Below are 57,671 nucleotides of genomic sequence, written 5' to 3' on the forward strand. Positions count from 1 at the left end.
TCAACAAAAAAATCAATGACTTAATATTAAAAGCATGCAACTTTGATATCCCATGGATATCACCGCCGAGTCGCCACGCTGCAGGAATGCTGGATGATCGAAACACGCTTGCTCAGGCAGTTCATCGCCGTGGCCGAAGAGCTGCACTTTCACAAGGCCGCCCAGCGCCTGCACATGGCGCAACCACCGCTGAGCCAGGCGATCAACCGGCTCGAGGAAAAGCTCGGTTTCGGCCTGCTTCTGCGCAACAAGCGCGGGGTGCGCCTGACCGCAGCGGGTGCAGCGTTTCTCGACACCGCCTACCGCACGCTTGCTGAACTTGAACAAGGGATCGAGTACGCGCGCAACGTTTCTGCGGGCGTCAGCGGCAAACTGACCATCACGGCCATTTCCATCGCTTATTACGATTCGCTGCTCAACCGCTTGCGCCGCTTTCGGGAGACTTATCCAAACGTACAGCTGACCATCCGCGAGATGCCATCTGCCTCTCAGGCCAAGGCCTTGCTGGCCGGTGAGGCGGACATCGGCTTCATGCGCAGGCTACCGCTGCCGGCCGGCACCCTGGAGGCACGCTTGCTGCTTGACGAGCAGATCGTCATGGCGCTGCCCGCCAGCCATCCCAAGGCGCGGCACGAGGCTGTCGACTTGCGCGAGTTTGCCGATGAGGACTTCGTGTTCACCCCGCAAGCGCTGGGCGGGGGCTACCACGCACAGTTGGTTGCGCTGTGCGAGTCGGCCGGGTTCTACCCCAAGGTCGTGCAGGAAGCGGCGCAGATCCACACCCTGCTGGGTCTGGTGGCTTGCGGCTTTGGCGTGGCCCTGGTGCCGGAGTCGTTCGTCCGCTCGACCCCGCGCGAACGCGTGCGGTTTTGCCCGATCCGCCCTATCGGTGACCAGCCCGCCCCAGGGCTTGGGCTGTACATGAAATGGAGCGCCCAGAATGCTTCGCCAGCGCTGGCCAACTTCATTGCCATGTTCGAGACGCAGCAATAAGGCCATTTCTACAGGGTGTTCAGCCTCGCTTCGCGCAGCGCCACAGCCGACCGATATCACAGGCCCTGGCCTGCAACAGCTCGGCAGCATTTGCACACGCCTGCTCCAGGCTCATCGGTCCGCTGGCCAGGGCAAATGCAGCATCGACCCCATGGGCATACAACTGCTGATACCCCTCCCCCAAGGTCCCGGCCAGTACCACCACCGGCACGCCATGGCGCTTGGCAACCCGCGCCACCCCCATCGGCGTCTTGCCGCGCAGTGTCTGGGCATCGAAACGCCCCTCGCCCGTCACCACCAGATCTGCCCCTTGTGCCAGGGCGTCAAGGCCAGCCAGCTCAGCCACGACTTCCACCCCAGGGCGGAACTGCGCGTCCATGAATGCCCGGGCAGCGAAGCCCATGCCACCGGCCGCACCACAACCAGGGTAATCGCGCACATCCGCGCCCAACAGCAGCGCACAATGGTCGGCAAAATGATTCAGCGCGTGGTCCAGCGCCTCTACTTGCTGCGGGTTGGCACCTTTCTGCGGGCCGAAGATCGCCGATGCGCCGTTGGCGCCACACAAGGGGTTGTCGACATCCGCTGCGACTTCAAACTGCACCCCGGCCAGGCGCGGGTCGAGGCCGCTGGCGTCGATATGGGCCAGCTTGGCCAAGGCCAGGCCGCCCTCTTCCAGCGCTTGCCCGTCAGCATCCAGCAGGCGCAGGCCAAGCGCTCGCAACATGCCACTGCCGGCATCGTTGGTGGCGCTGCCGCCGATGGCCAGCACCACACGCCGAGCGCCGGCGTCGAGGGCTGCGGCAATCAGCTCGCCGGTACCCCAGGTGCTGCTGCGGCAAGCATCGCGCCGGCCTGTTGGCACCTGTTGCAGGCCACTGGCCTGGGCCATTTCGATGATTGCGGTGCGACTTTGCGGCAACCAGCCCCAGCCAGCCTCGACGTGCTGCCCCAATGGCCCGCGCACGGCCTGGCGGCGCAATTCACCGCGGCTGGCGGCCAGGATCACCTCCATGGTGCCTTCGCCACCGTCGGCCATTGGGCACTCGACCAGTTCAGCCTCCGGCCACGCTTCGCTCAGGCCCGCAGCGATGGCGCGGGCGACACCGGCAGCATCGAGGCTGTCCTTGAACGAGTCGGGGGCAATGACGATTTTCATGGGGTTTCTCCTGTCCTGATGAGCGGCATGCTGACAGGTGGCTGGCCAGGTGGCCTCAGTCAAATGCACAAAACGCCGGCCGGGTTGTTTGGGCAGATGCCTTTTTGCCTGTTCTGGCCCAACCGCCGGCAAGTGAATACTTCAGTCAGCTGGCAACAGCTGCAACCCCAGATACAAGCTAAGCATCCCTTCCAGGCGCAGCGGGTCGACCTCACCCAGCTCGGCTATGCGCTCCAGTCGATAGCGCAGGCTGTTGCGGTGGATGCCCAGGGCATCGGCACAGGACTGGCTCTGGCCGTCATGGGCACACCAGGCGCGCAGGGTGGTGAGTAACTGGCCACTGCTGTCCTTGGCGCGGATGCGCTGCAACGGCTCCAACAGCTCGTCCAGCGCATCGTCGTTACGGTGGCGCCACAGCAGCGCCGGCAGCCGGTAGCGCTGCAGGCTGAGCAATCGTTCGCTGGGCAACACTTCGCGGCCATAGGCCAGCAAGTCACGCACCCGGCGGTAACCACGGCGTAACTGCTCCAGGCTCTGCGCTGCACTACCCAGGGCCAGTCGCTCAATGTCCCAGCCGTGGCGTTGCAGGCGTTCCAGCAAGCGCAGTTCATCCAGTGCCACGCCTGCCGGGCGGCACCACAGCAACGACTGGCGAGCCGGGCTGACGCACCAGCTATCCGGATAACGGTTCATCAACCATGCGGCCAGCGCCTCGGCAGGTGGCCCGGAAGTAATCTCGAACAGGCACGGTATCCGCGGTAGCTGAGGTTTCAGGCCCAACTGACGGGCTTCGTCCAGCAAGCGCGGGGAGTTACCGCTGCCGCCGAGCAGTAGCGCCAGCAGGTCGTCACAGCGCTGCCTTCGCCATTGCTGGTCAGCCTGTAAATTGCGTTGGGCCAGCAGCATTTCGGCGGTCATGCGCACCAGCTCGCCATAGGTGCGCACCTGCTGCGGGTCGCCGGTCAGGCCCAACACGCCCATCAGCCGCCCATCGAGCATCAATGGCAGGTTCACGCCGGGCTGCACACCCTTCAGGCACTTGGCCGCGTCGCTATCCAGTTCGACGATCCGGCCATTGGCCAAGACCAGCTGCGCGCCCTCGTGACGGGTGTTGATACGCTCCGGCTCACCGCTGCCCAGGATCAACCCCTGGCTGTCCATGACATTGACGTTGCAAGGCAAGATGGCCATTGCCCGGTCAACGATATCCTGCGCCAGGTCATGGTCGAGTTCGAACATTGCGGGGTCCTTTAGGTGTTTGGCTTTTGGGCTCGGGCACAGCAGCCTGGGCCAAGCGCTGTGCAAAAGCACAAAGACAGGCTGGCCGCAGTCCCCGAGACTCGTCAGGGCGAGCGCCGGAACAGGCGACGCGGCGAAAACCATAACAACAGAGAACCCGATCATGGCACACAGCCCCGCCCCTGACCAAGGCACGGACACCACCCGCAACGCGCTGTACCGGCGTATCACCTTGCGGCTGATTCCGTTCATTTTCATCTGCTACCTGTTCAACTACCTGGACCGCGTCAACGTCGGCTTTGCCAAGCTGCAGATGCTCGACGCCCTTAAATTCAGCGAAACGGTGTACGGCCTTGGCGCCGGCATCTTCTTCATCGGCTACGTACTGTGTGGCCTGCCAAGCAACCTGGCCCTCAACCGCTTCGGCCCACGGCGCTGGATCGCGCTGATGATGATCGCCTGGGGCAGCCTGTCCACCTGCCTGCTGTTCGTCACCACCCCTGCCGAGTTCTACACCCTGCGCCTGCTCACCGGCGCTGCCGAAGCCGGCTTCTTCCCGGGTGTGGTGCTGTACCTCTCGCGCTGGTTCCCGGCGGCCCGGCGCGGCCGAATCATGGCCCTTTTCATGTCGGCGATCCCGGTATCGGGCCTGCTTGGCGGGCCGTTCTCCGGCTGGATCCTCGAACATTTCGCCGCCGGCCAGCACGGCCTGGCCGGCTGGCAGTGGATGTTCCTGATCCAGGGCCTGCCGACCGTGGCCTTGGGCGTACTGGCGGTGTTCCTGCTCAGTGACGGCTACCAGAAAGCTGCCTGGCTGAGCCCGGTTGAACGTCAGCTGATCGCTGCCGACCTGCAGGCCGATGCCGCAAGCAAACCGAGCACCACCAGCGACAGCGTGCTGGCCGTGTTGACCAACCCGCTGATCTGGACCTTCGGCTTCGTCTACTTCTGCATTCAGAGCGGCGTGTACGCGATCAACTTCTGGCTACCCTCGATCATCAAGAGCATGGGCTTCGACAACCCGCTGCTGATCGGCTGGCTCAGCGCCATCCCGTACCTGCTGGCGGGTGTGTTCATGATCCTTTGCGGGCGCTCGGCCGACCTGCGCAACGAGCGCCGCTGGCACCTGGTGGTGCCAATGCTGATGGGCGCCGTCGGCCTGCTGATTGCGGTGAACTTCGCCGGCAACCCGACTATTGCCATTCTTGGCTTGTCGATCGCCACCATGGGCGCGCTTACCGGTTTGCCGATGTTCTGGCCAATGCCGACTGCGCTGCTCAGTGCCGGAGCCGCCGTGGCAGGTCTGGCGATCATCAACTCGGTAGGCCAGATGGCGGGTTTTCTCAGCCCGTACCTGGTCGGGTTCATCAAGGACCAGACCGGCTCAACCGATGCCGCACTGTATTCGCTCGCGGCGTTGATCGTATTGGGTAGCCTGGTGGCCTTGCGTGTAACGCGAGCGGGTTCGCTGAGTACTGCACGGGCGAGTTGAGGCATTGGCGGGCTTGCCCACACCCACAGGTTTTCACGCCTGTGGGCGCGGGCAGCCTGCAAAGAGGCCCACCCAATCCACACCCTCCACCGATCGTCAGCTCAACGCATCCCCTTCCCGCCCCAGGCGTCAAATGGTTCCAAAGGCCCCTTTGGAGAAGCCCAATGACCCAGTACGCCGTGGCCCGCTTGGCCCAGCTCGACGAACACCGCCCCCTGCGCGTGCAGGCCGGTAGCGAAGAACTCATCCTCGTCCGCCAAGGGGAGCAGGTACACGCTTATCAAGGCAACTGCCCCCATGCCGGGGCCCCACTCGACGAAGGTGTAGTCTGCGGTGGCCTGCTGGTCTGCCCTTGGCACAAAGCTGCGTTCGCCGTTGACGACGGCGTGGTTTGTGAGCCGCCTGCACTCGCCGACCTGCGCCGCTACAAGGCGTGGATCAAGGGCGATGAAGTCTGGGTCGATGACCAGCCCCTGCCGGCAACCGAACCGCCCAGACACAGCGATGCCCGCTGTTTTGTGGTGGTCGGCGCCGGTGCCGCCGGCAGCGCCGCCGTCGCCACCCTGCTGGCTCATGGCTTCGCTGGGCGGCTGGTATGGATCGATCAGGAGCGCCAGCCGGCCTACGATCGCACAGCTCTGAGCAAATTCGTGATTGCCGGGCAGATGCCGCCCGATGAGGTTCCCGCGCTGCTCGAAGCCGACGCCCTGCGCAAGGGCCAGCTGGAGCGCAAGTACGGCAAGGTACGCACCCTGAACAGCCAGAAGCGCCAGGTCACCCTCGCCGATGGTCAGCAGATCGATTACGACGCCTGCCTGCTGGCAACCGGCGGTAAAGCACTGCGCCCAGACATTCCCGGTGCCGACCTGCCCGGGGTGTTCACCCTCCGCTCACTGGAAGATGCTGCACAGTTGCTCGATGCCGCCGAGCCTGGCCAACCAGTGGTCATCGTCGGCGACGGCTTCATCGGCCTGGAGGCAGCCTCGGCATTGCGCAAGTATGGCTTGCAGGTGCACGTGGTCTCGCGCCACGAAGTCCCTCTGGCCCGACAGTTGGGCGAGCGGATCGGGCGCTGCATTCGCGCGCTGCATGAACGAAAAGGCATCACCTTCCACGGCCCCACCGAGGTCGAGCGGATCGAAGGCCTGGACAAGGTCGAAGCGGTGCAACTGGCCAATGGTGAACGGCTGCAGACCCCCTTGGTGCTGCTCGGCACCGGGGTAAGGCCCGCCACCGCGTTCCTTCAAGGCGTGCCGCTTGGCGAAGACAAATCGGTGAGGGTCGACGCAGAAATGCGCGCAGCCGACGGTTTGTGGGCCGCAGGTGACATCGCCACGTTCCCGCTCACGGGGCGCCCGGTGCGCATCGAGCACTGGCGCCTGGCCCAGCAACACGGGGTGATCGCCGCCGCCAACATGCTTGGCGAACAACGCCGTTATGCCGATGTACCGTTCTTTTGGACCTACCAGCATGGCCGTACCTATGAAGTGCTAGGCCATGCCAGGGACTGGAACCGCATCGAATTCGTCGGTGAGCCGGAAAAAGGCGATTTCGTTGCCTTGCAGTGTGTGGATGAACGCGTCGAAGCCGTTATCGCCAAGGGTTACTCCGATGCCATGGCGACGCTGTCGCAACGCCTGAAGCGCCCATTGAGCCTGCAGGAGGCTTTGGCGCTCATTGGCTGAGGGGGTGCCTTTCAATGCTTCCCGGTTGTGTGTAAAACAGGTAGGTCAGCCGACTGCATAAGGACCCACGCGCATGATCTACCGCCCCCTCGGCCACAGTGGCCTGCAGGTTTCCGCCCTTACCCTGGGCAGCATGATGTTCGGCGAGCAGACCAGTACCGAGGATGCCCTGCGCATCATCGACAAGGCCTGGGACCAAGGCATCAACTTCATCGACACCGCCGACGTGTACAACGCCGGGCGCTCGGAAGAAATCGTCGGTGAAGCCGTGGCGCGCCATCGCCATGACTGGGTCGTCGCCAGCAAGGTCGGCTTCGGCCCGGCCGACGGCCTGCCTAACCGCAGCGGGTTGTCGCGCAAGCACATCTTCAATGCCGTGGATGCCACGCTGACCCGCATGGGTATGGACTACCTGGACATCTACTACCTGCACCGCGAAGACCACAAGGTTCCGCTGGAAGAGACCGTGCAGGCCATTGGCGACTTGTTGCGCCAAGGCAAGATCCGCTACTGGGGGGTGTCCAATTTCCGTGGCTGGCGCATTGCCGAGGTCTGCCATGTTGCCGAGCGCCTCGGTGTGCCCAGGCCGGTAGTCAGCCAGCCGCTGTACAACATCGTCAACCGCCAGGCCGAGCCCGAACAGCTCACGGCCGCCGCCGCCCATGGTCTGGGCGTCGTACCCTTCAGCCCGCTGGCCCGGGGCGTGCTCAGTGGCAAGTATGCGCCGGGCGCGGTGCCGGATGCCGGTAGCCGCGCAGGGCGGCAGGACAAACGCATCATGGAAGTGGAGTGGCGCCAGGAGTCGCTGGCGATTGCCCGGCAGATCCAGACCTATGTCCAGGCCAAAGGTGTGGGGATCGTCGAGTTTGCCATTGCCTGGGTATTGAACAACCAGCTGGTGAGTTCCGCAATCGTAGGGCCTCGCACCGAGGAACAGTGGGAGACCTATGGGGGGGCGCTGGCGGTGAAGATCACCGCAGAGGACGAGGCGTTCATTGACTCACTGGTGACGCCGGGGCATGCATCGACCCCAGGGTTCAATGATGTCGCGCATTATGTGAGTGGGCGGTTGGCACGCAGCTGAGCGTCTTCCTGTACTGGCCTCTTCGCGGGCAATGGGGGCCCAACGCCGGGCTCCCGATCCCCTTTTCACCGCGGCCCGATGCCTGGCTCATGACAGGACCTTGATGACCAGCAAATGCACCGGATAGAACAGGTAACCCCAGCGTCCCACCACGGGTACCCGCCATTCATCTTGCCGTAACAACAGCACCCCGAGCGGAATCGCCAGAGTTGCAGCAGTCAATGTCAGCACCGTGAACGGCGCCAACAGGTGCTCGCGCAACCAGCTATTGGTCAGATTGCCGCCCACAGCCAACAGGCAAGGCAACAACCCGGCAACCCCACCTTGCTTGCGCGCCATCAACCAGGCGCCCGGCAGCAACACCCCCGGCACCCCATACATCAGTTGCTCACGCAACAACCAACCCGCCAGCAGGCCGGCGGTGCCAAGCACGCGTGCCGATATCAAGGGGTGATGCACACCCCAGGCTACCACCAACCCCAATAACAAGGTCGGCATCACGCTGAATGTCTGCGAGCCACTGTCCAGCCAACGATACGCAGGCTCGGACAGCACCGCGAACATCAGCATCAGCCCCAGGTAGCGCAGGTTGCCACGGGTATACAGCGCCCCCGCACGGGCTCGCCCCACATTCACTGCAATCGCCAGGCAGAACAGCGGAAACGCCAGCCGCCCCAACACGAACAAGCTATCGGCCTCTGGCAACAGAAAACGCAAGTGATCGACGACCATGGTCATCATCGCCGTCCATTTGACCAGATCCAGCCCGGCCGAGCGCAAGCGCTAGCGCTCGCGCTCTACGGGGCTGACGCCCAGATAGCGTTCGGTCCACACTGCCAGAGGCAAGGGTGGTTGCTGTTCGATAATGCGTCGCCAGATCAACGCCAGGTCTGCACCACTGAACATCGAACCTGGGCCAGCGCCCTGGAACATCGAAGGCACATCGACAATCCAGCGCCCCTGGTTGTCACGGTGGGCCATGTTGAAACGGAAGGTGTAGTTGCCTGGAATACCCATACGCAGGTCGGTGACCACCAGCGCATCACCGATCTGGTCATATCGCAGCCAGTCATCGGTGAACCAGCGCAACCGCTGGTGCAGTGGGTCATCGCTCAGTGCTTGGGCAAGCTGCAGGTTACGTGACAAGCGCTGCATCTCTGGCGGTTGCCGGTCGAATGCACTGCTGATGCCTTCGTAGTAATCCCCTTCCGCAGTCTTGGCCAGCACCCGCCAGACCAGGCTGTTGAACGCGATCGGCACGGCGCGGACCTCGTTGGTAGCGATACCGCGCTGGTGCAGTGCCGCCTCGAAGCGCTGCTCGGCCGCCATGCGCCCGGCAAGGCCAAACCCTAGGTATGCGGTACTGAATACCAGCGCCAGGGTCAATAGGCGTTTAGCCCTGGCAGTCACGCCCTTGGCGATGGCATAGATGACCGCCAGCAGCAGTGGCACGGTATAGACCGGGTCGATGATAAACACCGCCGCCCAGCTTTGCGGGGTGCCTTGCAGTGGCCAGAAAAGCTGCGTGCCGTAGACCGTAAAGGCGTCCAGCAACGGGTGGGTAACCAGTACCAGCCAGAATGCGAGGAACAGCCTTGGCAAGGTATAGCCTTTGCCAGGCCAGCATTTGTTGACCAGACAGGCCAGCAGCAAGGCCAGCCCAGTTAACACGAACAGCGAGTGGGAAAAACCACGGTGGTAGGTCATCTGCGACACCGGGTCGGCATAGCGAATGATCACATCCAGGTCCGGCAGCGTGCCCAGTGCTGCACCATACAGCAGCGAGCGTCGGCCCTGGATGCGCCCGAGCACGGTCCCTTGCAGCGCCGCGCCAAGTACGGCTTGGGTGATGGAGTCCAAGGTGGGGATTCCTGAAAGAGTCGTTTCCGCACGCTACCCCCATACACCCCTGATGCGCAATTCTCCTGGATGGCTCAGAACAGCTGCCAGGTGTACACCAGCGTCAGGCGGTTCTCGTCGATATCACTGCGGTAGTTGGAGCGCGCCATGGCGTTCCTCACCCGAATCCCCAACCCTTTCAGTGCCCCGCTCTGCACCGCATAGCCGATATCCAGGTCACGCTCGCGGTCACGCCCCTCGTAACCCAGCCCGGTGTCGACATTGTTGCCGGTTATGTAGCGCACAGTCGCTGTCAGGCCCGGCACGCCCATGGCGGCGAAGTTGTAGTCGTAACGTACCTGGTACGAGCGTTCGTCGGTGTAGGCAAACTCATAGGTCGGCACCTCGTTGCCCAACGGCGAGATGTTGGCAAATACCCGTGGGAACGGGCTATCGCCATAAATGCCCTGGTAGCCGGCATGGAAGCTGTGCCCGCCATGCCGGGCAGTGAACAGCGAGAAGAACGCCTGGTTGTCGATGTTGCCCAGCAGCGCATCGCCTTGCTCACGCGCGGTGAAATAACCCAGGTTGGCACTGAGTACCCAGTCGCCGACGGGTTTGCTGTGCTTCAGGCCAACAAAGCCTTGTTGGTAGATGTCCTCCAGCTGACCGTACCAAAGGCTGACGCTGCTCTGGTTGGCATTGAACGCATAATCCCCACCCACATAGTTGAACGCGTCGCTTTCGGCCTGTCGCATCGGCACATGGCCGAGCATCGCGTTCATCTTGCCGTCGCCACCTTCGTTGCGCAGGTGGGTGCTTTTCAAGTGCCCGGCCTGCATAGTCAGCCCGTCGATTTCCGACGAGCTCAAACTCACGCCCTGATAGGTGGGTGGCAACAGGCGAATATCACTGAAGGTCAGCACCGGCAGGTTCGGTTGCAGTTCACCTGCACGCAGTTCGGTTTTTGATATCCGGGCCTTGAAGGTCGGCGCCAGGCGGCTGTACTCATCGGCAGCACGGCCGTCACCGTGCACCGGCAACAGGCCGGTGTTGGTGCGGTCTGGACTGCTGTCCAGCTTGATGCCCAGCAAGCCCAGGGCGTCCACGCCAAAGCCGACCTGGCCCGGGGTGTAGCCACTTTTGAAGTCGAGGATGAAACCCTGGGCCCACTCCTCGGCCTTGGACTGTTTGTTGGCCCCGACAATGTCGGAAAAATCGCGGCTGAAGTAGTAGTTACGGGCACTCAGGGTGGCCTTCGAGTCCTCGAAGAAGCCGCCTTCGGCAGCCAGCAGTGGCTGGCTGAGCAATGTCAGGCCCAGGGCAACGCAAGGGGTGTGGTTCATTCCGAAGCTCTCTTGATCTTGTTTTTATGGGTAAAGCGTTGGAAACACGGCAGTTCATGGAGTACGGCGCAGCACCTCCCGGGCACGTGGCTGGCGCAGCCTCAGCAGCGCGTGCGCCAGCAGGCCGAACAGCAGCCCCCAGAACGCTGCCGACAGGCCCAGAAAAGCCACCTCCGAAGCGGTGACCAGGAAGGTGAACAGCCCGGCGTCGCGCTCGGCCGGTTCTGCCAGGCTGCGGACCAGGGCTTCGCTGATGGCGCCATACAGGGCCAAACCGGCCAGGGCCGCGATCAGTACGGCGGGAAAGGCGGCGAACAGCGACATCAAGGTGGCCCCGGCAATGCCCAGTAGCAGGTACAACGCACTGCCAGCCACCGCAGCTACGTAGCGCCGTTGCGGGTTTTCATGGGCCTCATGGCCGGTGCACAGGCTGGCGGTAACCGCCGCCAGGTTCAGCCCGTGGCAACCGAACGGCGCCAGTAGCGCTCCGATCAGGGCACTGGCGCTGATCAGCGGGCTGGCCGGCGTGGGGTAGCCAGCGTTGCGCAGTACCGCCATACCCGGCATGAATTGCCCGGTCAGCGCCACCAGCACCATCGGCAGCGCCAGGCTGAATACCGCCGCCAGGCTGAACTGGGGGGTGATCCACTGAGGTGAGGCCAGTTCCAGCACCAGTGCCTCGCTGCGCAACGTACCGCTGGCCACGGTCACCAGCATGCCCACGCCCAGCACCGCAGCCACGGCATAGCGCGGCTGCACCCGACGCATCAGCACGTAGGTGACGAACATCGCCAGTACCAGCAGCGGTTGCACCGGCAAGGCGCGGAACACCTCGATGCCAAAGCTGAACAGGATCCCGGCCTGCATACCGGCAGCGATAGAACCCGGCAGGCGCGCGATGATGCGGTCGAAGGCCCCGCTGATGCCGATCAGCAGCAGGACCAGGTTGGCCACCAGGTAGGCGCCCACGGCCTGCGCCAGGCCCAGTTGCGGCAAGGCGGTGACCAACAGCGCCGACCCCGGGATCGACCAGGCGATCACTACCGGCACGCGGTAGCGCAGGCTGAGCAGCGCACCGAGCACCGCACTGCCCATGGACACGGCCCAGACCCAGGATGACAACTGCTGGTGCGACAGGCCGGCCGCTTCGGCGGCGTGGAAAATGATCACCAACGGGCCGGCGTAGGAGATCGTCGTGGCAATGCTGCCGGCGACGATGGCCGACACAGAGCAGTCCTTGATCAGCGTATTCATGTAGCTTCTCGCAAGCCAGCGGCCGGCCTTTGTGGCGGGCTCTTGTTTGGGTGTTGGCTGCTTCGCGGGCTTGCCCGCTCCCACAACGACTGCACAGGCTTCACCTGTGGGAGCGGGCATGCCCGCGAAACAGCCCACTCGGTGGATCAGGCCTCCTGCAAAGCCCGCGGCCGCCCGCTTCGCTGCTCATCAGCACCGCCCTGGGCCTGCTGCAACTGGAAGTCGAACTTCAGCTCGGCATGCCGACCCTCCGGCCCTTCGACGAACACCACCTCCCCGACCAGCCCATCCCGTGTGGCATAGGCAAAGTCATCCCACAGGTACTTGTCCCCCGACAGGTTTATCTGCGTGGTCAGATGCCGGTACCCTGGCGCCGAGATAAAGAAGTGCACATGCGCCGGGCGCTGGCCATGACGGCCCAGCAGGTCCAGGCATTCCTGGGTTGGCCCCTGCGGGTCGCAGCCATAGCCCGATGGCACGATGGAGCGCGCGCGGTAGCGCCCCTGGGCATCGGTAACGATGCGCCGACGCAGGTTGTACGCCGACTGGCTTCGGTCGAAGAACGAGTAGGTACCACGGGTATTGGCATGCCACAGGTCGACCGTGGCACCCGGCAGCGGGTGTCCGTGCGGGTCCAGCACCTGGCCTTCCAGGAACATCACCGTGGCCACGCCCTCCTCGCTGCCGTCGTCCATGCGCACTTCACCTTGGGCAATCGGTGCGCCAGCCACGTACAACGGGCCTTCGATGGTGCGTGGGGTGCCGCCAACGCGCCCTGCCTCCTGGTCCTTGGCATCCTGCAGCAGGTCGAGGAAGTGTTCGATGCCCAGCCCCGCCACCAGCAACCCGGCTTCGCCGCGACCGCCCAGGCGGTTGAGGTAGTCGACGGCGTGCCAGAACTCGTCTTCGCTGATGTCCAGGTCTTCGATCAGCCGCGCGGTATCCTGCAGCAGGCGCTGCACGATGCGTTTGAGGCGGGGGTTGCCGGCCGCATTACCAAAACCTGCGGCCTCCTCGAAGAACTGCTGTACCTCGGCAGTATGGGAAATGTTCACGGTCATGGGGGTTACCTCGTCTTGTTCTGTTCGGTTCAGGCCTGCGCCGCCAGGGCCTGGGCGTGGCGCCGACCACTGGCCAGGTGCACGGCCATGGCCAGCGCAGCGATGGCGCCAGGGATGGCAAAGGCGATGAAATTGAGTTGCAGTGGCAGGTTGATGCCCATCAGCGCACCGCCCAGCAGCGGGCCGACGATGGCGCCATTACGGCCAATGCCCGAGGCCCAGCCCAGGCCGGTAGAGCGCACCGACAGGCCGTACATCTGAGCGGCGCCGGCATACAGCAGAATCTGCGTACCAATGGTGGTGGCGCCGGCAATGAAGATCAGCAGGTACAGCACCGGCATCGGGCTGTTTACCCCCAGCAGGCTGATCGACAGTGCGGCGGCAATGAAGAACGCCACCTTCACCTTGACCAGGTTGTAGCGGTCGCCCAGCCAGCCGCCGAGGATCGCCCCGGCCATGCCGCCAAAGTTCAGTGCCAGCAGGAATGACAGGCTTGAGCCCAGGCTGTAGCCGGCGTTGGCCATCAGTTTTGGCAGCCAGGAACTCAGTGCGTAGACCATCAGCAGGCAGCAGAAGAACGCAACCCACAGCGCCAGGGTGCGAATCGCCAGGCCATTGCGGAACAGTTCCAGCACCGAAGCGCCGCTGCCTTTGCGGTCGGCCGCCTGAAGCACATCATCGGCCTGGACATCGCAGTCCGGGTCCAGCCGTTTGAGCAGTGTGCGTGCTTCCTCGATACGGCCTTGGCGCACCAGGAAGCCGATGGATTCAGGCAGGTAGTAAAGAATCACCGGTAACAGCAGCAGAGGCACCGCTGCGGCGAAGAACATCGACTCCCAGCCAAAACGCGGCAGCATGAAGATGCCGACACCTGCCGACAGCATGCCGCCCAGCGAATAGCCACTGAACATGATCGCCACCAGCGTGCTGCGCAGGCGCTTGGGCGCGTATTCGTTCATCAGCGCCACGGCGTTGGGCATCAGGCCGCCACAGCCCAGGCCGGCGATGAAGCGGTAGATGCCAAACTCGCTCGGGCTGCTGGCAAAGCCGTTGAGGATGGTCGCCCCCGAGAACAAGGCGAAACAGATGGCAATGCCCTTCTTGCGCCCGATGCGGTCGGCCAGGCTGCCGAAGGCCAGGGCGCCGAACATCATGCCGAACAGCGCATAGCTGCCCAATGCACCAGCCTGCAACGGGGTCAGGCCCCACTCTTTCATGATGACCGGCAGTACCACACCGTAGATGAACAGGTCATAGCCGTCGAAAATCAGCAGCAGGCCGCACCAGGCCATGACCATCCAGTGAAACGGGGTAAAGCGCGCATTGTCGATGATCGGGTGTACGTCAAGGGTTCGCATGGCATCTGTCGCTCTTGTTTTTGTTGTGGAAGAAAGCTTTTGCCTTGAGGTTGCGGTTCAGCCCAGGTCGCCGCCTCCTACCGGCAGGGTCACGCCGGTGATGTACGAGGCTTCGTCGGACGCAAGGAACAGAATGGCCCCCACCTGCTCGTCGATGCTGCCGTAGCGGTGCATCAGGCTGCTGTCGAGGGTCTGGTCGACGATCTGCTGGTACCAGTGCTTTTCCTGCTCGGTTTGCTCTGCACTGTTGCGCGGTACGCGCCGGGGCGGCGCTTCGGTGCCGCCGGGCGCAGTGGCGTTGACGCGGATGCCCCGGCCGGCGGTTTCGAAGGCCAGGCAGGCAGTGAGCGCGTTGACGCCCCCCTTGGCTGCGCCGTAAGGCACACGGTTGACGCCGCGGGTAGCGATGGAAGAGACATTGACGATGGCGCCACTGCCACGTTCGAGCATGTACGGCAGCGCGGCGTGGCAGCACCACAGGGTGGGGAACAGCGAGCGGCGCACCTCGGCCTCGATCTGCTCGACTTCATAGTGTTCGAAGGGCTTGGCCCAGATGGTGCCGCCTACGTTGTTGACCAGGATGTCCAGGCGGCCATGGGTTTCCACCGCACTGGCCATGACCCGGGCGCAATCGGCGTGTTGTTCCAGGTCGGCGGTGAGGGTGAGCATGCCCTCGCCAGCCAGTTCGTGGACCAGCTCGGAACGGTCTACCGCCACCACTTGCGCGCCTTCAGCCTTCAGCCGCCAGCACACGCCCCGGCCGATGCCTTGGGCGGCACCGGTGACCAGGGCGACCTTGCCTTGGAATCTGTTGTTCATATGCAAATCTCCAGTTCGCGAGAGACCCTGTGGCAGCAATTGTCTTGCTCAAAGCCGGAAAGGCTGCGCGATCACTGTGGGAGCGGGCATGCCCGCGAACACGGGCGAAGCCCGCGCCATCCACCGCGCTGCCTGCTTCGCGGGCTCGCCCGCTCCCACAGGGTCGGCGTATTGCTTTGAATCAGGGGGCGTCAGGCCGCAGCCGCAAACTTCTCGTAGTAGAAGTTGGCCGGGGTAATGCCCTGCTCACGCACGTACTGGCTGACCGCTTCCACCATGGGTGGCGGGCCGCACAGGTACACATCCACATCGCCGTCATTGAGGTGGCGTGGCTCGATGTGCTGGGTGACATAGCCCTTCTGCGGGTACTGGCTGTCCGGGTTGGCGACGCAGGCGCTGTAGGTGAAGTTGGGGATACGTGCCGCCAGCGCTTGCAGGCGGTCGAGTTCGACCAGATCAAAGTCGTTGGTCACGCCGTAGATCAGGTGCAACGGGTGCTCGCTGCCCTGCTCGGCGATCTTCTCCAGCATCGCGGTGAACGGTGCCAGCCCGGTACCACCGGCCAACAGCAACAGCGGGCGCTGGATCGGCCGCAGGTAGAAGCTGCCCAACGGCCCGGCCAGGCTCAGGCTGTCGCCGGCTTTGGCAAGGTTGGTCAGGAAGCTGCTCATCAGCCCACCCGGTACGTTGCGGATCAGGAAGCTGACTTCGCCGTCCTTCTGCAGCGAGCTGAACGAGTAGGCCCGGCTCTGCTCGCTGCCCGGCACCTTCAGGTTGACGTACTGCCCCGGGAGGAAGGCCAGACGGCTCAGGGCCTCACCCTTGATCGACAGGGCAATGGTGCTGACTGACAGCTGGCGCACATCGCTGATGGCGGCCTCGAAAGTGGCCTGCTCGGTCTTGCACAGCTGCGACGAAGCCGGGATGCGGATGACGCAGTCGCTTTCGGCACGCATCTGGCACGTCAGCACGTAGCCTTCGGCGATTTCGTCTTCGCTCAAGGCGTCTTCGATGAAGTTGTCGCCAAGGTCATAACGACCGGACTCAGCCTTGCACTTGCAGGTCCCGCAAGCGCCATCACGGCAATCCAGCGGAATGTTTATGCCTTGGCGGTATGCGGCGTCGGCCACGGTTTCCTGACCGGTGGCTTCAATGAAACGGGTAACCCCGTCTTCGAAATTCAGTGCGATCTGGTAGCTCATGTTGCACCTCGCGGGCGAGCCGGGCCACGGCGCGTCACAAGACGCACCGGGCAATGCTCGAAAAACCCTGTATCAGATGTGGTAGATGTCGATGACCTGGCGGACGTAGTCGTTCTTCAGCACCACCTTCTTGGCCTTGATCAGCGGCTGCTCGCCGCGCAGGTCGAGGGTGTAGAAGCTGGTGCCGAAGTAACTGTCGGTGGTCTTGTAGCGGAAGCTCAGGGTGTGCCAGTTGAAGCGCACCTGGCAGCTGCCCTCGCCCTGCTCGACGATCTCGATGTTGCTGATGTTGTGCGAGGTGCGGGTGTCGGGCACGGTCGCACTGGAGCGCTCGGTCTTGATGCGGAACACACGGTCTTCCAGGCCGCCACGGTTGCCGTACCAGATCAGCGAGATTTCGCTTTGTGGGTCTTCGGTGAGGGTGTCGTCATCGTCCCAGCTCGGCATCCAGAAGCTGGCATCGCTGGCATACAGTTCCAGCCACTGGTCCCACTGGGCATCGTCCAGGTAGCGCGCTTCGCGGTACAGGAAGTCGCGCACGGTGTCATACAGGCTCATTGCACGGCCTCCACGGGGATCAGCTGCTGTTCGTCCTTGAGGGCCTGGATCATGGTGTCCTGCCAGTACTTGTGCTGCAGCACGAACAGGCCTTCGTCCTCGGTGCGCACGCCCGACAGCAGGGGTTCGAGTTCAATCTCCTTGGCCGCCTCATCGGCGCCTTCTACCCAGTGTTTGGCGCCACGGGACATGTCGTTCCAGCCAGTGCCGCCGCCATAGCCAGTCTGGCACGAGCGGAATTCTTCCAGGTCGTCCGGGGTGGCCATGCCGCTGACGTTGAAGAAGTCTTCGTACTGGCGAATACGCTTGGCGCGGGCATCGGCGCTCTCGCCTTTCGGCGCGATGCAGTAGATGGTGATTTCGGTCTTGTTCACCGAAATCGGCCGGGCAACGCGGATCTGCGAGCTGAACTGGTCCATCAGGTACACGTTGGGGTACAGGCACAGGTTGCGCGAGTTTTCGATCATCCAGTCGGCGCGCGCCTGGCCGAAATCAGCGGCCAGCTGGTCGCGGCGCTCATAGGCCGGGCGGTCTTCCGGGTTGGCCCAACGGGTCCACAGCAGCAGGTGGCCGTGGTCGAAGGAATAGAAACCGCCGCCCTGCTTGGCCCAGGCGCCAGCACTCATGGTCTTGATCTCGTCACCCGCCTCGCGCTGCTTGCGCTGGTTCTGGGTGGCGGCGTAGTTCCAGTGCACGGAGCTCACGTGGTAGCCGTCAGCGCCATTTTCGGCGGTGAGCTTCCAGTTGCCTTCGTAGATATACGAGCTGGCACCGCGCAGCACTTCCAGGCCTTCAGGCGACTGATCGACGATCATGTCGATGATCTTCGCCGACTCGCCCAGGTGCTCGACCAGCGGCTTCACGTCGGCGTTCAGGCTACCGAACAAAAAGCCCCGGTACGACTCGAAGCGTGCCACCTTGGTCAGGTCGTGGGAGCCGTCGCAGTTGAAGCTGTCGGGGTAGCCGGCGTTGCTGGGGTCTTTCACCTTCAGCAGTTTGCCGCTGTTGTTGAACGTCCAGCCGTGGAACGGGCAGGTATAGCTGGAACGGTTTCCGCGCTTGTGCCGGCACAGCATGGCACCGCGGTGGCTGCAGGCGTTGAGGAAGGCATTGAGCTCACCGTCCTTGTTGCGCGCGATGAAAATCGGCTGGCGCCCCATGGTCAGGGTGAGGAAGTCATTCTTCTCGGGGATCTGGCTTTCGTGGGCCAGGTAGATCCAGTTGCCCTCGAAGATGTGTTTCATCTCCAGGTCGAACAGCCGTGGGTCGGTGAACATCTCCCGCTTGCAGCGGTAGATGCCCTTTTCACGGTCGTCCTCGAGCATGGCATTGAGGTAGTCGAATCCCAGGGACATGGCCAGGGTCTCCCTTGTTATTGTTTAGACCTGGTCAGGTTAGGGAGACGGCTGGCGGGGGGCTATCCGGATTGTGCAGAGTGTTATCCAGTTTTGCCGGGCGCTCGTATTTCTGGGGCCTGCCGTTTGGGGTCATGTAGCAAACTGCTAACATTCTTCATAGTAGTGTGCTCGCTTCCTGTGCCTTGCCGTTTGGGGTCATGCAGCCAGCTGATAGCATTCTTCATAAGCGTGTTCTGGCTTGTTGCGCCCTGCATTATTGTGTCGAGTGGCGCAACGACCGCGAACGCCTCCATTAAATTAGCCCCTCCGGGCAGAAGTTTAACATCTTGACCTAAGTATGGTCCGAGGCGGCTAGATAGCGTCACTGCTGTACCTTTCACTAATAATTTTTGAGCATTTTGACCAATGCGGTGAATTCATGATTGGCTGTATTTGATCCCCGTAACCGCGCCCAAGACCGTTGATAGTGCCTACCACTTTCTTACTTACAACATGATCAGCAAACCCTGCATGTGCTCGAACACTTGAAAGTTTTGGTAAGTTTAAGAGATGTTTCATAGTGTCCCGCTTTTCCGGGATTGTCTCCAGCCTAGTAGGCCTGGAAACCTTACGGAACTGACGGTGCCCGCTCGGGTCCGTATTATTAACGGGATCCCCACCACAATAAGCATAACAATTCAACCCTCCAGCCCCTATTGGGCTCAGGCTATCAGGACTGTGAAATCTCATCAGCACCGGATTGAACGCACGGTATCCATCTCCCAACAGGTAATGCCCGGTGAAAGACTCTTTTCTCTGCCCGTTGTAGCGCAATAGCGATGCTGACTGCACGTCTATATCTTGCCCGTAAACTGTGTATTGCAGCGGACGAGAGGAAAACAGACAGACAGATCCTTGGTTGTTGACGCCGTAGAACGCTGCCTGTCCATCATCACGCTGAGCCAGCGCCTGCCCTGCAGCCCGCACAAAAGCAGAAGTCCCTAAGCCGGTATGGTTGACCAGGACGAGGCCTTCGGGAGAGTAAAAATAGAACTGCTTCTGTTGAGTCGACATGGTTACCACCTTTACCCAGGGCAAGGTAAATGGTGAGACGAGTAAGAAACGAGCACAACTGGCAGAAATATCAGGTGGGCACGCCGACTGCCCTTAGCTCCGACGTTTGAATGTCTGTGAAGGCAGCTCCCCAAACTGCTGCCGATAAATTTCGGAAAACCGCCCCAGATGAAGAAAGCCGTAATCCAGAGCCAATTCCGTCACACTGCGCACGCCACACGTCGGGTCGCTCAGGCAGGCATGCACCCGTTCCAGTTTCCGCTGGCGCACGTAATGCTTGGGCGTGATGCCCAAGTGCTGGTCGAACAACGCATACAGCGAACGCAAACTCATGCAAGCCTGCTCCGCCAGCACTTCAGCCGACAATTCCAGTTTCAGGTTGCGTTCGATGTAATCAAGAATGCGCTCTAGCCCGGCCTGCGGGGCACTCAGGCTCTCGCGGCGGATATTGGTGCTCATCAGAGTCAGCAGCTTGCTGGCGACAATCTGGCTGTAATGGCCCTGCACTCTTGGCAGCGAATCGCTCACTTCCGCCTCGTGGCAAACCATGGCCAGCAGGTTGACGAAGCCATCCAGCTCCTCCAGCCGGTAATGATTGCGCAAGAACCGCACGCCCCCATCAGGCCGCTGCCAGCGCTGTTCATCGCAGATCGAGTCCAGCAGCCGGGTCGGCACCTTGAGGATGAACTTCTCGCAGTCTTCTGAGTAAGTCAGGTCAACCGGGTCGTCCGGGTTGATCAGCAGCAACTCGCCCGGCACCAGGTGCTGCTCGCGCTTGTGCCCGCGCCACAGGCAGTTGCCATTGAGCAAGACTTGCAGGTGGTAGATGGTTTCCAGCGCAGGCGACGTCACGCGAACACTGCCGCCATAGCTGATACGGCACAGGTCGAGCTCGGCGAACTTGCGATGGCTGAGGCTGGCCTGGGGGTGGGTAGTACGGGACAGACCGATGCAATGCTGGCCTACATGCTGGTTCACATAATCGGACACAGCGTAAGGGTCGGCGTGGTGAAACACGCTACTGCGCTCGCTCAGCAGGCGGCTTTCCATAGGCAAGGCACTCGGTATCGTTATTGTTCTGGTCGCCGCGCCCTACCGCCTTTTGGGCTGTGGTTGCGGTCATCACGGTCATTCTATCGGGCTGGCAGCGCGTCGCAGGGGCAGGCGACAGCCGGCGGATAGGGGACACTACAGCAAAAAGGCGGGGGTTGGGCAATGCAACGATGGGATTGGCTGGGCGGATAGCGGACAGGTCCGGCGTCACGCGTGTTCGTTTATCGAACAGTATCTTCCGGTACTCGCGTGGCCTGCACGTGACGGCGGACCAAGCGCTCCTGCAACGACCGTCATTCACTGCACCGGCAGGAAGTTCATCAGCAACAGGCTTTGCGCGTAATTCAAGCCAATGCGCCGATAACGCTCATCCAGCAACTCGGCCAGCAAGTCCAGCCGCGCGACGATCTTGCCGAACTCAACGGCAAAACTCAGGTTGCTGCCCTCCTCCGAGATTTCGTTCGAGAACAGCAGCAACACCCCATTGGCATCTTGCCGCTGGCTGAGCATCCATGTTGCCTTCTCGATATTGCGCGCGGCATTGTTGACGAACAGGGGGTCGATGGTATCGGTCATGTAGAACTCGGTACGCCCGCCATGCGCGGTGATCAGCATGCTGCCAATGGCGTAGATGAAGGCGCCGACCCGATCCCCGCGAAACTCGGGGCTCAGGGCGTAGCTCAATGCCGCCAGGTCACGGCGGTTGCCCAGTTGCGGCAGCGGCCGGCGCTGCTCGATGGCAATGCGGATCTGTCGCTCGGCAGTGGCGGCGTCCAGGTAGCCAGACATCTTCCACTGGCTGGGGTTGCGCAGGTACAGCTTGTTCATCAGCAGGTACAGGCTTTGCAGGTTGTCGCGCATCGACAGCGTGGCCAGGCGGTCGACGCTGGTCTGGAACAGCTCGCTGGGTTTGCCGTTGCCGAGCTGGTTGACCATGTCACGGCCCTGCTGCTGCGTACAGGCGCACAGGCATGCCAGGGCACCTGTCAGTAGCAGGCGGGGGAGGAAATTCGCGTAGCTTGCAACCATCGGCACCGGGTCGATATTCGGCGGCTGCGCTGGGAGTCAGCGCGGCCCTGGCCAAGCATAGAGCCCGAAAATGGGAAAAAGTGCGGTGGCTGGAGAGAATGGAAACCTGTGGCGGCCTCTTCGCGGGTAACCCGCTCCCACAAGAAGGGACTCGCCCGCGAATAGGCCAGGTGCGACGAACCCGGATCACATGGCGTGGCGCAACATCTCCAGCACCTGCGCATGCAGCGCAGGGTCGCCACAGGCCACCACGCACCCGCCATCCTGCGCCGAACTGCCATCCCACGCCGTGATCACGCCACCCGCCCCTTCGATGATCGGCATCAGCGCCTGTACGTCATACGGCTGAAGGCTCGCTTCGACAATCACGTCGACAAAGCCCGACGCCAGCATGCAGTAGGCATAGCAATCACCGCCATAACGCATCAACCGCGCCTTGCCGGCGACCGCTTCGAATGCCGCCTTGCGCTCGGCGGTGTCGAACATGTCCGGTGTGGTGCACATCAGCGTGGCGGCAGACAGGTCGGTGCAGGCACGTGTCTTCAGGGGCGTGCCACTGCGCCAGGCGCCTGCCGGGGTACCCACGAAACGTTCGCCGGTGAACGGTTGGTTCATCACCCCCACCACCGGTTGTGTGCCGTCGTTCAGGGCGATCAAGGTGCCCCACAATGGCAAGCCGGTAATGAAGGCGCGGGTGCCATCGATCGGGTCCAGCACCCAGGTCAACGGGCTGCTGCCCACTGCAATGCCGGCTTCTTCGCCAAGAATGCCGTGTTCGGGATAACGCGCTTGGATCAACTCACGCATGGCGTCTTCAGCGGCCTTGTCGGCCACGGTCACCGGGTCGTAAAGACGCCCGCCCTTGTCCTCGACATCCAGGCTGGCGCGGAAGTACGGCGCGATCGCTGCAGCGGCAGCATCGGCCAATTGCTCGGCAAAGGCGCGATACTCAACGATCTGTTCAGCACTCAGGGACATGGGACGGGCCTCGTGACAATGATGGGGCACGCATCATACCCGACACATCGCCCCGGTGTACGCTGCGGCGGTCTAGACTGAACATGATCAGGTCACCGGGGGGCTGCCACACGTGGAGGTGTGCGATGAGCCAGTTCAAACGTCTGTTCGTCATGCTCGGCCCGCAAATGCGTCATACGCCTGCGCTGCAACGCGCGGCGGCGTTGGCAGAGTCCAGCGGTGCCCTGCTGGATATCAATGTGTTCGTCGACGACGTCGACACCTTTGGCTTGATGAGCGATGGTCGTGAGCGTGAGCGGCTGCTCAGCGACAACCGCCAATGGCTGGCGGATGAGGCCGAACAGCTGAGCGATGCCGGCGTGGACGTGTCCACCGAGCTGTTGTTGACCCGCGACCCGCTGGGCAGCGTACTGGAACGGGTCGAACGGCTGGGCTGCGATCTGCTGGTCAAGGACGTACAGCACGAGCCCGTACTCAAACGCCTGCTGGTCACGCCGCTGGACTGGCAGTTGCTCAAGGACAGCCCGGTCGCCGTGCATCTGGTCAGCGACATTCGCCTGCCCCTGCCACGGCAGATCGCCGCCGCGGTGGACCTGAACAGCCATGGCGCTGGCGAGCACCTGGACGAGCAGGTCATCCACTGCGCCCATGACCTGGCCCTGCAGTGCAACGCCGAACTGCACCTGCTGCATGTGTGCGACGCGGCCAAGACCCACATCGCCGACTTCGGCGCCGGTACGGTCACCATGCCCGGCTTCGACAGCAGTGTGCGAACCGCGCAGCGGGCGGCGTTCAACCGCCTGGGCGACCATCACCAGATCCCGCTGGAGCGTCGGCACTTCCTCGAAGGGGCCGCGATCAGGGCCATTGCCCAGTTCGTCGGCCACAATCGGGTGGACGTGATCGTCATGGGCAGCCACCGGCATGACACCATGCAGACATTCCTCGGCGGGACAACGGCGCATGTGCTGGAACACCCGCTGTGCAATGTGTTGGCGATCAAGGCTGTTCGCTGAGCTTCAGCAGGCTGCCCCAGGGGCCAGGCAGGAATAACCTTGTACTGCGAAGAGGCACTTCCAGCCACGGAGAGCAGCTTATCACCTGTCGGCCCCTTCGCAGTGCCTGCAGGCACTGGTGCCACTGACGCTTCATCTTCCTTGGTTTCTGGTACACCAGTGCCACTCAAAATTAATGCATTTGATAATGATTCGTAGTATGTTCGCGGCATTTCCCGACCCAGCCCTTAGCGCCCTATTCAAGGACCGTACCGTCGATGCGCCGCACGTTCGTTTCGCTTTGTGTGCTTCATGCTGTCTCCCCGCTGGCCTTTGCCGAGCCTGAAACGCTCAGCGAACCTAACCAGATCGAACTCCAGGCCCTGAGCATCACCAGTACTGCCGACAGCGAACGCGCCGACGGCCCGGTCGAAGGCTACAAGGCCACCCGCTCGGCCAGTGCCACCCGCACCGACACGGCGCTGCACGAAACCCCGCAATCGGTCAGCGTGGTGCCCAAGGATGTGCTGGTAGACACGGGCGCCACGCGCCTGCAGGACGGCCTGGACTACGCCGGTGGTGTCGGCCGCGCCAACAACTTCGGCGGCCAGGGCCTGACAACCTTCACTGTGCGTGGCTTCACGACCGGCGAGTTCTATCGCAACGGCTTTCCGATCAACCGCGGCTACCCCAACGCCCCGGATGCCAACACCGTCGAGCGCCTGGAGGTCATCCGTGGCCCGGCCAGCAGCCTGTACGGCCGTGGCGACCCCGGCGGTACGTTCAACGTGGTCAGCAAGCAGCCGTTGCCGGAGTCCAAGGTCACCCTTGGCAGCCAGTTCGATGACCAGGGCATGCACCGTGCCACCCTCGATGCCACCGGACCGCTGAGCCAGGACGGCTCGCTGGCCTACCGCCTGAACGTACTGGGTGAAGGCGGCGACAGCTTCCGCGACGATGTCGAAAGCGAACGCTACGATGTCGCCCCGGTCATCAGCTGGCAGGTCAATGACGCCACGAAGATCACCTTCGAAGGCGATTTCATGCGCAACAACCACCCCCTCGATCGCGGCCTGACCCGCTACCCCACCCAGACCGGCAGCGCCTCGCGCGATACCTACATCTGGGAGAAAGGCAGCGACAACCTGCTGCATAACGACAACAACATGGCGCAGCTGCGTTTCGAGCACCTGCTCAATGACAATTGGTCGCTGGCTGGCGGGTTCCAGTTCCTCGATGGCTCACTCAAGGGCAACGCTGTCGAAGCCGACGGCGCACCGGCAGATGGACGCACGCTGCAGCGCAACTTCAACTACCGCAAGCTGGAGTGGACCGACCGCGACTGGCAGCTGAACCTGACCGGGCATTTTGACACCGGCAATTTCAGCCATACCTTGTTGACCGGGGTCGAATACGAAAACTACGACTACAACTCGATCATCCAGCGTTCCTCGGCAGCCTACCCGATCGACATCTACAACCCGGTACTGGGCCAGCCGCGTCCGGCCCTGAACCGCACCACCACCTGGGACAAGGAAAACCTGCAGACGTGGGCGTTCTTCATTCAGGACCAAGTGGCCCTGACCGAGCGTTTGAAGGCATTGGCAGGCGTGCGCTTCGAGCGTTTCGAGCATGACTATGACAACAAGCTGAACAATGCCGGCGATTTCAGCAAGGGCGAAAACGGCGTCACACCCCGCCTTGGCTTGATCTACGACCTGACCGATACCCTGGCGGTCTACGCCAACACCGCACGTTCGTTCAAACCCAATACGGGCACGCCGGCCAGTGGCGGTGGTTTCGACCCGGAGAAGGGCAAATCTTACGAGCTGGGTGTGAAATGGGAGTCACTCGACCGCCAGTTGAGTGTCGACGCGGCGATCTACCATATCGTCAAGGAGAACGTCCTGACGCGCGACCCGGTGAATACCAACTACAGCTTGGCCGCCGGGGAAGTGCGCAGCCGCGGGCTGGATATCAACATCGCCGGCAATATCACGCCTGAGTGGCGGGTAATCGGTGGCTACGCCTATGTCGATGCCGAAGTTACCAAGGACAACCGCCTGCCGACGGGTACGCGACTGGCCAACATCCCGCGCAACAGCTTCAGCCTGCTCAACACTTATGAGTTCCAGGACGGTTTTGCCAAAGGTGTTGGGTTAGGACTTGGGGTGAAGTATGTGGATGACCGCAATGGTCAGACCGAGGCGGTCACCTACAACATGGACCAGTACACCGTGGTTGACCTGCTGACGTTCTACAAGGTAAACGAACACGTGCGGTTGAACCTGGACGTGAAGAACGTGTTCAACAAGGGGTATGACGAGGGCGCGTTCAACAGCTACGTATACCCCGGCGCACCGCGTACGGTGCAGGCCGGCGTTTCCTATACCTTCTGAATTGCCGGGGCCGCGCAGTGGCCCCGTAATTTCAGAACGCTGTGCTGTAGAACAGCGAGTACGACTCTATGCCGTCGTTTGGCTGCTTTATCCCGGCGTTGGAGTAGTGCATGGCACGGATGCCTACCTTCTGTTCTCCCGGCAACTTCAGGCCAAAGCCGATACGGTCTTCAAAGTTGACCGCCGACCCCAGTCGTTGGTCGCCCACGTCGGTCTTTGAAAACGCGGCCAGGCCAATACCTGCCTCGATGTAAGGCGTGTAGGTAAAGCCGCTGAACTCATACGTGAACACCGGGCTGAACGACAGCGAATGCGCACCACTGGCATCGCCACCTTCCCAATAGGTGTAGGCCGCATCCCAGTAACCGCTCACATGGCCGGTGCTGCTTTCCAGCCATTTCTTGTCCCAGTCGAACGACATGCCGATACGGTAAGTCATGTCACCTTGGCCGGTGGCGCCCACGGCGCCTGATATCTGCGCAGCCTGGACCAGATCGGCCCCGGCAAAGGCCAGCACTGCTACGGCCAGCGAAGCTGCTAGACGGGTTTTCATCAACGACTCTCCTGATGGTCTACACGGCAAGCGGGGGCTTGGGCCCCTCGATGTTTTGCGCTGACCGGTGCATCCAGACCGGTCATACGAAGTAATACTTTTCTGATTATTGTCCAGATAATCAGAAAGTTGGAAGTGTATTGCCACTATTGGCTAAATCACTTGGTAAAGATGTGCCTGCCGGGCACAGGAATTCGCGAGGCGTGACCTGACCCCAGGCAGGAGTACAGGCGTACTCCTGCCCGACTTTTCATCAACGCCAGTTAAGGTTAACGGTCGTGGGCGCCTTGCCCGTGACGGCCGCCCACTGCTGCACCGCCTGGCCTTGGGCATTGCCAATGACCTTGTATTTGCCGGGAGGCAATTGCACATACAGCAGCGGCCCGGCATCGCTGACACTGAGTACGGGCTGGCCCTGGGCATTCTGGATATCGACGGTGGCCCCGCTCTGGAACTTGCCTTCCGGGCCGGTCGAAAGCTCTACGTGCAGGTCATAACCCGTGGTCTTGCGCAGGGCATTGGCCTCGTCCTGGCCGATACCGCCCTGCATGTAGCGCACGCCATTCTGCTCCTGCGGTTGCAACTGCACGGCCTGCATGTCGATGGGGGCATTGAGGTCGGCAGCGGCGGCCAGGGTCCATGGCAGGGCCAGGGTGATCAGCAAGGCAGCGCCGAGCGCATAGTGATGGTTACGCATGGTACGACCCTCCTTTCGAGGATGGCTTACCTATTATCTGATCCTCCCAGCGAAAGGGTGTTCGTGCTGATGCCTGGTCATGGCGGTGAAATTCACTTCAGAAAATCAGGTTATCTAGTGAAAACATCAGCTTGCGCGGCCTTCTTCAAGCAACTTCACGAACATGCTCAAACTGCGCGAGACCGTACCTCGTCGCCAGACCAGCCAGGTTTTCAGATAGCGGAAGTCCTCCGACATTGGCCAGGCGCTGACGGTGCTGCACCCGGGCATATTGTCGAGCATGCTGCGCGGCAGCATGGCCAGGCCGGCACCCGCACTGACGCAGGCCAACATACCGTGGTACGACTCCATTTCGTGAATCTTGCCCGGTACCCCCTGGTCCTGCACGAACCAGTTTTCGAAGTGATGGCGGTATGAACAGTTGGCGCGGAAGGCGTAGATGCTTTCACCGTTCACGTCCTGGGCGCGGGTCACCGGTGTATGGTTGAGCGGCGCAATGACCATCATCTCTTCCTCGAACACCGGTATGCCCTCCAGCGTCGGGTGCAGCACCGGGCCGTCGACGAACGCCGCCACCAGGCGGCCAGACAACACGCCTTCGAGCATGGTCCCGGAAGGCCCGGTGGACAGGTCAAGGTCAACCTTGGGGTAGCGTTGGTTGTAGGCGGCCAGCAACGCCGGAATGCGCACCGCCGCCGTGCTTTCCAGCGATCCGAGGGCAAAGGTGCCCTGCGGGTCTTCACCCGCCACGGTCAGCCGCGCCTCATGGACCAGGTCGAGGATGCGCCGGGTGTATTCGAGGAAGTTCCAACCCGCAGGCGACAGGCGCAGGCGGCTCTTTTCCCGAATGAACAGTTCTACACCCAGGTCCTCCTCCAGTTGCTTGATGCGCGTGGTCAGGTTCGACGGCACCCGATGGATGTGCTGCGCGGCGGCGCTGATGCTGCCCTGCTCTGCCACGGCCTTGAAGATCTCCAGTTGCACCAGGTCCACAGGCATTCTCCAAACGTGAATGTTTCGCTCATTATTATTCAGTTTTCATTAAAGCCATAGCCCACTAGTCTGGCCTCATTGATTAACAACAACGAGAGTGTCCCGCCATGAGCGCGATCAGCAGCCTGACCCACGCCATCTCCCTCGACCCGTACAGCGGCGAGCAGATTGGCGCCTACCCGTTCGACACCGACGCCGCACTGGAAGCGGCGCTGCAACGTGCCAAGGTTGGCTACCGCCAGTGGCGCCAGGTGTCGCTGGGTCAGCGCAGCGAGTACCTGCTGGCCCTGGCCGGCACCCTCGAAGCCAAGGCTGAAGCTTTCGCGCACATGATCAGCCGCGAAATTGGCAAGCCGATCGCCCAGGCTCGCGGTGAAGTCAGCAAGTGTGTAGGCCTTTGCCGCTGGTACGCCGAGCACGGCCCGGCCATGCTCGCCGCCGAGCCGACCCAGGTCGAAAAAGCCCGTATCGAATACCGCCCGCTAGGCCCGATCCTGGCCGTGATGCCGTGGAACTTCCCGGTCTGGCAGGTGCTGCGCGGTGCCGTGCCGGCGATTCTGGCGGGTAACACCTACGTGCTCAAGCATGCACCGAACGTGATGGGCAGCGCCTACCTGATGGCTGAGCTGTTCAAGGATGCCGGCCTGCCGGAAGGCGTGTTCGAAGTGCTGAACGTGACCCCGGATGGCGTCACCCGCGCCATCAACGATCCGCGCATCGCCGCCGTGACCCTGACCGGCAGCGTGCGTGCCGGCATGGCGATTGGTGCACAGGCCGGTGCCGCGCTGAAGAAGTGCGTGTTGGAGCTGGGTGGCTCCGATCCCTTCATCGTGCTGGCCGATGCCGACCTGGATGCTGCCGTCCAGGCCGCGGTGATAGGCCGCTACCAGAACACCGGCCAAGTGTGCGCCGCCGCCAAGCGCCTGATCGTGGAAGCCAGCATCGTCGACGCGTTCACCCACAAGTTCGTTGAAGCCACTCGCCAGCTGAAAGTCGGAAACCCGCTGGAGGACGACACCTATATCGGCCCGATGGCCCGCTATGACCTGCGCGACGAGTTGGATGGCCAGGTTCAGGCGACGTTGGCCGAAGGCGCCACGTTGCTGCTGGGCGGCAACAAGGTCGAAGGCGTGGCCAACTTCTACGCACCGACCGTGTTCGCCAATGTCACCCCGGACATGACCGCGTTCAAGCAGGAGCTGTTCGGCCCGGTAGCGGCGATCATCACTGCACGCGATGCCGACCATGCCGTGGAACTGGCCAACGACAGCGAGTTTGGCCTGGCCTCGACCATCTACACAGCCGACTACGCGCTGGCCGAACGCATGACCGCTGCACTGGATACCGGTGGCGTGTTCATCAATGGCTACTGCGCTTCGGACCCCCGCGTGGCGTTTGGTGGCGTGAAGAAGAGCGGTTTCGGCCGTGAGCTGTCGCACTTTGGCGTGCGCGAGTTCACCAATGCCCAGACCGTGTGGCTGGACCGTAACTGATTCATGACCCTGGGGCTGCTTTGCGGCCCCAGATGCTTCAATCCCGAACCTGGTCCTTGACCCAGTCCAGCATCCCCCCCGGCACGATCAGTTCATGCCGCGCCCGCGAACAGGCGGTATACAACCCCGCCAGCATACGCGCCCGTTCATTGCGGTTACCCGCCACTTGTGGCGCCACCATCAGCTCCGGCGACACCATCACCCGGGCAAACTCCATGTTCTTCACATCCCGTACTCGCCCCAGGAACAGCTTCGGCGCCTTGTCCCAGCGGTAACGGCTCTTGGCCTTGGCAAAGTGCTCCGGCGTGTAGCCTTTGCGCAGCATGTTGGCCACGGCGACGAACGCTTTGTCATCGCCCTTGTCCTGTTCCAGCGCCTGCCAGCTGGCATAGCGGAACAGCATCGGGTGGCGCGGCCGGGTGCCGTAGCGGTACAGTTCGATGCAGTCCTCGACGAACAGCTCAAAGTCCTTGCGGGCGCTTTTCAGCAACAAGAACGGCACCCCCTGATGCGTCAGGCGCTGGAACCAGCCAAACAGGCCCCATTCATCATCGACGATAAGCGCCGTGGGCTGTTCCGGCACCATCACCGTATCGAAGAAGCTGACCCGGGTGTAGTGCTCGGCGCTGCCACTGAAGGCCGCCTGGATCGTGGCCGGGTGCGCCTGGATCAACGGGTTGAGCACATTGTCCATTGCCGGCCCGGCGCGCAGTGAATGGTCGATGCAGCGTTGCCGGATGAAGCTGCCATGGTGCGGGCTGAGGCCGTTGAGGTTTTGCAGTTCGTCACCCAGGGTAATGATCGACTGCGGACTGCGATCGAGTACCGCCAGCATCGGTGCCGACAGCTCGTGGGCTTCGTCGACGATGACATGGGTATAACGGCTGTCGATGACATGCTCGGTCAGCGACAGCAGCTTGACCCGGTGGTAGTCACGCACCGGCAGCTGAATGTCCCGCGCCGACGGGCGAATCAGCTCTTGCCAGTACAGGCGTGCCTTTTCCAGCAGCACCTCCTGATCCAGCGGCGAGGTGCCAGGCCCGGCCCAGGGCAAGTGGTGCAGCTGAAGCTGGGTATCGGCACTGTGGCAGAACGTGCGCACGGCGCGGATGCACAAGGCAACCACATCACGCGCTGCGAGCGGGCCGATATCTGGGATGGACAGCCAGCGCACCACTTGCGCTTCCTGGGGGCGCCAGGACAGCTTGGTGCGGTACGGATCGCGCAATCGCCAGCCGTTGCTGGTGAGGTCACGGTTGAGCAGCTCGTCAGCCAGTTGGCCGAAGGTCAGCGCGGTATAGGCGGCAGCGTCCTTGACCCGCGCCTGCAGCGCGCGCAACTGGCCTTCAGTCAAGGCCAGCAGCAAGGTGCGCTGTGGCTCCAGCAGCCGGGCGAACTGGTGAATCAGGAAGGTCTTGCCGGTGCCGGCGAAACCTTGCACAGCCACCGACTCGTCGACGCCACTGAGGAATTCACGCAGCAGGCGGTTCTGCTGGTCGCTGAGCATCAAGTCACTGGCCAGCGACGGCAGGTACACTGGGTGCAGCGGCGTGGCCCGTTGGCGGTAGCGGTCGGCGAACTGGAAGTTCCACTGGCCTTCGTCGTCCAGCCATTCGTCCGCCTGGTACTCCACTTCGGCCGACAGCAGTGCAATGCCATTTTCGCCCAGCATGCCCAGGCCCATGGCGAACGCTTCGCGATCAAATTGCTGCGCTACCTGGGCCTGGAAGCGCCCGGGGGCGACACCTTCGACTTCGTTGGCGATGCGCACGATTTCGGCGAAACGACGCTCCTGCGCGTCGGCCGAGGCGGTGGCAGGCTGGCGTGGCAGGTTTTGCACGAACAGCACGGTAGCAGCATCGACAACACTGGCGGTGGTGAAGAACTCGGTAACGGCCGCGCTGGCGAGGCGGTCGGCCTGGTCGCTGGGCAAAGGCAGGTAGAACATCGGCACCTCGGGTGAAATCAGGGCGGCACGATAGCAACTTTTGGCGTGGAATGCTGGGTTCAGTGTTGCCTGGGCTGGCCGCTTCGCGGACTTACCCGCGCCCCAGGCAACCTGCGATTCACGAAACCATGCTGGTGCTGTGGGAGCGGGCGAGCCCGCGAAGAGGCCGGCAGCCCCGCCTCCACCTCAAACCCTGCAGCGCTTCAATGTTTCACTGGGAAACTCCTTGAACAACTGCCGGTAACTCTCTGAAAACCTTCCTAAATGCCAGAACGACCAGCGCATCGCCACCTCGGCCACGGTCACGCCGCCACCGCGCAACAGATCACGCCGCGCACCGTTGAGCCGGCGCAGGCGCAGCCAGTGCGCCGGCGGCATGCCGGTAAACGCCTTGAACGCCTGCTGCAACTGGCGCAGGGAAACCCCAGCCACGTCTGCCAGCTCAAGCAGGTTCAGCGTCTCTTCCGGGCAGTCGGCCGCCCATTCGCTGACCCGGTGCATGATCGCCCTTTCCTCGTCCCGCCGCCCCAGGGCCACGCCCTGTAAACGCTGGCTGGCGTTGTCGAGAATGAACAGGCAGTCCTCCAGCAGCTGCTCAGCCAGGGCCTGCCCTTGCAACGGGCAACCCTCCTCGCCCAACCGGGTCAAGGTGGCGCTGAGCCAGCTGCCGAACAGCGCATTCTGGCCGCTGCCCAGTGGCACCATGAACAACCCTTCCAGGCGCTGCGGGTCCAGCCCATGGCGGGCCAGGAAGGCCTGGTCGAACACGACCGCCACCTCCTGGTAGTTCTCCGGCGTGATCCAGATATTGCGGCTTTGTTCGTTCAGCAGGTACAGGCTGTTCTCGCTGCGGTCGAAGCAAAACGCCAGCGAGCCGCTTGGCGCGCGGAAAAACTGCTCCACCCGGGTGTTCAGGCGCTCTTCGTACACCTCCACACCCTCCAGCCCCAGACACCGCAGCTCACCGCTGAAGTACCCGGGCGACATCTGCCGGTACTGCTGCTGCCAGCCAGGGGTGGCGCGCACTTGCTCGGTGACGTCAGTGGTGTGGAAAGCCTGGACCTTCAACGCATTGGCGGTTGTCACACATCGTCCTGTATGCACTCTTTTGGTGCATTCGATACTGAAGAAAGTGGATAGATCGCCCCGGGGGGCTGCGCCCAAGATAGTCTCCAGCGCGTCACCTGGGAAGCGTAACGCCTTCGCAACTGTTCAACGGTTTTCGCAAGCGCCCACGCTCCCCCACTAAAACCCAACCAAGAGGTCTGTATGAACGCCCCCTTCGATCAGCTGTCCACCTGGCTGAAAGAACACCGGATCACCGAAGTCGAATGCGTGATCAGCGACTTGACCGGCATCGCCCGCGGCAAGATTGCGCCTACCGCCAAGTTCCTCCATGAGCGAGGCATGCGCCTGCCAGAAAGCGTGCTGCTGCAGACGGTCACCGGCGACTACGTCGACGATGACATCTATTACAACCTGCTCGACGCCGCCGACATCGACATGGTCTGCCGCCCTGACCCCACTGCCGTTTACCAGATCCCGTGGGCGATCGAGCCAACCGCGATCGTGATCCACGACACCTTCGACAAGCAAGGCAACCCTATCGAGCTTTCGCCACGCAACGTGCTGAAGAAGGTGCTCAAGCTGTACGCCGACAAGGGCTGGCAGCCAATCGTCGCACCCGAGATGGAGTTCTACCTGACCAAGCGCTGCGAAGACCCGGACTTGCCACTGCAGGTGCCACTGGGGCGTTCAGGCCGTGCTGAAAGTGGCCGTCAGTCGTTCTCGATCGACGCCGCCAACGAATTCGACCCGCTGTTCGAAGACGTCTACGACTGGTGCGAGATCCAGGGCCTGGACCTGGATACGCTGATCCACGAAGACGGCCCGGCGCAGATGGAGATCAACTTCCGCCACGGCGACGCGCTGGACCTGGCCGACCAGATCACCGTGTTCAAGCGCACCATGCGCGAGGCCGCGCTCAAGCACAACGTGGCCGCCACGTTCATGGCCAAGCCGATCACCGATGAACCCGGCAGTGCCATGCACCTGCACCAGAGCGTGGTCGACATCGCCACTGGCAAACCGATCTTCGCCAACGAAGACGGCAGCATGAGCCAGCTGTTTTTGCATCACATCGGCGGCTTGCAGAAGTACATCCCCAAGCTGCTGCCGATGTTCGCGCCCAACGTCAACTCGTTCCGCCGCTTCCTGCCGGATACCTCGGCACCGGTCAACGTCGAGTGGGGCGAAGAAAACCGCACGGCCGGCCTGCGCGTGCCCACCTCCAGCCCTGAGGCGATGCGGGTGGAAAACCGCCTGCCGGGCGCCGATGCCAACCCGTACCTGGCCATCGCTGCCAGCCTGCTGTGCGGCTACCTGGGCATGGTCGAGCAGATCGACCCTAGCGCACCGGTGCAGGGCCGCGCCTATGAACGCCGCAACCTGCGCCTGCCGATCACCATCGAGGATGCGCTGCAGCACATGGAAGACTGCGAAACCGTGCAGCAGTACCTGGGCAAGCAGTTCGTCCAGGGCTACGTGGCGGTCAAGCGCGCCGAGCACGAGAACTACAAGCGCGTCATCAGCTCGTGGGAGCGTGAATTCCTGATGCTGAGTGTCTGATCCACCGCGGGGGTGCTTTGCACCCCATGCACAGGCAAGCCTGCTCCGAACTCGAAGAACAAGACCAACGAGGTGTTCCCATGCGTCATCTGCAAGCCCTGATCCCCGCTGCATTCACCCTGCTGTTCGCCACCACCACCCAGGCCGCGCCCACGGTCAGTGTGTACAACTGGACCGACTACATCGGTGACACCACCCTGGCCGACTTCCAGGCCAGCAGCGGAATCAAGGTGGTCTATGACGTGTTCGACTCCAACGAAACCCTTGAAGGCAAGCTGTTGGCCGGGCGTACGGGTTATGACGTGGTGGTACCGTCCAACCACTTCCTCGCCCGCCAGGCCCAGGCCGGCGCCTTCCTGCCGTTGGACCGCAGCAAGCTGCCGAACTGGCAGCACCTGGACCCCAAACTGCTCAAGCAACTTGAACAGAACGACCCCGGCAACCAGTACGCCGTGCCTTACCTGTGGGGCACCAATGGCATCGGCTACAACGTCGACAAGGTCAAGGCGGCACTGGGTGTGGACCACATCGACTCGTGGGCGGTGCTGTTCGAGCCCGAAAACCTGAAAAAGCTCAAGCAGTGCGGCGTGGCATTCATGGACTCGCCCGACGAGCTGTTCCCGGCCGTGCTCAACTACCTGGGCATGGACCCGCGCAGCGAAAAACCGGGCGACTACGCCAAGGCCGAGGCCCGCCTGCTCGAACTGCGCCCCTACATCACCTACTTCCACTCCTCCAAGTACGTCTCTGACCTGGCGAACGGTGATGTCTGCATCGCGTTCGGCTACTCCGGCGACGTGTTCCAGGCTGCCAACCGCGCCGTAGAGGCGAAAAACGGCGTGAAGGTCGCCTACAGCATTCCCAAGGAAGGCAGCAACCTGTGGTTCGACCTGCTGGCCATCCCCAAGGACGCCAACAACCCCGAGCAGGCCCTGGCGTTCATTAACTACCTGCTCGACCCCAAAGTGATCGCCAAGGTCAGCGCCACGGTCGGCTATGCCAACGCCAACCCGGACGCCAAGGCCTACATGGATGCATCGCTGGTGAACAACCCCGAGATCTACCCACCCCAGGAGGTGCTGGACAAGCTGTACATCTCCAGCACCCCGAGCCCGAAAATCATGCGCGTCATGACCCGCTCCTGGAGCAAGATCAAGTCCAACCGCTGAGTCGAGAACGCTCATGTCTTTCAATACCCAACACACTGCCTCGTACTACGCCGCCACAGCGCGCGACGCGGCACCCTACCCCAGCCTGGACAGCGAACTGACGGCCGACGTATGCGTCATCGGCGGCGGCCTGACCGGGGTCAATACCGCCCTGGAGCTGGCCGAGCGCGGCCTCTCGGTGGTACTGCTGGAAGCCCGACGCATCGGCTGGGGCGCCAGTGGGCGCAATGGCGGCCAGCTGATTCGCGGTATCGGCCATGATGTCAGCGGCTTTGCCCGGCATGTCGGCCAGGACGGTGTGCGCTACCTGAAGCAGGCCGGCATCGACTCAGTGGAACTGGTGGCCGAGCGCATCGCCCGCTACGGCATTGCCTGCGATCTGCGCTGGGGCTTCTGCGAACTGGCCAACACCACGGCGCAGTTCGCCGCCTTCAAGGAGGAACAGGACGACCTGGCCGCCCTGGGCTATCGCCATGAAACACGCCTGGTCGGTGCCGGGCAGTTGAACGAGATCGTCGCCAGCGATCAGTACGCTGGCGGCCTGGTCGACATGGGCTCGGGCCACCTGCACCCGCTGGATCTGGTGCAGGGCGAAGCACGCGCGGCCCACAGCCTGGGCGTGCGCATTTTCGAACAAAGCCCGGTGCTGCGTATTGAGCACGGGCCCAGGTTGACGCTGCACACGGCGCGCGGCAAGGTCCGCGCAAGCAGCCTGGTGCTGGGCTGCAACGCTCACCTGGATGAACTGGAACCGCGCCTGAGCGGCAAGGTGCTCCCGGCCGGCAGCTATGTGGTGGCCACCGAACCCTTGCCCGAAGCACTGGCCAGCAGCCTGATCCCGCAGAACATGGCGCTGTGCGACCAGAAGGTCGGCCTGGACTACTACCGCCTCACCGCAGACCGCCGCCTGCTGTTCGGCGGCGCCTGCCACTATTCCGGGCGCGACCCTAAAGACATCGGCGCGTACATGCGGCCGAAGGTATTGAAGGTGTTCCCGCAACTGGCCAACGTGCGCATCGACTACCAGTGGGGTGGCATGATCGGTATCACCGCCAACCGTTTCCCCCAGGTCGGGCGCCTGAACCAGCACCCTAACGTGTATTACGCCCAGGGCTATTCCGGCCACGGGCTGAACGTGACGCACTGGACGGCGAAATTGCTGGCCGAAAGCATCGCCCTCGGCCACAGCCACGGCCTGGATGTGTTCAGCGCCGTGCCGCACCTGACCTTCCCCGGCGGCAAGGCCCTGCGCTCCCCCCTGCTGGCACTGGGCATGTTGTGGTACCGCTTGCGTGAGGCCCTGGGTTGAGTGGGCAGCAACGTTTGCAGCGCCCCTCAGGGCGAGCCACGCACTGTGTTCTTTTCAAAGAGGATTGCCCCGTCCACTGGCCAACTGCCTCGCACCTGCTAGCGTTGTTGAGGCCGACCTCTCATGGATGCCTTTTCATCATGAAATCATTGCCTCGCATTACCCTGTTGTGCGCCGCGCTGCTTGCCGTGGCCGCCTGCTCCAGCAACCGCGTGGACCCCAAGGATTACTCCGGCTTCCTCAAAGACTACAGCCGGCTGCAAGAGGCCAAGAGCCCGTCGGGTGACCCGGTGATGCGCTGGATCGACCCCAAGGTCAATATCAATCAATACAGCCAGGTGTTCGTCGAGCCAAGCCAGTTCTACCCCAAGCCGCAGCCCACAGCTGTTATCTCGCAGCAGACGCTGCAGGAAATCACCCGCTACTTCAACGAGGCCCTGCGCCGCGAAATGGGCAGCGTGATGCCTTTGGCCAAGGGGCCTGGCCCGGGCGTGATCGTGGTGCGCCCGGCGATCACGGCAGTGTCCACCAGTAACGAGGGCCTCAGGCCTTACGAGGTGATCCCTATCGCGCTTATCGCGGCGGGAGTGAATACCGCCATGGGTGGCCGTGACCAGGACGTGGATGTCGGTGTGGAGGCAGCGTTCCTGGACGGTGCCAGCCAGAAGGTACTGGCCCAGGTGGTCCGCAAGGGCGCGGGCCAGGAGCTGGAGAACGATACCCAGAAGCTGACCTTGAATGACGTCAAGCCGGTGCTCGATGGTTGGGCCAAGGACATGCGTGCGAGCTTCCTGGCAGCGAAGCAGAAAGGCCGCTGAGTCAGCGCTGACCCAACAGGTCAGCGCAACCTGGTTAAGGAGCGGCCCATCGAGACACAAGGCCGCTCCAGTTGACCGCGTTAAACATCAGCACTCGACAAAAGCGACCGCCAAACCGCCGCGCGAGGTTTCCTTGTAATTGGCATGCATGTCCGCGCCAGTATCACGCATGGTGCGGATCACCCGATCGAGCGAGATGAAGTGCTCGCCATCCCCCCGCAGCGCCATCTGCACGGCGTTGATCGCCTTGACCGCAGCAATCGCATTGCGCTCGATGCACGGCACCTGCACCAGGCCACCCACCGGGTCGCAGGTCAGCCCAAGATTGTGCTCCAGGGCAATCTCGGCGGCGTTTTCAAGCTGGGGCGGCGTAGCACCCAGTACCTGCGCCAGGCCGGCAGCAGCCATCGAACAGGCCGAGCCCACCTCCCCCTGACAACCCACCTCGGCACCGGAGATCGAGGCGTTCTTTTTGCACAGGATGCCAACCGCCGCTGCGCCAAGCAGGAAGTCCACCACATCAGCATCGCAGGCATTGGGGTTGAACTTCATGTAGTAGTGCAACACCGCCGGGATAATGCCGGCTGCCCCGTTGGTGGGCGCGGTAACCATACGCCCACCGGCAGCATTTTCTTCATTGACCGCCAAGGCGAACAGGTTGACCCACTCCATGGCGCCAAGGGTCGAGCCGATCACGTTGGGCTTGCCCAGCTCCTGTAGGCTGCGATGCAACCGCGCGGCGCGGCGCTTGACGTGCAAACCGCCCGGCAGGATGCCCTCGTTGCGCAGGCCGTTCGCCACGCACTCACGCATGGCCTCCCAGATGCGCAACAAGCCTTCGCGCACCTCGGCCTCCGGGCGCCAGGCGCATTCGTTGGCCATCATCAGTTGCGCCACGCTCAGGTTGTGGGCCTTGCACAACGCCAGCAGTTGGGCACCACTGTCGAACTCATAAGGCAGCATCACGGCATTCGTTTCGCTTGCCGGCGCATCGATCTCGGCTTGCTCGACGATGAAGCCGCCGCCCACCGAAAAATAGGTCTGGCTCAACAGGCTGCGCTGCCCGTCCATGGCTTCCAGGCTCATGGCATTGGGGTGATAAGGCAGGCTCTCGTCGAGCAGCAGCATGTCACGGCCGTAGTCGAAGGCCAGCGGATGGCTACCGTCGAGCATCAGGCAGTGCTCTTGCAGGACCTGGCCGATGCGCGATTCGATCGTGGACGGGTCGATACGGTCCGGCCACTGGCCCATCAAGCCTAGCAGGCACGCGCGGTCGGTGGCATGGCCAACCCCGGTGGCCGACAGCGAGCCATACAGCCGCACTTGCACGCGCGTTACCTGGGCCAGCAGCCCCTGCTCACGCAAGGCCTGGGCAAAGGTAGCCGCCGCGCGCATCGGGCCGACGGTATGGGAACTGGACGGCCCGATGCCAATTTTGAAAAGGTCGAAAACACTGATAGCCATGCTAATGCCTGACCCTGCCCTGATATGCATCCAGGGTAGGGTTGTCTGAAGAAATTGAGCGTTATTGCGATTTTGCGCGATACTGCCGCGCTGGCTCACGGATGACCAACGAAACTTCCTAAGCAAGCCTTTAGTGGTACTAAACGATGCGACGACAACTCAATGGTCAGATGTTCGTCTGGCTGCATGTATTTGCCTGCGCAGCCCGGCACTTGTCCTTCACCCGCTGTGCCGAAGAGCTGCATATCACCCCGGGCGCGGTCAGCCAGCAGATGCGCCAACTGGAAGAGCGCCTGGGCTACCGGCTGTTCCTGCGCCGGGCGCGCGGCGTGGAGCTGAGCGCCGAGGGGCAACGCCTGGCCCAGACGGTGGCCGAGGCCTACGGCAGTATCGAAGCCGAGCTGCTGCGGCTGGACGCGGGGGAAATCCGCGGCACATTGCGTGTGCGTTCGATCCCCTCGTTCCTGGCCAAATGGCTCACGCCGCGCTTGCCGCGTTTTCAACAGCGCTACCCGGATATCGAACTGCGCCTGGTCGCCGAAGACAGTGCCCAGGCGCTGACCCCGGGTGATTTCGATTTGGCCATTGACCTGAACGATGGTAGCTACCCAGGCATGCTTTCGACGCCACTGCTGGACGAGCAGATCTTCCCGGTGTGCTCACCTGCCCTGCTACGCGGGCGCCCGCCGCTGCACGGCCCCGCTGACCTGGCGCACTACCCGCTGCTGCATGACATCACCGCCTGGCGTGGCAGTTCGGAATATGCCGAGTGGGAGTTCTACCTGGAAGGCATCGGCGCCGCCGGCCTGGATGTGCGGCGCGGGCACACCTTCAACCGCAACCACCTGACCATCGAGGCGGCGATTGCCGGTATCGGCGTGGCGATTGCCCGCCGCACGCTGCTCAATGATGAACTGGAACGCGGGGCACTGATCGTGCCGTTTGGTGTACCGATCGCCAACCACAAGCGTTATGTGGTGCATTACCCGCCAGGCGGCTTGAACCAGCCAGGTGCGCGGGCGGTGCATGACTGGCTGGTGGAAGAAGCGCGGGGGTTCAGGGCGTTGCATCCGTTGAACAAGGAATAGCCACTTGGGTGCGCTTGAGCAGGAGCGCTGCGCTCAATAAGCCTGCTTACCGGTGAAGGCATTAAGCGTGCGCACCAGGATCACGAAGTCCAGCCACAACGACCAGTTGTTGATGTACTCGATGTCCGAGTCGACCCGCTGGATCATTTGCTCGATATCCTTGGTCTCCCCCCTGAAGCCGCGCACCTGCGCCAAACCTGTCATGCCTGGCTTGATATTGTGGCGGGCAAAGTAGTCAACGATATCCTGCGAATACAAGGTGTCATGTTGCAGGGCATGCGGCCGCGGCCCTACCAGGGACATTTCCCCGGTCAGCACATTGAACAGTTGTGGCAGTTCATCAAGGCTTGTACGCCGGATAAAGGCGCCGACCCGGGTCAACCGTGGGTCGTTCTTCTGCGCCTGCTGGACCACACCTGCTTCCGGTTGGTGAACATGCATGCTGCGAAACTTCCAGATGCGGAACGATTCTCCTGTCCAGCCGGTACGTTCCTGGCGGAAGAACACCGGCCCGCGGCTGTCGATCTTGATGGCCAGCGCAACAGCCAGCAATACGGGGGATGCAAACAGCAAAATCAACGCGGCCAGCACCCGGTCTTCAAGGTTTTTCAAGAACAGGCTCATGCCCGTCAAGGGTGTCTCCGACAAGGTCAGCACCGGAATGCCGGCAATTTCCCGCACGCTGTGGTTGATCAGGCGCAACGAGAAGATATCCGGCACCCAGTTCACCGCAATGCACTTGTCGAGCAACTTGAAATACACGTCGTTGATGACCTCGGAGCCACCCAGTGGCGTCACCAGATACACCGTACGAATGCCGTGTTGGGCCACCAGCTCGTCGAGGTCGCCAATATGCCCCAGCACCGGCAGGCGCTGCTTGCCCTCGGCACTCTCCAGCCCCTGCCCATCGCCTTTGTCGAGCAGCACGCAACCCAGCACCCGCTCGCCAAACCACGGGTTGTTGCTGATTTTCTGATACAGGAAGTTGGCCAGGTCACCGTTGCCGATGATCAGGGCATTGTCCAGGCGCGCATGCGCGCTAAAGCGCTTTTGCAGTTCGCGCACGGCAAAATGCAAGAATAACTGGGCGACATAACCAATGACGAACAGTTGCACCACCAATAGCCGTGAATAGGTTTCGCTCTGTTTGGTCAGGAACGCCATGACGACCAGGAAGCAAAACGTTGCCGACCAGGCCTTGAACAGGCGGAACGCCTTGATCGAAAGCCCGACGTTGGTGCGGTAGATCGCGTAATGATCATAAATGACTGCCAGTGCGCCAATCAGCAGCAGCAGCATGATCACGTAATCGGATGTGATATAGCCGAACTGGTCGTAGATCAGGTACCAGGCAATACCGGTGACGGCAATACCATCGAGGCCGGCCTGGATGGCGTTACTGACACTGCTTCTTCTCTGGAGTAAGGAACGACTGCTTCTGGGTTCGAAAACCATTTCAGACCTCATCAAGATGAGCGTAGCAAGTGCCTTCCATCAAACAGCAAGCCTTGAAAACAGACTTAAGCAAAAACCGTGCAGCAGGCGCGTGGCGCCCTCAAGCGATTGATATCACTGTAGCAGCCACCCGGCGCTGGCGTACCCGGGATCACCGCTTTTGCGATTTTTGGCCGATTCATAGGGCCCGCCTGGCCGAAACCGCCGCCCGCCGGTACAACAGGGTGCGCAACAGGAATAGCGGATTGCCCACCACATAACGCATGAACAGGCGCTTGGGCTCGCGCAGCAGGCGGTACAGCCACTCGCCCCCCAAACGCCGCAGCCATTCGGGGGCACGGCTGACCTTGCCGCCGAGAAAGTCCAGGATCGCCCCACCGCACACGATCAGGCATGGCCCGCCAGTGGCTGCCAACGCCGCTGCCACCGCTTCCTGCTTGGGCATGCCCATGCCCAGCACGATCAGCTCGGGTTGCTGGACGCGGGCCAACTGCAGATAGGTTTGCAGGCTGGCGAAGCCATCGTGAACCGACACTGGCACGATGCCGAATTCGGCTTTACAGCGCTGCACAGCCTGGTCCAGGTAGGGTTGCCGGGTGCCCCAGAAGGCGACCTTGCGCCCTCGGTAAGCAGCCATGAGCCTGGGAATGAAGTCTGTGCCGTTCATGTTGAGCCCGGGTTCCAGGCCCAGGCAGCGATACAGGATCGCCATGCCGGCACCATCGCGCAGCAGCACATCTGCGGCCGACAGCGCCTGGCTGTAGCCACCATCGCGCACCACCAGGTTCATCGCATGGGCGTTGACGAAGCCCAGCACGGTGGCCGTATCCGGTGTGGCCAGGCGATCGAGCAGGTGCTGCACGGCGGCGTCATCAGCGATCACTGCCAGCTGGTCGATCACACGCTTCCAGCGATTCTGCCACTGAGCCATCAGTCGTCATCCCGTTTTGAACGCACCCATTCAACCTGGCGCTTGATCAGGAAACTCAGGTACAAGGGAATTTTCCTGGCCGCGTAAAACGGCGCGTACAGCAACACCGAGAACGGTATCACTTCACGGCAGAAGCGCGCCCAGGCCAACACCACTGCAAAGGCCAGCAAGGCCAAACCGGCAAAGGCGAGCCACGCGGGTGCCGCCAGGCCGAACAGCAGGTACGCCAGCCAGGTCACCAGGTTAAGCCCGAGCAAGGTCAGTACCAGCAACGCCAGGGGCGGCACCAGCAAGTCCAGGGTCAAGGCCGCCAGGCTAGCGTTGCGCTGGGTGATGGCAGCCATCGCCCGCTTGGGTGCGTCGGCAAGCATCAAGCCCAGATGGCCATGCTCCCAGCGAGTGCGTTGGCTGTTGAGGCCCTGCTGGCTAAGTGGGAACTGGCTAGTGACCAGTGCCTCGGGGCAGAAAGCAGGAGGTTTGCCCTGCTGGCAAAGGTCCAGGCCCAGCTTCACATCCTCGACCAGATGACCATTGGCCAGGTTGATCAGGCTCAGATCGTGCCAGCCGAACGCCATGCCCGCGCCCATCAGTTGGCATGGCAGGCCCAGACGCGCCCAGCCGCGTGGCCGCACCAGGTTCTTGACCCGCCAGGCAAACTCGGCAACCTGCACTCTCAACCCGGCACCTGCCGGTGCACGCATCAGGTACAGCGACTGTACCGGGCGGGCAAGTGCGTGACAGCGGCGCGCCAGGCAATCGATCGCCCCCTCGCCCACCTGGCAGTCGGCATCCACCACGATGACCACCTCGGGCGGCCGCTGAGCCAGGTGGCGCACGCCGAAATCCAATGCGTAACCTTTGCCGCGCAAGCGCGTATCGTGGCGCTCTACCACTTCGGCACCGGACGCGCGTGCCAACCGGGCCGTGTCATCCGAACAGTTGTCTGCCACGACCAGCAAGCGGTCGCCGTCCAGCAGTTGCGGCGTAACGCTGGCCAGCATCGCACGAATGACCAGCGCCTCATCGTGGGCGGGCACCAACACCGCCACTCGCGGGCGCTCACCAATGCCCTTGGGCCTGGACCGCGCCGGCAGGCAAGCCAGCAACACTTGCAGCGACAGCACCGACACCGGTACCAGGACGACGATCGCCAACAGGCCCAGTAACCAACCCAATACACTTATCATGCGTATGCCTTGAAATAGTCGGCCAGCCTGGCCGCCTCGGTATCGATGTCATGCCGTTGCACGACACGCTGGTAGGCCATCTCGCCCATGCGCTGCAGTACCTCGGCCGGTTGCGCCAGGCAGTCGGCCATGGCTGTTGCCAGCTCGTCCACGGCACCGGCTGGGAACAGCCAGCCGTTCTCGCCAGGCCGGACCAGCTCGGGGATACCCGCTACATAGGTGGTGAGCACGGGCCGGCGCAAGGCCATGGCCTCCATGATGACCACGGGCAAGCCCTCGGCGAAGCTGGGTAGCACCAGCGCACGGGCGGCCAGGATTTCCTCGCGTACCTGCGCACTGCTGATCCAACCGGTGATACGCACTTGCTGCTGCAAGCCGTGCCGGGCAATCAAGGCCTCGATCTGCTCGCGCATTTCACCGTCACCCGCCAGCACCAGCTCGAAGGCGATCGACTGGGCAGCGAGACAGCGCGCCGCTTCCAGCAACAGCAGCTGGCCCTTCTGTTCGCACAGGCGCCCGATACACACCAGCCGTGGCGCCGACGGCACAGCGACCGGCGCCACCTCATGAAAGCCACGCTCCAGGCCGCAGTGCACCACCTTCACCTTGCCCCAGTGCTCGTGCGCCACCCAACGGTACAGCTGGCTGCGCCCGTACGAGCTCACCGCCGCGACAAAGGCGGCGCGGCGCACCTTCTCACCCATGTGCAAGAACTGTGGCTTGTCGAATTCTTCAGGGCCGTGCACGGTAAAGCTGTATGCCGGCCCGCCCAGGGCGTTGGCCAGCATGACCACTTCAGTAGAGTTGGTGCCGAAATGCGCGTGCACATGTGTCGCCTCCCCTGCCTGCAACCACTGCAGCACCTGGCAGGCCTCGGCCAGGTAGACCAGGTGGTAGGGCCAGGCACGGTCGGCCCGCAAGCCGAGGCGCATGGCCAGCCACAGCGCCTGGAAAAACCGCCGCGGCTGCGTACGCAGTACCTGCCACGTCGGTGCCAACAACCCCTTGAGCCCACCTTGCAATACGTAGCGGGTCTTGCCCCGTTCGGTTGTGTCCTCGGCATCCTGCACTTCGGCGTCCCACCCACGCAGGGCTATACGTTGCACCTCGACCCCTTGGCGCTCCAGCGCCAGAATTTCGCGACGGATGAAACTGTGGCTGACTTTCGGGTACTGATTGATGAAGTAAGCAATGCGCATACGAATCCAGATCCAAACCCGCTTGATGACCAACCTTCCCTGGCAACCTTCACTTCAGGCTGTCGACTACGGGCGGTCCGTCTACTGCCGATGCACTCACAGCAAATGCATCCCCCTGTTTTCCTTGTAGTCCAAGGTTGTGATTGCTGCTTGGCAATGCTGCCTGCAAACGGGTGAAAACATCGTCGAGCAATGCCTGGCGGCGGCGGTACATCGCCCGTTTCTTGGCCGGGATGTCAGTTTCCGCCCGTTGCGCCGGCGCTAATGGCAGGCTGAAAAAATCCTCACGGTCAGACGCTGTGGCACCGTGTTCTTGCCAGATCACGTCGTAGTTGGCCGCCAGGTCCTGGCCCTTGTCGCTGCCAAAATAGGGATGGCGATGGTGCCGGCAGGCGTCGCTGACGGCATACAGCTGTGTCACACCCAAGGTTCTGCCCAGGCATTTCAACGCTTCGAGCAACAGGCTGCGTGGCCGCAGCCCTTCGAAGTCCTTGGTCAGGTCACGGTAGATGGCCAGCGAGGTTTCGCTGTCGATACCTTTGTGGATGCCCTGCACCGCACCAATGAACAGGCAGGTCTCACCCTGGCTGCGGCCCAGGGTGAAGGCCAGGGATGCCACACGCAGGTCGGCCTGGAACAGGTTCAACACCAGCTCGCCTTCACGCTTGAACCAGATTGGCCGGTCCAGTACCAGGCAACAGCCCGGCGAGTGGCTGGACAGGTCACACAGCCTCAGGCTTTCGTCGCGCCCCAGCAACAGCAACGCCGGGAACTGCCCAGCCATCAATTCAAAGTGCGAAGCCACCACCTCCAGACGCTGCGGGGCCTCCCAGCATTGGCTGATGTAAGGCCATTGCACGACACCGATACAATCCACCCCCAGCCGCTGCAGACCATGCGGGCCCAGCGCCGCCGTCATGCGCTGCATGAACCCGTTCAGCTCAGGCCACTGCCTGGCGATCTGCCGTGCCAACTTGTACTTGTTGTGCATCGCCCGCAACGAGTAACCCGGTTGCAAGGTAAACACGCTTTTGACGAGGGTGCCGAGCATCATGGGTTTCTCTCACTTGTACTCGATCAAAGCCGATTTGCCAGCCGCAAGGCGGTGGCGCAGGAACTTCAGTTGGCCGAGCATTTCCGGGAACTTGCCCAACACCAGGAACACAGCCTGAAGCCAGTTCTCGCGCGTCCACTTGCCGCCGCGGCGCGCCAGGCGCACGGCCTGCAGTGGGTAGATCAACAGCAAGAGCAGGCCCCAGCCGCCTAGCAGCAGGCAGGCCAGCGCGATCACCAAAGGTATGCCCAGGCCCCACAACCAGGCCCGACGTGACTCACGCAGCCAATGCCGCTCGGGTGGCTGGCCATGCAGGTAGGCGCCCTCAGCATAGGCATGCCCAGCGCGCAGGCTACGCCGCCACCATTGGCTGAAACGCGTCATGCCGGCATCGTGCAGGGTCATCTCGGCAGCCAGTCGCCAGACTTTCCAGCCGCGGGCCCGCAAACGCACGCACAGTTCCGGCTCTTCTCCAGCGATCAGGTCAGGACGGAAGCCACCCACGGCAGCAAAGGCGTCTGCCCGCATCAGCGCATCGCCGCCACAGGCCTTGGCCTCACCGACCGGGGTATCCCACTCCAGGTCGCACAGCAAGTTGTACACCGAACGCTGCGGGAAGCGCTCACGCCGTCGACCACACACCACTGCCACGGCGGGGTGCTGCTCAAGAAAAGCCTGCGCCGTGGCCAGCCAGGTGGCATTCACCTCGCAGTCGCCATCGACGAACTGTACCAGTTGCATCGATGGCAACAGGCGCTGCAAGGCGGCAAAGCCTTCATTTCGGGCGCGTGCGGCGGTGAACGGGATACTCATGTCCAGCGCCAGCACGTCCACGCCAAGGTCGGCGGCCAACTGCAGCGAACCATCGGTGGATCCCGAGTCGACGTACATGACCTTGTCCGCCCCCTGCGCCAGCGAAACAAGGCAGCGCTCGAGACGCTGGCCTTCATTGCGGCCGATCACCACCACGCCGATCACCGTTGCCATAGGCCTCACTCGACCGATGCCGTGGCGGCCGGTTGCCGGGCCTTGATGATGGCCGGCACCCCCACTGCCAGTGAATTGTCAGGCACATCTACCAGCACGACGGCATTGGCGCCGATGATCACGTTGTTGCCGATGCGAATACTGCCCAGCACCTTGGCCCCGGTGCCAATGTCGACGTTGTTGCCGAACACCGGGGCAATCGGCTCGTCGACATTCTTCAGGCCCACCACCACGCCGTTGCGGATACGGCAGTCATCGCCGAAGCGGGCATAGCCGCTGACAACGATGCCGCCAAAATGATCGATGACGAAGTTGCGCCCGATCACCACCTCGCACGGCAGTTCGATACCGGTGATGATCTGGACGAATTTGAACAGCACCTTGTAGATGAGCGAGCACAGTTTGCGCAGCAGTGCCGGGCGCAGCGTATAACGCCAGCGGCCAAAGCGGTACACCAGCAATACCCAGAAACCCTGGGCGCCCCAGTCCCCGCCATGGGCCCGCAGGTCGGCGCGAATATTATCGAACATGGCTCCACCTACCTTGTCGGTTGGCTGGCGTACCGGGTCTTGAACAGCAAAGACCAGGTTGCCCGGCAATGACGCCAGCAGGCCTGAATGGCGCCCCAGCCGCGTCGTTTCAACAGCGCCTTGAGTGCCAGCACCAGGTCGCCCAGCGTGACCAGCAGCATGTGCAGGGCAAGCCCCGCCACCCCATGATGCTTGCGGAAGTACAGCAACTCGCTTTCGATCTGATAGGACGAGATCTGCCGGCTGGCGGCCTCCAGCTCCGCCACCGACTTGGAGCTTTCGCCACCGATGTGCACCACCGTGGTATGCGGGTAGAACACCACTTTCCAGCCCGCTTCCTTCACCCGCTTGCAGTGGTCCACCTCCTCGTAATAAAGGAAGTAGCGCGGGTCGAACAAACCCACCTTGTCGAGTACTTCGCGGCGCACCAGGTAGAAGCAGCCGGGCAACCAGTCACACTCGCGCACCGAAGCGTGGTCCCAGTTCATGTCGTCGACCATCTTCACGCCTGGGAAGAACCGCCCCAACCCGGTGCGCCCGACGAACACATTGAGCGGCGTGGGGAAGTAGCGACAACTGGGCTGCAGGTCGCCATCGCGACCCTCCAGGCGCACCCCCAGTACGCCGCACTCCGGGTGGGCGTCCATGTAGTCGAGCGTTTTTTGCAGCGAGTCGGCGGCAACGAAGGCATCGGTATTGAGCAGCAAGGCGTACTTGCCCTTGAGGTGCGCCAACAACTGGTTGTTGGCCCGGCCGAAACCCACGTTCTGCTTGTTGCTCAGCAGCAGTGCCTCGGGGCACACCTGGGCCATGCGCTGCACCGAGTCATCGCGCGAGGCATTGTCGACCACCAGGTAACTGGCCAGGCGCTCGCTGTCGGCCCGGCGCAGCGCATCGAACATCGGCTGCAACAGTCCAGCGGTATTGAAGTTGACCACCATGACATCCACAGGTTTGCTAGCCATTTCAGCTGTCCCCGAAGAAATACTGACGTCTTTGCGCCATCAGTAACGGTTCCACTTCCGGGTCGTAGGCACCGTTGCGCTGCTTCACCAGATCGATCCATGGGTAGGCTTCGCAACGTGCCTCGACCCGCTTGATCAACTGTTCGGTGGTACAAATGAACTCGGCAGGGTTGCCACCATAGACGGTGCCTGGCGGCACGTCCTTGGTCACCACCGCCCCTGCCGCCACGATGGATTCGGGCCCGATGGTCACGCGCGGCATCACGATCGCACCATGGCCGATGAAGCAGTTGTCCTTGATGTCGATGAAACCGACCGAATCCAGGTGCTTGCCAAAGCGATGCTCGATCAGCAATACCACCCCGTCATGACCGATCAACGTGCAGTCGGACAAGCCTACGCTGTTACCGATACGTACCAGCGACGGGTCGAGAAACTTGCAGCCTGTATTGACGTAGAAATTGCTGCCGACCGAATGAAAGTTGCCCCACCGGGCCAGATAGGCCCCCCATTCAAGACCAGATGGGTTGCAGAACCTCCTGTAGAATTTGCCACCTCGCCCGGTTGCATGGGCGTAGCGCGCCACTGCCTTGCGTATCAATCCTTTCATACTGCCTGGCCTCGCGATCTGAACAATCTGGAGTCTCCTGAGGCGTTCCGGTCTCGTTCTTCTAGGTGCTGACCGCATCGCACTCACCCGTGTACAACCTTCATCACGCCGCGGCGCCGCTGGCCGCTTTCATCTTGTTATCGAGGTGGTCGGCCAGCCGCAAGGCAAATTGCAACAGCGGCATGGTCGGGTTGGAGGCGCCGCCCTTGGCAAAAATGCTGCTGCCGGCGACATACAGGTTTTCGGTACCGAACACCTTGCAATTGGCATCGACCACACCAAACTGCGGCGAGGCGGCCATGCGCGTGGTGCCCATGTGATGGGCATGGGGTGCCATTCTCAGCGGTATCGAGGTGTCGTAAACGAAATCGTTGAGCTTGACGAACCCCAGGTCCATGTCGGCGAACTGCTTGGCCAGTTCGCTGCCAATGCACTTGATGGTGTGCCGGTCTTCGGCGCTAAGCACCCAATTGACATTGACCTTGGCCACGCCCAGCGCATCCTTCTTGTCCAGCAGCGAAATGCGGCTGTGCAGGTTGGGAAACTGCTCGATCATGGTGCCGATCACGCCGTCACCAGGGCAGCTGAACTTGGCGACGAAGGCGACCTTGCTGGCAAACCCCATGTCGCAGGCCAGGCTCTCGAGAAAATACTTCACCTCGGCAGTGCGGCCATAAGTTTGCACATCGGCCAGCAAGGAGGCGGTGACATTGCCTTTACCGGCCTTGTACTCGTCGACGAAAGCATCGGTGGTGTAGTACTGGCGCGGCTCTGGGTCCTGCCCGGACTTGAGGATGAAAGTGCCCATTTCGATATTCAGGTGTTCCATGAAACACCCGCCGACCAGCCCTTCCTTGCTCACCACGCCTGCGGCCACCAGGGTCTCGCTGTTCAGCAACTGCCGGGCATTCTCGATGGCCCCTGTGGCCAGAATGAAATTTCCAGCCACCAGGCGTTGACGATTGCACTCATAGTCAGACAAAACCACCGCAGCCAGGTGGCCGGAAGCCTTGTCGAACTCCAGGTCAACGCAATTACAGTTGATGAACACATCCAGGCCTGGGGTCTGCTCCAGTGCTGTAGCGTACTTCTGCGCAAAACGTGTCGGCGTGCTGAGCAGAAAACGGTCCGCCTCGAAGTCACCGCCATTGAGACCGGCATTCATCGCGCGAAAATCCGAGCCAGGCGCCAGATCGACGATCTCCATGGCTGCCGGCAGAAAGCCTTCGATCTCCGAGTAGGGAATTGGCCAGCCCGGCAAGACGCCTGGCGGGGCGACGGCAAAATCCGAAGGGGTGAATGGTCGGCACCGGCCAGCCCAGTGATTGGAGGTGCCACCCAGGTAGCGCAGGCGGGTTTCCTCGGCATACAGTTCCAGGCCGGTGGATGAGCACGCGTACAAGTCTTGCGAGTGCGGCGCATATTCGCGCCCCCCGCCTTCGGCGATCATTACGCTCCAGCCGGCGGCTGCCAGGCGCAAGCCCAGGGTTATACCCGCCGGGCCGGCCCCGATGATGCAGAAATCATAGTGATCGCGCAGCACCTTCTGCTGCTCAAAGTCCTTGATCATGCTGACGCGTTCCGGAAGTAGCGGGACGGCAATACCCAACCGTTGATTACCACGAACCCGGGCTTTTCGACCGTCTTGCCCGCAACGGCCGCCGAGGCGCCGAACACCGCGCCCCCCGCGCCGAGCAAGACACAGCTCTGGAGAAAGCCTCTACGACCCAATTGCGCAGTACAAAAAGTGAGCTTCCCCATGTTCCCGTGACCTGTAGCCATGAAAGTTACACCCGGCAAACTGCGCTACAGCCAGTTGAAAAAGGCCGTCAACAGTGCCCCGCACAGCGCCCCGACCAGCAACATCGGCAGTACCACCAGTTCACGTTTGAGGCTGAAGATATCCAGTTTGCAGTTCACATACACAACCAGCACCAGCGTTGGCACAGCATGCAGGGCAACCCCCCAGATAGCCCACTCCACCCCGCCAATCGCCAGTAACAGCGGCAACAGCCCCCATAACGAGACCAGGCGGATGATGTTGTCCATGGCCTGGTACTTGGTCAGGCCCAAGGCAATCCACACCTGATGAGCCAAGGTATAGCGCAATACGATGAACGATAGCGAGAGAATCGCCAGCATCGGCCCGGCTTCGCGGTAGCGATCGTCATACATCCAGCCGATCAGCAGCGGGCTGGCGGTCAGGAAACCGCCACAAATGAACAGCACCAGCAGGTCGACCAGCAGCCGAAAGCGGAAATACAGCGCTTTCAGGCGCGGCTTGTCGTCGGCCCGGGCCGCTTCGCTGAAAGCAGGCAGCGCCACCGCGCCGACAATTTTCATGAGCGCGGTCTGCACCGCACCCAGGATCAGCACGGCGATCGAATACACACCCAGTTGCGCCGCCGACATGCTGGCACCAAACCACATGCGGTCGCCGTACATCGCCAGCACGCCGACCATCGACGACAACAGGATCCAGCGGCCAAACACGATCAGCTCGGTCAGCGCCGAACGGTCCCAGCGCAGGTGGTTGTTGGGCCCCTCCAGGGCGGTATGCCCCAGCACGGTCCAGACGACCGCCGAAACCAGGCCTGATAACACCAGCGCCCAGATCGAATGGGTCAGCAAGCCCAGCACCAGCATCACCACCAGGCCGGCCACCTGCGAGGCAAGGTCGACCAGTACCACGCGCTTTTGTTGGAAAGTGCGTACCGCCACATCTATCTTGGTGGACTGGAAACCCCAGATGGCCGCCGACAGGCCGGTGACCGCCAGCACCATCGGCAGGACGGGCGCGGCATAGGTCGAGTCGGCCGGCCACAGCTCAGCCAGTTGGGCCAACCAAGCTCCCAGGGCCAGCAGCAGGGTAAGGGCAAACAGCAGGAAACCGCGGATGATCTGCACGGTCCAGGCGGTGTTGAGAAAGTCCGGATCGTCTCCGCGGTGGCTCTGGATGATGTTCTGGCGCAGGCCGACATCGGAAAGCAAATGCAGCAGTATCGAAACAGTGGTGGCGATGACCATCACCCCGAACATTTCCGGCAGCAGCAAGCGGGCCATGATCAGATTGCCGCCCAGGCGCATCGCCTGTGAAGCCACCTGCGAGACCAGGTTCCAAGACCCGGCCCTCAGGGCCCGCTTGCGCAGGCTCGCGGCGGCTGACACATCAATCGACGGCATGACTTCAATCTCTGACTGATTGGCTAAAAGTCACTATAGTTTCAATTAGCCACGATGCTAGCCGTTGCCCACCAAGGGAAAGGTGTACATAGCCGATGCCTGAACATTTTCGTGCGTTGATCGTCATCCTGTTTCTGGCGAGCGTGGTCTTCCTGATGGCCCGGCGGCCTGCCACCGACCTGATTCCGCTCAGCGACTACAAGCGCCGGCGCAATCTGTGGTTCCTGCTGACCCTGCTGGCTTTTTTCTCCCACAGCTTCTGGCTGTACCTGGGGGTGGGCGCGGTCGTCCTGTTGCTGGCCGGGCGCCGCGAGCACAACCCCATGGCGCTGTTCTACATGCTGCTGTTCCTGATCCCGCCAGCGTCGGTGCAGGTGCCCGGGTTTGGCGTGGTCAATTACCTGGTCGACCTGAACCATATTCGCCTGCTGACCCTGTGCGTGCTGCTGCCGGCCGCGCTGCACCTGCGCCGCCAAAGTGACACTTTGCGCTTTGGCCGCACCTGGGCCGATAAACTGCTGGCGGCCGGCCTGCTGCTGATGAGCGTGCTCTATTTGCGCGAAACCACCCTTACCGACACGCTGCGCCAGGCGCTGTACCTGTATGTCGACGTTCTCCTGCCGTATTACGTGGCCAGCCGTGGCCTGCGCCAGATCAGCGACTTCAAGGACACCCTGCTGGCCTTCGTGCTCGCCTCCTTCGTCATGGCGCTGATCGCTGTGGCCGAGTATGTGCGCCACTGGCTGTTGTACAGCGCCCTGGTCGACGCCATGGGCGTGCCATGGAGCATGTCCGGCTACCTGAGCCGGGGTGGTGCACTGCGGGCAAGCGTCACCACCGGCCAGGCGATTGCACTGGGTTACGTGATGAGCGTGGCCATCGGCCTGTTCCTGTTCGTGCAGGGCTATGTGCAACGCCCGCTGCACAGGGCCATGGGCGCCCTGCTGCTGGCCGCCGGGCTGTTCGCGCCATTGTCGCGTGGCCCGTGGATCGGCGCGGTGGTCATCGTGGTGGTGTTCATCGCCCTGGGCAAAGGCGCCGTCAAGCGCCTGGCGCTGCTGGGTGCGGCAGGCATGCTGGCGTTGCCCTTGCTAACCGTCGTGCCTGGGGGCGAAAAGGTGCTGGACCTGCTGCCGTTCATCGGTAACCTCGAGAAAGAGAACATCACCTACCGCGAGCGGCTGATGGACAACTCGTGGATCGTCATCCAGCGCAACCCGTTGTTCGGCTCCTTCGACTTCCGCAACACACCCGAAATGCAGGCGATGATCCAGGGCGACGGCATCATCGACATCGTCAACACCTACATCAACCTGGCATTGCGGGTCGGCCTGGTCGGGCTAGGCCTGTTCCTGGCGTTCTTTGCCGTCGTGCTGCGGGGTATCCGCAAGGCCATGCTCAGCTTTGCCGACAAGGACGACGAGCGACGACAGCTCGGCCGGGTGTTGCTGGCAACGCTGATCGGCATTCTGGTCATCATCTTCACGGTCAGCAGCATCACCTTCATCCCGGTGGTGTACTGGTCTATCGCTGGCCTGGGCGTGGCCTACATCCAGATGGTTCGCCGGCTGCACAATAGCCCGGCCGTGGAACTGGCAGAACCCGACCTACAACCCAGGTAATGTTCATGAATAGGCTGTCCCTGCGTCATTACGTGCGCCTTTCGGCCATTGCCGGCCTGGCCCTGCTGCCGCTGGCCAGCTGGGCTTCAGACTGGCAGGTCAGTGTCGATGAGCAAAATGGCTTGCCTACCGTGACACACGGCGGTGGCCCGGTCATGAAGGCCAAATTCGATTTCTGGGCTGCCAACTGGAGCTGGACCGGTTTCTATACCGACTTCAAGGTCAATGGCCCTTACCACTACACGCTGCGGGGCAAGAACAAGGAACTGGACTTCGACCTGCAGGCTGACATCCGTAAGGAACAGGCGCAAACCCTGAGCTGGGCCTTCGACCTCGACGCCCACAGCCGCCAGAGCGGTGTCATGGGTGGCGGCCTGGTGTTCCAGTTCGACCCGGCGCAAATCGCCGGCGGCATGGGGGCCCCGCAATTGTTGCCCGACAACCGCGGCTGGACGTGGGGCAAGGCTGACCAGGGGCGACGCATCGAAATGCGCTTCGACCCGCCACTGGCCAAGGTCTATTTCGAGCGTGGCAACCCGTCCGAGCTGCGTGCATTCCTCTACAAGGACCCGATCAGCGCCGGCCGCCAGCAGCTCAAGGCCGTGCTCAACGTGACCGGCGACATCGAACTCGGCCCGACACCCAGCGAGCGCTTCGGCCTGGCAGACCCCGCCAAGTGGCCTGATGACCAGCTGGACTGGCGCACCTCGCCGGTGGACCTGTCGTTCCTCAACGCAGCGGAAAAACCCGCCGGCAAGCGTGGCTTCGTCAAGGCGGTCGGCGACCAGTTGATGTTCGCCGACAACACCCCGGTACGCTTCTGGGGCACCAACCTGTCGGCCTACTCGCTGTTCAAGAGCCCCGACGACGAAATCCGCCAACAAGCCAAACGCCTTTCGGCACTGGGTTTCAACCTGGTGCGCCTGCATCACCACGACTCGCCCTGGGTCAGCCCCAACGTCTTTGGCGACGGCACCTTGGTGCGCGATACCCAGCAGCTCAGCGCCGAATCGCTGCGCAAGCTCGACCTGTGGATCAAGTCACTCAAGGACGAAGGCATCTACATCTGGCTGGACATGCATGTGCAGCGTGCGTTTACCGCCAACGACCACATCGAAGACTTCAAGGAGCTGCCCGAGCAGGACGGTCGCGTCGACCTGAAGGGTTACGCCTACGTGAATGACAGTATCCGGCAAGCGATGAAACGCTTCGCCGAGCAGTACCTGACCCATGTGAACGAGTACACGGGCCTGGCCTACAAGGACGACCCGGCCATCGCCGCCGTGCTGATCACCAACGAGAATGACCTGACCCAGCATTACGGCAACGCCCTGATGCCGAACAAGGATGTACCCCGCCACAGCGCGCGCTACATGACGGCGGCCAAGGCCTTTGCCAAACAGTTTGACCTGCCCGCCGACCTGACCTGGCGTGCCTGGGAGCATGGGCCGTCGAAGCTGTTGCTCAACGAGCTGGAACAACGCTTCAATGCCGACATGATCGCCCACTTGCGCAGCGTGGGCGTGAAAGTCCCCATTGCTACCACCAGCACCTGGGGCGGCAATGGGCTTAGCGCACTGCCGGCACTGAGCGTTGGTGATGTCATCGACGCCCACAGCTACGGCGACACAGGCCAACTGGAGAAGAACCCGCTGACCAGCGACGGCATGATCGACTGGATTGCTGCCGCCCAGGTCGTCGGCAAACCGCTGACCGTCACCGAGTGGAACGCCGAGCCCTTCCCGCTGCCTGACCGTCACTCGCTACCAATTTACATCGCCGGCACCGCCAGCCACCAAGGCTGGGACGCCATGCTGCAATACGCCTACAGCCAACAGGCGTTCAACCCGGGTTGGCGCACGGCGGACAACTGGCACGCGTACAACGACCCGGCGATGATCGCCACTCTGCCCGCCGCTGCCCTGCTCTATCGCCGTGCGGACGTAAGACCAGCCACCACTCGCTACGTGTTCGCACCGACACCTGCCACCCTTTACAACCAGGAAATCACCCCGCGTAACTCACCGCTGCTGCGCACGGCCATGGAAAAGGGCCAGTTGCAGATCGCCCTGCCACACACGCCGGAATTGCCTTGGCTGAAACCCGCGCCCATCCCGGCAGACGCGCAGGTGCTGCACGACCCGGGGCAAGCGCTGCTGGCCGCCGATGCCACCGAGTCGGTGACCGACACAGGCGAACTCAGGCGCAACTGGCAACAAGGCATCTACACCATCGACACGCCACTGACCCAGGCCGCCAGCGGCTGGCTGGGCGGCCGCCCGATCAACCTGGGTGCCATTCAGATACAAACGAAAACGCCTTACGCCAGCGTCGTGGTCCAGAGCCTGGACGGCAAGCCACTGGGCCAGTCGCGCGAGCTTCTGCTGTCACTGGGCACCCGTGCCATGCCCAAGGCCGATGACAAGACGCCGTTCAATGTCGAGCCCCTTGAAGGCAGCCTGGACATCAAGGCACCCGCCGGCCTGAAACTGTTCGCCCGCGATGCACGGGAGCAGCTGAAGCCGCTGCCGGTGGCCTACAAGGATGGGCAATACACCATTACCTTCGACGGCACCTACATGTCCAACTGGCTATTCTTGAAATAGAGCATATGGCCATCTACGCTCAGGTCACCTGTAGCTGATCATCCCACCTGCACGTGTCAGGGAGTGTTCACTGCGTCTGTAAACAGCAGATTCCAGGAGGTGGGGATGAAATATCTGGTTGTGGGTGGTGCGGGCTACATTGGCTCGCACATGGTCAAGCACCTGCTCGCCGCCGGCCATGAAGTGCTGGTGGCGGACCTGGTCTCACCTGGCCCCGGTATCCAGTGGGCCAAGCTCGACATCGCCGACGAAGCCGCACTGGATGTGCTGTTTGGCGTGTGCCGCTTCGATGCGGTGTTCCACTTCGCCTCGTTCATTCAAGTGGGCGAGTCGGTCAGTGCCCCCGGCAAGTACTACCAGAACAATGTCGCAGCCACCCTTTCCCTGCTGCAGGCCATGGTCAATGCCGGCATCAGGCACCTGGTGTTTTCTTCAAGTGCCGCCGTATACGGCAACCCGCAGTACGTGCCGATCGATGAAGCGCACACCAAGGGGCCGATCAACCCGTACGGGTTGAGCAAATGGATGGTCGAGCAGATTCTTGAGGACTTCGACCGGGCCTATGGTTTGAAGTCGGTAAGCCTGCGTTATTTCAATGCAGCGGGCGCTGACCCGGAAGGCCAGCTAGGCGAGCGTCACGAGCCGGAAACCCATCTGATCCCGTTGATCCTGCAGACTGCATCTGGCCGGCGCGAGGCGGTGACAGTGTTTGGTCGCGACTACGACACGCCGGATGGCACCTGCATACGCGACTACGTGCATGTGGCAGACCTGGCGGCGGCCCATGCACTGGCAGTGGATTATCTACTGGACGGTGGCGAGCGTGCCGCGTTCAACCTGGGCAATGGCCTGGGCTTTTCGGTGCAGCAAGTGATCGATACGGCCCGGGCCGTGACCGGGCGACAGATCACTGCCCTTGACGCACCGCGCCGCGCCGGCGACCCGCCACGGCTGGTGGCGGATTCGAGCAAAGCCATGCAGGTGCTGGGCTGGCGCCCGGCATTCGCTTCGCTTGAGCAGATTGTGCGGCATGCGTGGCAGTGGGAGTTGCAGTATCCCTGGAGGCGCTAAGTTGGCCTCTTAGCCTTCAGGCGCAGCACAAGGCTGCGCCTACAGGCGTATGGCCAGGGGGCTCAGTAATAGGTGCGTGGCTGTTCGTCAGCCTTGTTCAACACTGTCCCGATCAGGTTCACCGTGGCCAGGTGATGCAGGCAATCCTCGATTTCCT

48 protein-coding genes and 1 pseudogene (1 of these 49 running past the window's edge) are annotated in these 57,671 nt (G+C 62.4%); 15 read left to right on the forward strand and 34 right to left on the reverse strand.

The features are described 5' to 3' along the window. The first annotated feature begins 93 nt into the window (after nucleotides 1-93). Nucleotides 94-993 (forward strand): LysR substrate-binding domain-containing protein, encoded by a 900-nt coding sequence (locus N5D53_RS01080; RefSeq protein ID WP_104961719.1) that lies wholly within the window; start codon nucleotides 94-96, stop codon nucleotides 991-993. 19 nt (nucleotides 994-1,012) lie between these two features. Here the strand turns inward: N5D53_RS01080 and N5D53_RS01085 are convergent, their stop codons facing one another. After that, on the reverse strand, nucleotides 1,013-2,152 hold the full coding sequence (locus N5D53_RS01085; protein ID WP_190869252.1) for a glycerate kinase: 1,140 nt from the start codon (nucleotides 2,150-2,152) through the stop codon (nucleotides 1,013-1,015). 141 nt (nucleotides 2,153-2,293) lie between these two features. Then, complete coding sequence (locus N5D53_RS01090; RefSeq protein ID WP_190869253.1) at nucleotides 2,294-3,391, reverse strand: sugar diacid recognition domain-containing protein; 1,098 nt, start codon at nucleotides 3,389-3,391, stop codon at nucleotides 2,294-2,296. A gap of 163 nt (nucleotides 3,392-3,554) precedes the next feature. Between N5D53_RS01090 and N5D53_RS01095 the strand changes: the two genes are divergently transcribed. The 3 genes from N5D53_RS01095 to N5D53_RS01105 all read left to right on the forward strand — a co-directional run bounded on the left by N5D53_RS01095 (nucleotide 3,555) and on the right by N5D53_RS01105 (nucleotide 7,652). Next, nucleotides 3,555-4,883, forward strand: coding sequence for an MFS transporter (locus N5D53_RS01095; RefSeq protein WP_190869254.1), 1,329 nt, complete (start codon nucleotides 3,555-3,557; stop codon nucleotides 4,881-4,883). Nucleotides 4,884-5,047: 164 nt separating this feature from the next. Continuing rightward, nucleotides 5,048-6,568, forward strand: coding sequence for an FAD-dependent oxidoreductase (locus tag N5D53_RS01100; protein ID WP_104961723.1), 1,521 nt, complete (start codon nucleotides 5,048-5,050; stop codon nucleotides 6,566-6,568). A 73-nt stretch (nucleotides 6,569-6,641) separates the two neighbouring features. Next, entirely contained in the window at nucleotides 6,642-7,652 is a 1,011-nt protein-coding gene (locus N5D53_RS01105; RefSeq protein WP_190869255.1) for an aldo/keto reductase, read from the forward strand. A gap of 87 nt (nucleotides 7,653-7,739) precedes the next feature. Here N5D53_RS01105 and N5D53_RS01110 read toward each other — a convergent pair whose 3' ends face one another. From N5D53_RS01110 to hisN, 14 genes and pseudogenes are all read right to left on the reverse strand, one after another. Beyond that, nucleotides 7,740-8,432: a TraX family protein gene (locus N5D53_RS01110; RefSeq protein ID WP_104961725.1), complete on the reverse strand. Its 693-nt coding sequence runs from the start codon at nucleotides 8,430-8,432 to the stop codon at nucleotides 7,740-7,742. A 3-nt stretch (nucleotides 8,433-8,435) separates the two neighbouring features. Then, nucleotides 8,436-9,512, reverse strand: a complete 1,077-nt coding sequence (locus N5D53_RS01115) for a metal-dependent hydrolase (protein WP_190869256.1) — start codon at nucleotides 9,510-9,512, stop codon at nucleotides 8,436-8,438. A gap of 74 nt (nucleotides 9,513-9,586) precedes the next feature. Then, nucleotides 9,587-10,837 (reverse strand): OprD family porin, encoded by a 1,251-nt coding sequence (locus N5D53_RS01120; protein ID WP_180690042.1) that lies wholly within the window; start codon nucleotides 10,835-10,837, stop codon nucleotides 9,587-9,589. 54 nt (nucleotides 10,838-10,891) lie between these two features. Beyond that, nucleotides 10,892-12,091 (reverse strand): benzoate/H(+) symporter BenE family transporter, encoded by a 1,200-nt coding sequence (locus N5D53_RS01125; protein WP_274139681.1) that lies wholly within the window; start codon nucleotides 12,089-12,091, stop codon nucleotides 10,892-10,894. 146 nt (nucleotides 12,092-12,237) lie between these two features. After that, nucleotides 12,238-13,152 carry a catechol 1,2-dioxygenase gene (gene catA, locus N5D53_RS01130; protein ID WP_104961729.1) on the reverse strand — a complete coding sequence of 305 codons (915 nt, stop codon included), beginning with the start codon at nucleotides 13,150-13,152 and terminating at the stop codon, nucleotides 12,238-12,240. A 29-nt stretch (nucleotides 13,153-13,181) separates the two neighbouring features. After that, nucleotides 13,182-14,510, reverse strand: a complete 1,329-nt coding sequence (locus N5D53_RS01135) for an aromatic acid/H+ symport family MFS transporter (RefSeq protein WP_104961730.1) — start codon at nucleotides 14,508-14,510, stop codon at nucleotides 13,182-13,184. 57 nt (nucleotides 14,511-14,567) lie between these two features. After that, nucleotides 14,568-15,329, reverse strand: a complete 762-nt coding sequence (locus N5D53_RS01140; protein WP_104961731.1) for a 1,6-dihydroxycyclohexa-2,4-diene-1-carboxylate dehydrogenase — start codon at nucleotides 15,327-15,329, stop codon at nucleotides 14,568-14,570. 191 nt (nucleotides 15,330-15,520) lie between these two features. Next, nucleotides 15,521-16,531 (reverse strand): benzoate 1,2-dioxygenase electron transfer component BenC, encoded by a 1,011-nt coding sequence (gene benC / locus N5D53_RS01145; protein ID WP_104961732.1) that lies wholly within the window; start codon nucleotides 16,529-16,531, stop codon nucleotides 15,521-15,523. Between the two features lie 72 nt (nucleotides 16,532-16,603). Next, nucleotides 16,604-17,089, reverse strand: a complete 486-nt coding sequence (gene benB, locus N5D53_RS01150) for a benzoate 1,2-dioxygenase small subunit (RefSeq protein ID WP_004576276.1) — start codon at nucleotides 17,087-17,089, stop codon at nucleotides 16,604-16,606. After that, nucleotides 17,086-18,444, reverse strand: coding sequence for a benzoate 1,2-dioxygenase large subunit (benA, locus tag N5D53_RS01155; RefSeq protein WP_004374325.1), 1,359 nt, complete (start codon nucleotides 18,442-18,444; stop codon nucleotides 17,086-17,088). The genes benB and benA overlap by 4 nt, the downstream gene beginning before the upstream one ends. Nucleotides 18,445-19,068: 624 nt before the next feature. Beyond that, a pseudogene (locus N5D53_RS01160) lies at nucleotides 19,069-19,500 on the reverse strand (RHS repeat-associated core domain-containing protein); the annotation flags it as partial. 93 nt (nucleotides 19,501-19,593) lie between these two features. Beyond that, nucleotides 19,594-20,550: a benABC operon transcriptional activator BenR gene (gene benR, locus N5D53_RS01165; RefSeq protein ID WP_190869258.1), complete on the reverse strand. Its 957-nt coding sequence runs from the start codon at nucleotides 20,548-20,550 to the stop codon at nucleotides 19,594-19,596. A 300-nt stretch (nucleotides 20,551-20,850) separates the two neighbouring features. After that, nucleotides 20,851-21,582: a hypothetical protein gene (locus tag N5D53_RS01170; protein WP_019751653.1), complete on the reverse strand. Its 732-nt coding sequence runs from the start codon at nucleotides 21,580-21,582 to the stop codon at nucleotides 20,851-20,853. A 186-nt stretch (nucleotides 21,583-21,768) separates the two neighbouring features. Continuing rightward, the gene (hisN, locus tag N5D53_RS01175) at nucleotides 21,769-22,560 is read right to left on the reverse strand and encodes a histidinol-phosphatase (RefSeq protein WP_190869259.1); all 792 of its coding nucleotides are present in this window, start codon (nucleotides 22,558-22,560) and stop codon (nucleotides 21,769-21,771) included. A 125-nt stretch (nucleotides 22,561-22,685) separates the two neighbouring features. Here hisN and N5D53_RS01180 point away from each other — a divergent pair, with 125 nt between their 5' ends. Both N5D53_RS01180 and N5D53_RS01185 read left to right on the forward strand, forming a co-directional pair. Further along, nucleotides 22,686-23,576 (forward strand): universal stress protein, encoded by an 891-nt coding sequence (locus N5D53_RS01180; RefSeq protein ID WP_104961736.1) that lies wholly within the window; start codon nucleotides 22,686-22,688, stop codon nucleotides 23,574-23,576. Between the two features lie 257 nt (nucleotides 23,577-23,833). Then, nucleotides 23,834-25,954 (forward strand): TonB-dependent siderophore receptor, encoded by a 2,121-nt coding sequence (locus N5D53_RS01185; protein WP_279839290.1) that lies wholly within the window; start codon nucleotides 23,834-23,836, stop codon nucleotides 25,952-25,954. A gap of 31 nt (nucleotides 25,955-25,985) precedes the next feature. Here N5D53_RS01185 and N5D53_RS01190 read toward each other — a convergent pair whose 3' ends face one another. From N5D53_RS01190 to N5D53_RS01200, 3 genes are all read right to left on the reverse strand, one after another. After that, nucleotides 25,986-26,507: an acyloxyacyl hydrolase gene (locus tag N5D53_RS01190; protein ID WP_020193020.1), complete on the reverse strand. Its 522-nt coding sequence runs from the start codon at nucleotides 26,505-26,507 to the stop codon at nucleotides 25,986-25,988. A 253-nt stretch (nucleotides 26,508-26,760) separates the two neighbouring features. Beyond that, entirely contained in the window at nucleotides 26,761-27,204 is a 444-nt protein-coding gene (locus tag N5D53_RS01195) for a carboxypeptidase regulatory-like domain-containing protein (RefSeq protein ID WP_279839293.1), read from the reverse strand. A gap of 126 nt (nucleotides 27,205-27,330) precedes the next feature. Continuing rightward, nucleotides 27,331-28,197: a LysR family transcriptional regulator gene (locus tag N5D53_RS01200; RefSeq protein ID WP_279839369.1), complete on the reverse strand. Its 867-nt coding sequence runs from the start codon at nucleotides 28,195-28,197 to the stop codon at nucleotides 27,331-27,333. A 107-nt stretch (nucleotides 28,198-28,304) separates the two neighbouring features. On the opposite strand from N5D53_RS01200, the gene N5D53_RS01205 reads away from it, so the two are divergent. Further along, a complete protein-coding gene (locus tag N5D53_RS01205) occupies nucleotides 28,305-29,690 on the forward strand; it encodes an aldehyde dehydrogenase family protein (protein ID WP_014591019.1) in 1,386 nt (461 codons plus the stop codon). Nucleotides 29,691-29,727: 37 nt separating this feature from the next. Here N5D53_RS01205 and N5D53_RS01210 read toward each other — a convergent pair whose 3' ends face one another. Next, nucleotides 29,728-31,638: an AAA family ATPase gene (locus tag N5D53_RS01210; protein ID WP_279839296.1), complete on the reverse strand. Its 1,911-nt coding sequence runs from the start codon at nucleotides 31,636-31,638 to the stop codon at nucleotides 29,728-29,730. Between the two features lie 186 nt (nucleotides 31,639-31,824). After that, on the reverse strand, nucleotides 31,825-32,724 hold the full coding sequence (locus tag N5D53_RS01215; protein WP_104961741.1) for a helix-turn-helix domain-containing protein: 900 nt from the start codon (nucleotides 32,722-32,724) through the stop codon (nucleotides 31,825-31,827). A gap of 183 nt (nucleotides 32,725-32,907) precedes the next feature. On the opposite strand from N5D53_RS01215, the gene N5D53_RS01220 reads away from it, so the two are divergent. From N5D53_RS01220 to N5D53_RS01235, 4 genes are all read left to right on the forward strand, one after another. Continuing rightward, complete coding sequence (locus N5D53_RS01220) at nucleotides 32,908-34,266, forward strand: glutamine synthetase family protein (protein ID WP_010954037.1); 1,359 nt, start codon at nucleotides 32,908-32,910, stop codon at nucleotides 34,264-34,266. Between the two features lie 80 nt (nucleotides 34,267-34,346). Then, the gene (locus N5D53_RS01225; RefSeq protein WP_010954036.1) at nucleotides 34,347-35,435 is read left to right on the forward strand and encodes a polyamine ABC transporter substrate-binding protein; all 1,089 of its coding nucleotides are present in this window, start codon (nucleotides 34,347-34,349) and stop codon (nucleotides 35,433-35,435) included. A 13-nt stretch (nucleotides 35,436-35,448) separates the two neighbouring features. Continuing rightward, on the forward strand, nucleotides 35,449-36,744 hold the full coding sequence (locus N5D53_RS01230; protein ID WP_279839300.1) for an FAD-binding oxidoreductase: 1,296 nt from the start codon (nucleotides 35,449-35,451) through the stop codon (nucleotides 36,742-36,744). Nucleotides 36,745-36,884: 140 nt separating this feature from the next. Next, the gene (locus tag N5D53_RS01235) at nucleotides 36,885-37,562 is read left to right on the forward strand and encodes a DUF3313 domain-containing protein (protein ID WP_064492796.1); all 678 of its coding nucleotides are present in this window, start codon (nucleotides 36,885-36,887) and stop codon (nucleotides 37,560-37,562) included. 87 nt (nucleotides 37,563-37,649) lie between these two features. Here the strand turns inward: N5D53_RS01235 and N5D53_RS01240 are convergent, their stop codons facing one another. Beyond that, complete coding sequence (locus tag N5D53_RS01240; protein ID WP_129931702.1) at nucleotides 37,650-39,026, reverse strand: L-serine ammonia-lyase; 1,377 nt, start codon at nucleotides 39,024-39,026, stop codon at nucleotides 37,650-37,652. 146 nt (nucleotides 39,027-39,172) lie between these two features. On the opposite strand from N5D53_RS01240, the gene N5D53_RS01245 reads away from it, so the two are divergent. Continuing rightward, the gene (locus tag N5D53_RS01245) at nucleotides 39,173-40,114 is read left to right on the forward strand and encodes a LysR substrate-binding domain-containing protein (protein ID WP_012052371.1); all 942 of its coding nucleotides are present in this window, start codon (nucleotides 39,173-39,175) and stop codon (nucleotides 40,112-40,114) included. 33 nt (nucleotides 40,115-40,147) lie between these two features. Here N5D53_RS01245 and N5D53_RS01250 read toward each other — a convergent pair whose 3' ends face one another. The 11 genes from N5D53_RS01250 to N5D53_RS01300 form a co-directional block, all read right to left on the reverse strand. Continuing rightward, the gene (locus N5D53_RS01250; protein ID WP_104887594.1) at nucleotides 40,148-41,569 is read right to left on the reverse strand and encodes an undecaprenyl-phosphate glucose phosphotransferase; all 1,422 of its coding nucleotides are present in this window, start codon (nucleotides 41,567-41,569) and stop codon (nucleotides 40,148-40,150) included. A 178-nt stretch (nucleotides 41,570-41,747) separates the two neighbouring features. Then, nucleotides 41,748-42,500 carry a WecB/TagA/CpsF family glycosyltransferase gene (locus N5D53_RS01255; protein WP_010954030.1) on the reverse strand — a complete coding sequence of 251 codons (753 nt, stop codon included), beginning with the start codon at nucleotides 42,498-42,500 and terminating at the stop codon, nucleotides 41,748-41,750. Further along, on the reverse strand, nucleotides 42,500-43,687 hold the full coding sequence (locus N5D53_RS01260) for a glycosyltransferase family 2 protein (RefSeq protein WP_190869265.1): 1,188 nt from the start codon (nucleotides 43,685-43,687) through the stop codon (nucleotides 42,500-42,502). The genes N5D53_RS01255 and N5D53_RS01260 overlap by 1 nt, the downstream gene beginning before the upstream one ends. Further along, the gene (locus N5D53_RS01265; RefSeq protein ID WP_190869266.1) at nucleotides 43,684-44,886 is read right to left on the reverse strand and encodes a glycosyltransferase; all 1,203 of its coding nucleotides are present in this window, start codon (nucleotides 44,884-44,886) and stop codon (nucleotides 43,684-43,686) included. Before N5D53_RS01265 ends, N5D53_RS01260 begins: the two co-directional genes overlap by 4 nt. Before the next feature lie 49 nt (nucleotides 44,887-44,935). Continuing rightward, nucleotides 44,936-45,940, reverse strand: a complete 1,005-nt coding sequence (locus N5D53_RS01270; RefSeq protein WP_104961743.1) for a VirK/YbjX family protein — start codon at nucleotides 45,938-45,940, stop codon at nucleotides 44,936-44,938. Nucleotides 45,941-45,949: 9 nt separating this feature from the next. Continuing rightward, nucleotides 45,950-46,927, reverse strand: coding sequence for a glycosyltransferase (locus tag N5D53_RS01275; RefSeq protein ID WP_104961744.1), 978 nt, complete (start codon nucleotides 46,925-46,927; stop codon nucleotides 45,950-45,952). Nucleotides 46,928-46,932: 5 nt separating this feature from the next. After that, a complete protein-coding gene (locus N5D53_RS01280) occupies nucleotides 46,933-47,457 on the reverse strand; it encodes a serine acetyltransferase (RefSeq protein WP_064492801.1) in 525 nt (174 codons plus the stop codon). A gap of 8 nt (nucleotides 47,458-47,465) precedes the next feature. Then, nucleotides 47,466-48,422, reverse strand: a complete 957-nt coding sequence (locus N5D53_RS01285) for a glycosyltransferase family 2 protein (protein WP_010954024.1) — start codon at nucleotides 48,420-48,422, stop codon at nucleotides 47,466-47,468. A gap of 1 nt (nucleotide 48,423) precedes the next feature. Next, entirely contained in the window at nucleotides 48,424-49,032 is a 609-nt protein-coding gene (locus tag N5D53_RS01290) for an acyltransferase (RefSeq protein WP_279839310.1), read from the reverse strand. A 103-nt stretch (nucleotides 49,033-49,135) separates the two neighbouring features. Beyond that, complete coding sequence (locus N5D53_RS01295; protein ID WP_104961745.1) at nucleotides 49,136-50,602, reverse strand: GMC family oxidoreductase; 1,467 nt, start codon at nucleotides 50,600-50,602, stop codon at nucleotides 49,136-49,138. A gap of 236 nt (nucleotides 50,603-50,838) precedes the next feature. Further along, on the reverse strand, nucleotides 50,839-52,215 hold the full coding sequence (locus N5D53_RS01300) for an oligosaccharide flippase family protein (RefSeq protein ID WP_104961746.1): 1,377 nt from the start codon (nucleotides 52,213-52,215) through the stop codon (nucleotides 50,839-50,841). A gap of 95 nt (nucleotides 52,216-52,310) precedes the next feature. Between N5D53_RS01300 and N5D53_RS01305 the strand changes: the two genes are divergently transcribed. The 3 genes from N5D53_RS01305 to galE all read left to right on the forward strand — a co-directional run bounded on the left by N5D53_RS01305 (nucleotide 52,311) and on the right by galE (nucleotide 57,514). Then, nucleotides 52,311-53,837: an O-antigen ligase family protein gene (locus N5D53_RS01305; protein WP_104961747.1), complete on the forward strand. Its 1,527-nt coding sequence runs from the start codon at nucleotides 52,311-52,313 to the stop codon at nucleotides 53,835-53,837. Nucleotides 53,838-53,842: 5 nt separating this feature from the next. Beyond that, nucleotides 53,843-56,443, forward strand: coding sequence for a cellulase family glycosylhydrolase (locus N5D53_RS01310; RefSeq protein ID WP_279839316.1), 2,601 nt, complete (start codon nucleotides 53,843-53,845; stop codon nucleotides 56,441-56,443). A gap of 105 nt (nucleotides 56,444-56,548) precedes the next feature. Then, nucleotides 56,549-57,514 carry a UDP-glucose 4-epimerase GalE gene (gene galE / locus N5D53_RS01315; RefSeq protein WP_279839318.1) on the forward strand — a complete coding sequence of 322 codons (966 nt, stop codon included), beginning with the start codon at nucleotides 56,549-56,551 and terminating at the stop codon, nucleotides 57,512-57,514. 62 nt (nucleotides 57,515-57,576) lie between these two features. Here galE and N5D53_RS01320 read toward each other — a convergent pair whose 3' ends face one another. Continuing rightward, nucleotides 57,577-57,671 carry the final stretch of a CpsD/CapB family tyrosine-protein kinase gene (locus N5D53_RS01320; RefSeq protein ID WP_190869269.1) on the reverse strand. The gene runs 712 nt beyond the window's last position, so only the last 95 of its 807 coding nucleotides appear in the window; the start codon falls outside the window, past its right edge; it ends in the stop codon at nucleotides 57,577-57,579.

The organism is Pseudomonas sp. GD03862 (assembly GCF_029840855.1).
In the GTDB taxonomy this organism is placed as follows: domain Bacteria; phylum Pseudomonadota; class Gammaproteobacteria; order Pseudomonadales; family Pseudomonadaceae; genus Aquipseudomonas; species Aquipseudomonas alloputida.

Coding starts and splice junctions, on each gene's coding strand:
- N5D53_RS01080 (WP_104961719.1), top strand. CDS start 94: ATGATCGAAACACGCTTGCTCAGGCAGTTCATCGCCGTGGCCGAAGAG.
- N5D53_RS01085 (WP_190869252.1), bottom strand. CDS start 2,152: ATGAAAATCGTCATTGCCCCCGACTCGTTCAAGGACAGCCTCGATGCT.
- N5D53_RS01090 (WP_190869253.1), bottom strand. CDS start 3,391: ATGTTCGAACTCGACCATGACCTGGCGCAGGATATCGTTGACCGGGCA.
- N5D53_RS01095 (WP_190869254.1), top strand. CDS start 3,555: ATGGCACACAGCCCCGCCCCTGACCAAGGCACGGACACCACCCGCAAC.
- N5D53_RS01100 (WP_104961723.1), top strand. CDS start 5,048: ATGACCCAGTACGCCGTGGCCCGCTTGGCCCAGCTCGACGAACACCGC.
- N5D53_RS01105 (WP_190869255.1), top strand. CDS start 6,642: ATGATCTACCGCCCCCTCGGCCACAGTGGCCTGCAGGTTTCCGCCCTT.
- N5D53_RS01120 (WP_180690042.1), bottom strand. CDS start 10,837: ATGAACCACACCCCTTGCGTTGCCCTGGGCCTGACATTGCTCAGCCAG.
- N5D53_RS01125 (WP_274139681.1), bottom strand. CDS start 12,091: ATGAATACGCTGATCAAGGACTGCTCTGTGTCGGCCATCGTCGCCGGC.
- catA (WP_104961729.1), bottom strand. CDS start 13,152: ATGACCGTGAACATTTCCCATACTGCCGAGGTACAGCAGTTCTTCGAG.
- N5D53_RS01135 (WP_104961730.1), bottom strand. CDS start 14,510: ATGCGAACCCTTGACGTACACCCGATCATCGACAATGCGCGCTTTACC.
- N5D53_RS01140 (WP_104961731.1), bottom strand. CDS start 15,329: ATGAACAACAGATTCCAAGGCAAGGTCGCCCTGGTCACCGGTGCCGCC.
- benC (WP_104961732.1), bottom strand. CDS start 16,531: ATGAGCTACCAGATCGCACTGAATTTCGAAGACGGGGTTACCCGTTTC.
- benB (WP_004576276.1), bottom strand. CDS start 17,089: ATGAGCCTGTATGACACCGTGCGCGACTTCCTGTACCGCGAAGCGCGC.
- benA (WP_004374325.1), bottom strand. CDS start 18,444: ATGTCCCTGGGATTCGACTACCTCAATGCCATGCTCGAGGACGACCGT.
- benR (WP_190869258.1), bottom strand. CDS start 20,550: ATGGAAAGCCGCCTGCTGAGCGAGCGCAGTAGCGTGTTTCACCACGCC.
- N5D53_RS01170 (WP_019751653.1), bottom strand. CDS start 21,582: ATGGTTGCAAGCTACGCGAATTTCCTCCCCCGCCTGCTACTGACAGGT.
- hisN (WP_190869259.1), bottom strand. CDS start 22,560: ATGTCCCTGAGTGCTGAACAGATCGTTGAGTATCGCGCCTTTGCCGAG.
- N5D53_RS01180 (WP_104961736.1), top strand. CDS start 22,686: ATGAGCCAGTTCAAACGTCTGTTCGTCATGCTCGGCCCGCAAATGCGT.
- N5D53_RS01185 (WP_279839290.1), top strand. CDS start 23,834: ATGCGCCGCACGTTCGTTTCGCTTTGTGTGCTTCATGCTGTCTCCCCG.
- N5D53_RS01190 (WP_020193020.1), bottom strand. CDS start 26,507: ATGAAAACCCGTCTAGCAGCTTCGCTGGCCGTAGCAGTGCTGGCCTTT.
- N5D53_RS01195 (WP_279839293.1), bottom strand. CDS start 27,204: ATGCGTAACCATCACTATGCGCTCGGCGCTGCCTTGCTGATCACCCTG.
- N5D53_RS01205 (WP_014591019.1), top strand. CDS start 28,305: ATGAGCGCGATCAGCAGCCTGACCCACGCCATCTCCCTCGACCCGTAC.
- N5D53_RS01210 (WP_279839296.1), bottom strand. CDS start 31,638: ATGTTCTACCTGCCTTTGCCCAGCGACCAGGCCGACCGCCTCGCCAGC.
- N5D53_RS01220 (WP_010954037.1), top strand. CDS start 32,908: ATGAACGCCCCCTTCGATCAGCTGTCCACCTGGCTGAAAGAACACCGG.
- N5D53_RS01225 (WP_010954036.1), top strand. CDS start 34,347: ATGCGTCATCTGCAAGCCCTGATCCCCGCTGCATTCACCCTGCTGTTC.
- N5D53_RS01230 (WP_279839300.1), top strand. CDS start 35,449: ATGTCTTTCAATACCCAACACACTGCCTCGTACTACGCCGCCACAGCG.
- N5D53_RS01235 (WP_064492796.1), top strand. CDS start 36,885: ATGAAATCATTGCCTCGCATTACCCTGTTGTGCGCCGCGCTGCTTGCC.
- N5D53_RS01240 (WP_129931702.1), bottom strand. CDS start 39,026: ATGGCTATCAGTGTTTTCGACCTTTTCAAAATTGGCATCGGGCCGTCC.
- N5D53_RS01245 (WP_012052371.1), top strand. CDS start 39,173: ATGCGACGACAACTCAATGGTCAGATGTTCGTCTGGCTGCATGTATTT.
- N5D53_RS01250 (WP_104887594.1), bottom strand. CDS start 41,569: ATGGTTTTCGAACCCAGAAGCAGTCGTTCCTTACTCCAGAGAAGAAGC.
- N5D53_RS01255 (WP_010954030.1), bottom strand. CDS start 42,500: ATGGCTCAGTGGCAGAATCGCTGGAAGCGTGTGATCGACCAGCTGGCA.
- N5D53_RS01260 (WP_190869265.1), bottom strand. CDS start 43,687: ATGATAAGTGTATTGGGTTGGTTACTGGGCCTGTTGGCGATCGTCGTC.
- N5D53_RS01265 (WP_190869266.1), bottom strand. CDS start 44,886: ATGCGCATTGCTTACTTCATCAATCAGTACCCGAAAGTCAGCCACAGT.
- N5D53_RS01270 (WP_104961743.1), bottom strand. CDS start 45,940: ATGATGCTCGGCACCCTCGTCAAAAGCGTGTTTACCTTGCAACCGGGT.
- N5D53_RS01275 (WP_104961744.1), bottom strand. CDS start 46,927: ATGGCAACGGTGATCGGCGTGGTGGTGATCGGCCGCAATGAAGGCCAG.
- N5D53_RS01280 (WP_064492801.1), bottom strand. CDS start 47,457: ATGTTCGATAATATTCGCGCCGACCTGCGGGCCCATGGCGGGGACTGG.
- N5D53_RS01285 (WP_010954024.1), bottom strand. CDS start 48,422: ATGGCTAGCAAACCTGTGGATGTCATGGTGGTCAACTTCAATACCGCT.
- N5D53_RS01290 (WP_279839310.1), bottom strand. CDS start 49,032: ATGAAAGGATTGATACGCAAGGCAGTGGCGCGCTACGCCCATGCAACC.
- N5D53_RS01295 (WP_104961745.1), bottom strand. CDS start 50,602: ATGATCAAGGACTTTGAGCAGCAGAAGGTGCTGCGCGATCACTATGAT.
- N5D53_RS01300 (WP_104961746.1), bottom strand. CDS start 52,215: ATGCCGTCGATTGATGTGTCAGCCGCCGCGAGCCTGCGCAAGCGGGCC.
- N5D53_RS01305 (WP_104961747.1), top strand. CDS start 52,311: ATGCCTGAACATTTTCGTGCGTTGATCGTCATCCTGTTTCTGGCGAGC.
- N5D53_RS01310 (WP_279839316.1), top strand. CDS start 53,843: ATGAATAGGCTGTCCCTGCGTCATTACGTGCGCCTTTCGGCCATTGCC.
- galE (WP_279839318.1), top strand. CDS start 56,549: ATGAAATATCTGGTTGTGGGTGGTGCGGGCTACATTGGCTCGCACATG.